The 53,802-nt window shown below is 72.4% G+C and carries 60 protein-coding genes, 1 tRNA gene and 1 pseudogene; 26 read left to right on the forward strand and 36 right to left on the reverse strand.

Features of this window, described 5'->3' with window-relative positions:
- The first annotated feature begins 251 nt into the window (after positions 1-251).
- Both ACFYP3_RS29075 and ACFYP3_RS29080 read left to right on the forward strand, forming a co-directional pair.
- On the forward strand, positions 252-428 hold the full coding sequence (locus ACFYP3_RS29075) for a hypothetical protein (protein WP_388838681.1): 177 nt from the start codon (positions 252-254) through the stop codon (positions 426-428).
- A 287-nt stretch (positions 429-715) separates the two neighbouring features.
- Positions 716-1,198: a hypothetical protein gene (locus ACFYP3_RS29080; RefSeq protein WP_388838684.1), complete on the forward strand. Its 483-nt coding sequence runs from the start codon at positions 716-718 to the stop codon at positions 1,196-1,198.
- Positions 1,199-1,448: 250 nt separating this feature from the next.
- Here ACFYP3_RS29080 and ACFYP3_RS29085 read toward each other — a convergent pair whose 3' ends face one another.
- The gene (locus ACFYP3_RS29085; protein WP_388838686.1) at positions 1,449-1,865 is read right to left on the reverse strand and encodes an arsenate reductase ArsC; all 417 of its coding nucleotides are present in this window, start codon (positions 1,863-1,865) and stop codon (positions 1,449-1,451) included.
- A 102-nt stretch (positions 1,866-1,967) separates the two neighbouring features.
- On the opposite strand from ACFYP3_RS29085, the gene ACFYP3_RS29090 reads away from it, so the two are divergent.
- From ACFYP3_RS29090 to ACFYP3_RS29100, 3 genes are read left to right on the forward strand one after another with little or no spacing between them, the layout of a single operon-like run.
- On the forward strand, positions 1,968-2,282 hold the full coding sequence (locus ACFYP3_RS29090) for an ArsR/SmtB family transcription factor (RefSeq protein WP_388838689.1): 315 nt from the start codon (positions 1,968-1,970) through the stop codon (positions 2,280-2,282).
- 53 nt (positions 2,283-2,335) lie between these two features.
- Entirely contained in the window at positions 2,336-3,142 is an 807-nt protein-coding gene (locus tag ACFYP3_RS29095) for an aquaporin (RefSeq protein WP_388838692.1), read from the forward strand.
- Positions 3,139-4,194 carry an ArsO family NAD(P)H-dependent flavin-containing monooxygenase gene (locus ACFYP3_RS29100; RefSeq protein WP_388838695.1) on the forward strand — a complete coding sequence of 352 codons (1,056 nt, stop codon included), beginning with the start codon at positions 3,139-3,141 and terminating at the stop codon, positions 4,192-4,194. Before ACFYP3_RS29095 ends, ACFYP3_RS29100 begins: the two co-directional genes overlap by 4 nt.
- Positions 4,195-4,569: 375 nt before the next feature.
- Here the strand turns inward: ACFYP3_RS29100 and ACFYP3_RS29105 are convergent, their stop codons facing one another.
- The 4 genes from ACFYP3_RS29105 to ACFYP3_RS29120 form a co-directional block, all read right to left on the reverse strand.
- The gene (locus ACFYP3_RS29105; RefSeq protein WP_388838698.1) at positions 4,570-4,719 is read right to left on the reverse strand and encodes a hypothetical protein; all 150 of its coding nucleotides are present in this window, start codon (positions 4,717-4,719) and stop codon (positions 4,570-4,572) included.
- A 160-nt stretch (positions 4,720-4,879) separates the two neighbouring features.
- Positions 4,880-5,377 carry a GNAT family N-acetyltransferase gene (locus tag ACFYP3_RS29110; protein ID WP_388838701.1) on the reverse strand — a complete coding sequence of 166 codons (498 nt, stop codon included), beginning with the start codon at positions 5,375-5,377 and terminating at the stop codon, positions 4,880-4,882.
- Entirely contained in the window at positions 5,374-5,742 is a 369-nt protein-coding gene (locus tag ACFYP3_RS29115) for an ArsR/SmtB family transcription factor (protein ID WP_388838704.1), read from the reverse strand. The genes ACFYP3_RS29110 and ACFYP3_RS29115 overlap by 4 nt, the downstream gene beginning before the upstream one ends.
- A 40-nt stretch (positions 5,743-5,782) precedes the next feature.
- Positions 5,783-6,205 carry a hypothetical protein gene (locus tag ACFYP3_RS29120; RefSeq protein ID WP_388838707.1) on the reverse strand — a complete coding sequence of 141 codons (423 nt, stop codon included), beginning with the start codon at positions 6,203-6,205 and terminating at the stop codon, positions 5,783-5,785.
- Between the two features lie 485 nt (positions 6,206-6,690).
- On the opposite strand from ACFYP3_RS29120, the gene ACFYP3_RS29125 reads away from it, so the two are divergent.
- Together ACFYP3_RS29125 and ACFYP3_RS29130 are read left to right on the forward strand one after the other, a co-directional pair.
- Positions 6,691-8,064: an FAD-dependent oxidoreductase gene (locus tag ACFYP3_RS29125; protein WP_388838710.1), complete on the forward strand. Its 1,374-nt coding sequence runs from the start codon at positions 6,691-6,693 to the stop codon at positions 8,062-8,064.
- Positions 8,065-8,391: 327 nt separating this feature from the next.
- Positions 8,392-8,652: a hypothetical protein gene (locus tag ACFYP3_RS29130; RefSeq protein ID WP_388838713.1), complete on the forward strand. Its 261-nt coding sequence runs from the start codon at positions 8,392-8,394 to the stop codon at positions 8,650-8,652.
- A gap of 57 nt (positions 8,653-8,709) precedes the next feature.
- Here the strand turns inward: ACFYP3_RS29130 and ACFYP3_RS29135 are convergent, their stop codons facing one another.
- Together ACFYP3_RS29135 and ACFYP3_RS29140 are read right to left on the reverse strand one after the other, a co-directional pair.
- The gene (locus ACFYP3_RS29135) at positions 8,710-9,183 is read right to left on the reverse strand and encodes a hypothetical protein (RefSeq protein ID WP_388838716.1); all 474 of its coding nucleotides are present in this window, start codon (positions 9,181-9,183) and stop codon (positions 8,710-8,712) included.
- Positions 9,184-9,733: 550 nt separating this feature from the next.
- Positions 9,734-9,961, reverse strand: coding sequence for a hypothetical protein (locus ACFYP3_RS29140; protein WP_388838719.1), 228 nt, complete (start codon positions 9,959-9,961; stop codon positions 9,734-9,736).
- 207 nt (positions 9,962-10,168) lie between these two features.
- On the opposite strand from ACFYP3_RS29140, the gene ACFYP3_RS29145 reads away from it, so the two are divergent.
- A complete protein-coding gene (locus tag ACFYP3_RS29145) occupies positions 10,169-10,585 on the forward strand; it encodes a hypothetical protein (protein WP_388838722.1) in 417 nt (138 codons plus the stop codon).
- 394 nt (positions 10,586-10,979) lie between these two features.
- Here the strand turns inward: ACFYP3_RS29145 and ACFYP3_RS29150 are convergent, their stop codons facing one another.
- Positions 10,980-11,255, reverse strand: a complete 276-nt coding sequence (locus ACFYP3_RS29150; protein WP_388838725.1) for a hypothetical protein — start codon at positions 11,253-11,255, stop codon at positions 10,980-10,982.
- 315 nt (positions 11,256-11,570) lie between these two features.
- Here ACFYP3_RS29150 and ACFYP3_RS29155 point away from each other — a divergent pair.
- A tRNA-OTHER gene (locus ACFYP3_RS29155) sits at positions 11,571-11,690 on the forward strand.
- Between the two features lie 693 nt (positions 11,691-12,383).
- On the opposite strand, the gene ACFYP3_RS29160 is transcribed toward ACFYP3_RS29155, so the two are convergent.
- Genes ACFYP3_RS29160 through ACFYP3_RS29180 form a run of 5 tightly spaced genes read right to left on the reverse strand, consistent with a single transcriptional unit; the run spans position 12,384 to position 15,391 of the window.
- Positions 12,384-12,617 (reverse strand): hypothetical protein, encoded by a 234-nt coding sequence (locus ACFYP3_RS29160; RefSeq protein ID WP_388838728.1) that lies wholly within the window; start codon positions 12,615-12,617, stop codon positions 12,384-12,386.
- Positions 12,618-14,267: a WXG100 family type VII secretion target gene (locus tag ACFYP3_RS29165; RefSeq protein ID WP_388838731.1), complete on the reverse strand. Its 1,650-nt coding sequence runs from the start codon at positions 14,265-14,267 to the stop codon at positions 12,618-12,620.
- A complete protein-coding gene (locus ACFYP3_RS29170; RefSeq protein WP_388838733.1) occupies positions 14,264-14,908 on the reverse strand; it encodes a hypothetical protein in 645 nt (214 codons plus the stop codon). Before ACFYP3_RS29170 ends, ACFYP3_RS29165 begins: the two co-directional genes overlap by 4 nt.
- Entirely contained in the window at positions 14,905-15,249 is a 345-nt protein-coding gene (locus tag ACFYP3_RS29175; protein WP_388838736.1) for an SseB family protein, read from the reverse strand. Before ACFYP3_RS29175 ends, ACFYP3_RS29170 begins: the two co-directional genes overlap by 4 nt.
- A gap of 7 nt (positions 15,250-15,256) precedes the next feature.
- Positions 15,257-15,391: a hypothetical protein gene (locus ACFYP3_RS29180; protein ID WP_388838739.1), complete on the reverse strand. Its 135-nt coding sequence runs from the start codon at positions 15,389-15,391 to the stop codon at positions 15,257-15,259.
- Between the two features lie 722 nt (positions 15,392-16,113).
- Between ACFYP3_RS29180 and ACFYP3_RS29185 the strand changes: the two genes are divergently transcribed.
- Both ACFYP3_RS29185 and ACFYP3_RS29190 read left to right on the forward strand, forming a co-directional pair.
- Positions 16,114-16,566 carry a hypothetical protein gene (locus tag ACFYP3_RS29185; RefSeq protein WP_388838742.1) on the forward strand — a complete coding sequence of 151 codons (453 nt, stop codon included), beginning with the start codon at positions 16,114-16,116 and terminating at the stop codon, positions 16,564-16,566.
- A gap of 227 nt (positions 16,567-16,793) precedes the next feature.
- Positions 16,794-17,150: a PRC-barrel domain containing protein gene (locus ACFYP3_RS29190; RefSeq protein ID WP_388838745.1), complete on the forward strand. Its 357-nt coding sequence runs from the start codon at positions 16,794-16,796 to the stop codon at positions 17,148-17,150.
- Here ACFYP3_RS29190 and ACFYP3_RS29195 read toward each other — a convergent pair.
- Positions 17,123-18,202 carry a glutamate-cysteine ligase family protein gene (locus tag ACFYP3_RS29195; protein WP_388838748.1) on the reverse strand — a complete coding sequence of 360 codons (1,080 nt, stop codon included), beginning with the start codon at positions 18,200-18,202 and terminating at the stop codon, positions 17,123-17,125. The two genes, ACFYP3_RS29190 and ACFYP3_RS29195, sit on opposite strands and share 28 nt — an antisense overlap.
- Before the next feature lie 428 nt (positions 18,203-18,630).
- Positions 18,631-19,065, reverse strand: coding sequence for an ester cyclase (locus tag ACFYP3_RS29200; protein WP_388838751.1), 435 nt, complete (start codon positions 19,063-19,065; stop codon positions 18,631-18,633).
- A 280-nt stretch (positions 19,066-19,345) separates the two neighbouring features.
- Here ACFYP3_RS29200 and ACFYP3_RS29205 point away from each other — a divergent pair, with 280 nt between their 5' ends.
- Complete coding sequence (locus ACFYP3_RS29205) at positions 19,346-19,504, forward strand: hypothetical protein (RefSeq protein ID WP_388838753.1); 159 nt, start codon at positions 19,346-19,348, stop codon at positions 19,502-19,504.
- A 55-nt stretch (positions 19,505-19,559) separates the two neighbouring features.
- Here ACFYP3_RS29205 and ACFYP3_RS29210 read toward each other — a convergent pair whose 3' ends face one another.
- The 3 genes from ACFYP3_RS29210 to ACFYP3_RS29220 all read right to left on the reverse strand — a co-directional run bounded on the left by ACFYP3_RS29210 (position 19,560) and on the right by ACFYP3_RS29220 (position 22,426).
- Complete coding sequence (locus ACFYP3_RS29210) at positions 19,560-20,057, reverse strand: hypothetical protein (RefSeq protein WP_388838756.1); 498 nt, start codon at positions 20,055-20,057, stop codon at positions 19,560-19,562.
- Positions 20,058-20,631: 574 nt separating this feature from the next.
- The gene (locus ACFYP3_RS29215; protein ID WP_388838759.1) at positions 20,632-20,784 is read right to left on the reverse strand and encodes a hypothetical protein; all 153 of its coding nucleotides are present in this window, start codon (positions 20,782-20,784) and stop codon (positions 20,632-20,634) included.
- A gap of 352 nt (positions 20,785-21,136) precedes the next feature.
- Complete coding sequence (locus tag ACFYP3_RS29220; RefSeq protein WP_388838762.1) at positions 21,137-22,426, reverse strand: streptophobe family protein; 1,290 nt, start codon at positions 22,424-22,426, stop codon at positions 21,137-21,139.
- 93 nt (positions 22,427-22,519) lie between these two features.
- Here ACFYP3_RS29220 and ACFYP3_RS29225 point away from each other — a divergent pair.
- A pseudogene (locus ACFYP3_RS29225) lies at positions 22,520-23,782 on the forward strand (DUF6777 domain-containing protein); the annotation flags it as partial.
- 290 nt (positions 23,783-24,072) lie between these two features.
- On the opposite strand, the gene ACFYP3_RS29230 reads toward ACFYP3_RS29225, so the two are convergent.
- The gene (locus tag ACFYP3_RS29230) at positions 24,073-25,002 is read right to left on the reverse strand and encodes a S41 family peptidase (protein ID WP_388838765.1); all 930 of its coding nucleotides are present in this window, start codon (positions 25,000-25,002) and stop codon (positions 24,073-24,075) included.
- Between the two features lie 350 nt (positions 25,003-25,352).
- Here ACFYP3_RS29230 and ACFYP3_RS29235 point away from each other — a divergent pair, with 350 nt between their 5' ends.
- Positions 25,353-27,422 (forward strand): SpoIIE family protein phosphatase, encoded by a 2,070-nt coding sequence (locus ACFYP3_RS29235; protein ID WP_388838768.1) that lies wholly within the window; start codon positions 25,353-25,355, stop codon positions 27,420-27,422.
- A 123-nt stretch (positions 27,423-27,545) separates the two neighbouring features.
- Here ACFYP3_RS29235 and ACFYP3_RS29240 read toward each other — a convergent pair whose 3' ends face one another.
- The 3 genes from ACFYP3_RS29240 to ACFYP3_RS29250 form a co-directional block, all read right to left on the reverse strand.
- Positions 27,546-29,483, reverse strand: a complete 1,938-nt coding sequence (locus ACFYP3_RS29240) for an ABC transporter permease (RefSeq protein WP_388838771.1) — start codon at positions 29,481-29,483, stop codon at positions 27,546-27,548.
- Between the two features lie 142 nt (positions 29,484-29,625).
- Positions 29,626-30,438 (reverse strand): molybdate ABC transporter substrate-binding protein, encoded by an 813-nt coding sequence (modA, locus tag ACFYP3_RS29245; protein WP_388838774.1) that lies wholly within the window; start codon positions 30,436-30,438, stop codon positions 29,626-29,628.
- 167 nt (positions 30,439-30,605) lie between these two features.
- On the reverse strand, positions 30,606-31,001 hold the full coding sequence (locus ACFYP3_RS29250) for a molybdopterin-binding protein (protein WP_388838777.1): 396 nt from the start codon (positions 30,999-31,001) through the stop codon (positions 30,606-30,608).
- A 133-nt stretch (positions 31,002-31,134) separates the two neighbouring features.
- On the opposite strand from ACFYP3_RS29250, the gene ACFYP3_RS29255 reads away from it, so the two are divergent.
- Entirely contained in the window at positions 31,135-31,527 is a 393-nt protein-coding gene (locus ACFYP3_RS29255) for an RNA-binding S4 domain-containing protein (RefSeq protein ID WP_351286745.1), read from the forward strand.
- A gap of 61 nt (positions 31,528-31,588) precedes the next feature.
- Here ACFYP3_RS29255 and ACFYP3_RS29260 read toward each other — a convergent pair whose 3' ends face one another.
- Together ACFYP3_RS29260 and dhaL are read right to left on the reverse strand one after the other, a co-directional pair.
- Positions 31,589-32,020, reverse strand: a complete 432-nt coding sequence (locus ACFYP3_RS29260) for a PTS-dependent dihydroxyacetone kinase phosphotransferase subunit DhaM (protein ID WP_388838780.1) — start codon at positions 32,018-32,020, stop codon at positions 31,589-31,591.
- On the reverse strand, positions 32,017-32,601 hold the full coding sequence (dhaL, locus tag ACFYP3_RS29265) for a dihydroxyacetone kinase subunit DhaL (protein WP_388838870.1): 585 nt from the start codon (positions 32,599-32,601) through the stop codon (positions 32,017-32,019). Before dhaL ends, ACFYP3_RS29260 begins: the two co-directional genes overlap by 4 nt.
- Positions 32,602-32,936: 335 nt before the next feature.
- Between dhaL and ACFYP3_RS29270 the strand changes: the two genes are divergently transcribed.
- Together ACFYP3_RS29270 and ACFYP3_RS29275 are read left to right on the forward strand one after the other, a co-directional pair.
- Positions 32,937-34,874 carry an amino acid transporter gene (locus tag ACFYP3_RS29270; RefSeq protein WP_388838783.1) on the forward strand — a complete coding sequence of 646 codons (1,938 nt, stop codon included), beginning with the start codon at positions 32,937-32,939 and terminating at the stop codon, positions 34,872-34,874.
- A 76-nt stretch (positions 34,875-34,950) separates the two neighbouring features.
- A complete protein-coding gene (locus ACFYP3_RS29275) occupies positions 34,951-35,124 on the forward strand; it encodes a hypothetical protein (protein WP_388838786.1) in 174 nt (57 codons plus the stop codon).
- Here ACFYP3_RS29275 and ACFYP3_RS29280 read toward each other — a convergent pair.
- The 4 genes from ACFYP3_RS29280 to ACFYP3_RS29295 form a co-directional block, all read right to left on the reverse strand.
- On the reverse strand, positions 35,121-35,414 hold the full coding sequence (locus ACFYP3_RS29280; RefSeq protein ID WP_388838789.1) for a hypothetical protein: 294 nt from the start codon (positions 35,412-35,414) through the stop codon (positions 35,121-35,123). The two genes, ACFYP3_RS29275 and ACFYP3_RS29280, sit on opposite strands and share 4 nt — an antisense overlap.
- Before the next feature lie 246 nt (positions 35,415-35,660).
- The gene (locus tag ACFYP3_RS29285; RefSeq protein ID WP_388838791.1) at positions 35,661-36,101 is read right to left on the reverse strand and encodes an ATP-binding protein; all 441 of its coding nucleotides are present in this window, start codon (positions 36,099-36,101) and stop codon (positions 35,661-35,663) included.
- A 12-nt stretch (positions 36,102-36,113) separates the two neighbouring features.
- Positions 36,114-36,476 (reverse strand): STAS domain-containing protein, encoded by a 363-nt coding sequence (locus ACFYP3_RS29290; RefSeq protein ID WP_388838794.1) that lies wholly within the window; start codon positions 36,474-36,476, stop codon positions 36,114-36,116.
- A 136-nt stretch (positions 36,477-36,612) separates the two neighbouring features.
- Positions 36,613-39,072: a SpoIIE family protein phosphatase gene (locus ACFYP3_RS29295; protein ID WP_388838797.1), complete on the reverse strand. Its 2,460-nt coding sequence runs from the start codon at positions 39,070-39,072 to the stop codon at positions 36,613-36,615.
- Positions 39,073-39,588: 516 nt separating this feature from the next.
- Between ACFYP3_RS29295 and ACFYP3_RS29300 the strand changes: the two genes are divergently transcribed.
- The 9 genes from ACFYP3_RS29300 to ACFYP3_RS29340 all read left to right on the forward strand — a co-directional run bounded on the left by ACFYP3_RS29300 (position 39,589) and on the right by ACFYP3_RS29340 (position 48,575).
- Positions 39,589-39,768: a CsbD family protein gene (locus ACFYP3_RS29300; RefSeq protein WP_388838799.1), complete on the forward strand. Its 180-nt coding sequence runs from the start codon at positions 39,589-39,591 to the stop codon at positions 39,766-39,768.
- Positions 39,769-39,971: 203 nt separating this feature from the next.
- A complete protein-coding gene (locus ACFYP3_RS29305) occupies positions 39,972-40,343 on the forward strand; it encodes a PRC-barrel domain-containing protein (protein WP_388838802.1) in 372 nt (123 codons plus the stop codon).
- Between the two features lie 152 nt (positions 40,344-40,495).
- Entirely contained in the window at positions 40,496-40,651 is a 156-nt protein-coding gene (locus ACFYP3_RS29310; protein WP_388838805.1) for a DUF6131 family protein, read from the forward strand.
- A 169-nt stretch (positions 40,652-40,820) separates the two neighbouring features.
- Positions 40,821-41,249 (forward strand): ATP-binding protein, encoded by a 429-nt coding sequence (locus ACFYP3_RS29315; protein WP_388838808.1) that lies wholly within the window; start codon positions 40,821-40,823, stop codon positions 41,247-41,249.
- Positions 41,250-41,259: 10 nt separating this feature from the next.
- A complete protein-coding gene (locus ACFYP3_RS29320) occupies positions 41,260-41,886 on the forward strand; it encodes a VanZ family protein (RefSeq protein WP_388838811.1) in 627 nt (208 codons plus the stop codon).
- Between the two features lie 218 nt (positions 41,887-42,104).
- Entirely contained in the window at positions 42,105-44,744 is a 2,640-nt protein-coding gene (lanKC, locus tag ACFYP3_RS29325) for a class III lanthionine synthetase LanKC (RefSeq protein WP_388838873.1), read from the forward strand.
- Positions 44,741-44,875: a SapB/AmfS family lanthipeptide gene (locus ACFYP3_RS29330; RefSeq protein ID WP_388838814.1), complete on the forward strand. Its 135-nt coding sequence runs from the start codon at positions 44,741-44,743 to the stop codon at positions 44,873-44,875. The genes lanKC and ACFYP3_RS29330 overlap by 4 nt, the downstream gene beginning before the upstream one ends.
- Positions 44,876-44,943: 68 nt before the next feature.
- Entirely contained in the window at positions 44,944-46,764 is a 1,821-nt protein-coding gene (locus ACFYP3_RS29335) for an ABC transporter ATP-binding protein (RefSeq protein WP_388838817.1), read from the forward strand.
- Positions 46,761-48,575 (forward strand): ATP-binding cassette domain-containing protein, encoded by a 1,815-nt coding sequence (locus ACFYP3_RS29340; RefSeq protein ID WP_388838820.1) that lies wholly within the window; start codon positions 46,761-46,763, stop codon positions 48,573-48,575. The genes ACFYP3_RS29335 and ACFYP3_RS29340 overlap by 4 nt, the downstream gene beginning before the upstream one ends.
- Positions 48,576-48,634: 59 nt before the next feature.
- Here the strand turns inward: ACFYP3_RS29340 and ACFYP3_RS29345 are convergent, their stop codons facing one another.
- The 8 genes from ACFYP3_RS29345 to ACFYP3_RS29380 all read right to left on the reverse strand — a co-directional run bounded on the left by ACFYP3_RS29345 (position 48,635) and on the right by ACFYP3_RS29380 (position 53,713).
- Positions 48,635-49,243: a response regulator transcription factor gene (locus tag ACFYP3_RS29345; RefSeq protein ID WP_388838823.1), complete on the reverse strand. Its 609-nt coding sequence runs from the start codon at positions 49,241-49,243 to the stop codon at positions 48,635-48,637.
- Between the two features lie 192 nt (positions 49,244-49,435).
- Positions 49,436-49,885, reverse strand: coding sequence for an SRPBCC family protein (locus tag ACFYP3_RS29350; protein WP_388838826.1), 450 nt, complete (start codon positions 49,883-49,885; stop codon positions 49,436-49,438).
- Between the two features lie 117 nt (positions 49,886-50,002).
- The gene (locus tag ACFYP3_RS29355; protein ID WP_388838828.1) at positions 50,003-50,665 is read right to left on the reverse strand and encodes a DUF4230 domain-containing protein; all 663 of its coding nucleotides are present in this window, start codon (positions 50,663-50,665) and stop codon (positions 50,003-50,005) included.
- Between the two features lie 47 nt (positions 50,666-50,712).
- A complete protein-coding gene (locus tag ACFYP3_RS29360) occupies positions 50,713-50,835 on the reverse strand; it encodes a hypothetical protein (RefSeq protein WP_388838831.1) in 123 nt (40 codons plus the stop codon).
- 80 nt (positions 50,836-50,915) lie between these two features.
- Positions 50,916-51,380, reverse strand: coding sequence for an ATP-binding protein (locus ACFYP3_RS29365; protein ID WP_388838834.1), 465 nt, complete (start codon positions 51,378-51,380; stop codon positions 50,916-50,918).
- 78 nt (positions 51,381-51,458) lie between these two features.
- Positions 51,459-52,421, reverse strand: a complete 963-nt coding sequence (locus ACFYP3_RS29370; protein WP_388838837.1) for an anti-sigma factor RsbA family regulatory protein — start codon at positions 52,419-52,421, stop codon at positions 51,459-51,461.
- On the reverse strand, positions 52,418-52,777 hold the full coding sequence (locus tag ACFYP3_RS29375) for an STAS domain-containing protein (RefSeq protein ID WP_388838840.1): 360 nt from the start codon (positions 52,775-52,777) through the stop codon (positions 52,418-52,420). Before ACFYP3_RS29375 ends, ACFYP3_RS29370 begins: the two co-directional genes overlap by 4 nt.
- Before the next feature lie 9 nt (positions 52,778-52,786).
- On the reverse strand, positions 52,787-53,713 hold the full coding sequence (locus ACFYP3_RS29380) for a SigB/SigF/SigG family RNA polymerase sigma factor (RefSeq protein WP_388838843.1): 927 nt from the start codon (positions 53,711-53,713) through the stop codon (positions 52,787-52,789).
- Positions 53,714-53,802: the final 89 nt, after the last annotated feature.

Below are 53,802 nucleotides of genomic sequence, written 5' to 3' on the forward strand. Positions count from 1 at the left end.
CGAAGCGACCGCTCCGATCCCCGCCGCCACAGCGGCATGAGACGGCTCTCAAGAGCCCGTCACTGCGGCTTGACAGCATCATTGGGAATCTCCTTGCGGGGGTGGGCGGCGGCTGCTGCCTCGGGTTGCGCCGCGCCCGGTGGCTACCCGCCTGCCGGCCGACGTAGTGCTGTGAACGGAAGGGTTCACCGAGACGTGGCGTCGGGCACGGGACCTCGCCCCACGAGGGCGCCACGCCGGACGCGCCGTGTTTGACGCACACATGCGGGCCGGACCCGCTGGAGGTCTCGGCCGTCACCTTTGCCAACGGCCGCGACGACGTCGGCGTGTACGTGCCCGTCTTCGCGACTGCCGGCGTCGGCGGGATGACCGTGTACGCCGCGGTGTTCCTCTTCGTGCCGCCGGCCGAGGTCCGCGACGCGAAGTAGGCGGAGTTGTCTCGGCCGCATCATTCCGCCTGGCTCGGTGATTGCTTCTGACCTCGTCGGGGAGGCGTGGCTGTCTGACACAACCGTGAGAGCTGGTGTGGTCTCTGTCGGTGCGGCGGGCGTGATCGGTCTGGTGGCGCCGGCCAACGTCCGGGCGCCGGAACCGACTTCCGCCCTCTGGGAGGCGTGGGTTGGAGGGACCCCGGAGGAAGCGCAAGTTTTGAGCATGTTCAAATAGGAGCGCGTGCGGCCGCAGGGTCGGACATCCCACCTCTGGGGAGAGGTCTGTGAACATGCGCGGATGGCGTGCGATCGTTCTCGCGATCACTGGTGTGGTTCTCACAGCGTCTTGCGGGCACGGCGCAGCCGTCCATGCGGCGGTGATTCCGCAGGAGCAGCTGGTAGGGACGTGGACCAGCCCAGCAGGGACGTCCCTGACCTTCTCGAAGGAACACACCTTCAGTGGAACGGGATTCGACAAGGTCAAAGCGATGGATGACTGTGCCCATCCCGAGAAGCTGTCCAGTGGCCGCTGGGCCTTCTACGCCAGCCCCAAGGGCGACCGCGTCATGGTCCCCGACGAGACCGCCACACGTGGCTATGACCTTCGGCTGTTCTTCGCTGAGGATGCATCGTGCACGGTGTGGGTCTACCTCTACGGAAACTTCGGAGACACAGAGGATCCCAGCATGTGCCCTACGGATGACCCGGACGCGGGATGTCCTCCCGGCGGCTACATGAAGCGGAGCGAGGATGGCACCCGCTCCTGACAACCATCGAAACCGGACCTGGCCGTCGACGACGCCGAACGACAGGCCCTCCGCGGCCTGACCCAGGACTGCTCCACGACCACCGTCGTCTACGAGCCCACCCTGTAAGGCCGGTGGCAAGCCGCGCACCACGCGAGAGCGGCTGCGGCTGCCATCACGCAGGAGCAGCTCGACCACGCAGGAGCGGCTGCGCACCACCTCGACATCGCGACGTCGCGCAGGCCCGGGGGCGGACCGGCTGGCCCCCCGGTTACGCGTTCTTGGCGTCGATCTCGGCGATCAGGCCCTCGATGAGGGTCTTGATCTCGTCGCGGATGGGACGGACGGCCTCGACGCCCTGGCCCGCGGGGTCTTCGAGTTGCCAGTCGAGATAGGTCTTGCCGGGGAAGTACGGGCAGGCGTCGCCGCAGCCCATGGTGATGATGTAGTCGGAGGCCTGGGCGGCCTCGGGGGTGAGGACCTTCGGGGTCTGGTCGGAGATGTCGATGCCCAGCTCGGCCATGGCGGCCACCGCGGAGGGGTTGATCTTCTCGCCGGGCATCGAGCCGGCGGAGCGGACCTCGACGCGGTCGCCGGCGAGGTGGCGCAGGAAGCCGGCGGCCATCTGGGAGCGGCCGGCGTTGTGGATGCAGACGAAGAGAACGGACGCGAGCGGGGACGCGGACATCGGCTTTCCTTCACGGCGGTCGGCCGCGGCAGGGGCTCCGGAGCTGCGGCATGATGCGGCAGAGACTGGTATCAGCCCTGCCTGATGTGACAGTATCAGCGGATGATGACATCAGTCGACACTGATCTGATGCGGGTACTGGCCGACCCGCTGAGGCTCAAGATCGTGACGCTCCTGGCCCGGGAGACGCTCTGCACCACCCACCTCATGGAGGAGACGGGCGCGAAGCAGACGAACCTGTCCAATCACATGAAGGTGCTGCGCGAGGCCGGGGTAGTGGAGACGGAGCCGTGCGGGAGGTACATCTACTACCGCCTGCGCCCCGACGTCATCGAAGCTCTCGCCGGTCAGTTCGCCGACCTCGCGGCGACCGCGCGCGCCACCTCCGAAGCGAACCTCAAGCGGTCCTGCCCCTAGCCTGCCGCGGCGGCCCGTCCCTCCTGCCTCACCTGCCCTGAGGAGAAACCGTCTTGACCGCCACCCAGCCCGTCGACGCCGCCCCCGCGACCCAGCCGGCCATATCCGCCGACGCGCCCCGGCCCGCCGCCGCCCCCGCCCCCGGCGCCACCCCGCCCCGCACCCCGCTGATCGCCCGCGCCGCCGCCGAGCTGGTCGGCACCGCCGCCCTGGTCGCGGTCGTGGTCGGCTCCGGCGTCCAGGCCACCGAACTCACCGACGACGTCGCCCTGCAGCTGCTGGCGAACTCCACCGCCACCGTCTTCGGCCTCGGCGTCCTCATCGCCCTCCTCGGCCCCGTCTCCGGCGCGCACTTCAACCCGGCCGTGACCCTGGCCGAGTGGTGGACCGCACGCCGTGGTGGCGCCGGCGTCACCGCCCGCGAGACCGCCGTGTACGTGCCCTCGCAGATCGCCGGCGCGATCGTGGGCGCCATCCTCGCGGACGCGATGTTCGGCCAGCCCCTGGTGAAGTGGTCGCAGCACGACCGCGCCGCCGGGAACCTGCTCCTCGGCGAGGTCGTCGCCACCGCCGGACTGATCCTGCTGATCTTCGGCCTGGCCAAGACCGACAGGCTCCGCTTCGCTCCCGTAGCCGTCCCCTCCTACATCGGCGCCGCCTACTGGTTCACCTCCTCCACCTCCTTCGCCAACCCGGCCGTCACCATCGGCCGCGCCTTTACCGACACCTTCGCCGGCATCGCCCCCGCCTCGGTGCCGGGCTTCATCGCCATGCAGCTGCTCGGCGCCGCCGCCGGTCTCGCGCTCGTCGCTGTCATCTTCATGCGCGCCAGGACCAGCCAGGAGCAGTCCGCGGCATGACGGAGCAGACGGACGTGGTGGTGGTCGGCGGCGGCCAGGCCGGGCTCGCCGCCGGCTACCACCTGCGCCGACTCGGCATCGAACACGTCATCCTCGACGCCTGTGCAGCGCCCGGCGGAGCGTGGCAGCACACCTGGGACTCCCTGCGGCTGTTCTCCCCGGCCGCCTACTCCTCCCTCCCGGGTCGGCTCATGCCCGTCCAGGAAGGGCAGCCGTATCCCGGGGCCGCGCACGTCGTCGACTATCTGGCGGACTACGAGAAGCGCTACGAACTCCCTGTTCGGCACGGCGTACGCGTCGCGGCCGTCCACCGCGACGCCACCTTCCTGAGAGCGGAGACGGACCGGGGTGACTGGCGGGCCCGAGCGGTGATCAGCGCCACCGGCACCTGGGGCCGCCCCTTCCTGCCCGTCGTCCCCGGCCGCGGGGAGTTCACCGGCCGGCAGCTCCACACCGTCCAGTACCGCAGCCCTGCCGAGTTCGCCGGGCAGCGCGTGATCGTGGTCGGCGGCGGGAACTCCGGCGCGCAGATCGCCGCCGACCTCACCGGCCACGCACATGTGACCTGGGTGACCCGGCGGCCCCCGCGCTACCTCGCCGACGACATCGACGGCCGCGCCCTCTTCGACGCGGCGACCGCCCGCCGACGCGCCCTCGACGAGGGACGCACCGACACCGGCGGCGTCGCCTCCCTCGGTGACATCGTCGCCGTGCCCCCGGTCCGCGCAGCCCGCGACACCGGACTCCTCACCGCGAAGCCGATGTTCACCCGCCTCACCGCGACCGGCGCGCAGTGGGCGGACGGCACCCGCAGCGAGGCGGACGCGGTCATCTGGTGCACCGGCTTCCGGCCGGCCCTCACCCACCTCGCTGGCCTGCGCCTGCGCGGCACCCGCGGCCACATCGCCACCGACCGCACCCGCGCCGCCGACGAGCCGCGCCTGCACCTCCTGGGCTACGGCGACTGGACCGGCCCGGCCTCCGCCACCCTCATCGGCGTCGGGCGCACCGCCCGCGAAGCCACCCGCGAGCTCGCCCTGCTGATCCGCTGACAGGCGAAGCGGAATCCCTGCACCGCGGAGGGCCAGCGGCGCGTAACGCGCTGCACGGCCGCAACGAACACGCGCCCGGTCCGCGCCGGTTCGCTGCGAACGACGACGCGAACGCCCTCACCCTGGTCGTGGACACCCCCCGCGGCCTTCGGGACTGCGGCAGAGCCCCCGGTGCCCCTCGGTGACGAACAGGTGCGCTCCTACGAGTTCGCCGCGGCGGATGCCGAGACGCAGCCCGCGGAGATGGACACCGACCTCATCGCCGAGGGGGCGGGACGCTGTTCTCCGCGCCCTGCTCCCGCAAGCGCCGGCCGGAGACGACGGCACCCGCGCCCACCAGATGGCCGGCCCGCCTGGTGCTGGAGGACGTGGCACTCAGCCTTTTGAATCCCTGCCGAGCACGTCACAGGGCGGTTCCGCCGCATGCTGGACCAGACCCTTGCCCGGCAGCTCATGGTCGGCGCCGCCGCCCGCTTCGGCCGCGACACGCAGGTCGCCTTCATAGCCTTCGTGCAGCTCAGACACCACGAAGTCTCCACCGGAACGAGCCGCTGCCTCGAGCCCTCGGCGACCGGTGTCCTACTCACCCCGCGCTACGACGGCACCCGGCCGTGGGACACCAGCGCGGGCCGCGTCCACGGCGACCTGGATCTCACCGAGGAGCGGACAGTCGTCCGCTCGTCGATCACTCCACGAGCGCGCTACGGCGCTCCAGCAAGGTCACGTCCCGCCAGATGCCGTGGTGGCGGCCGAGGCGTTCGCGGGTGCCGATCACGCGGAAGCCGGCGCGCTGGTGGAGGGCGAGGCTGGCGGTGTTCTCGGGGAAGATCCCGGCCTGGATCGTCCAGATTCCCGTGGCTTCGGTGGAGGCGATGAGCGTTCGCAACAAGGTGCGGGCGACGCCGCGGCCGCGGGCGGCGGGGTGGACGTAGACGGAGTGCTCGACCACCCCGGCGTACGCGCACCGGTCGGAGACGGCGCCGGCCGCGATCCAGCCCCGCACCGTCTTGTCCTCGTCGAAGGCGACGAAGCGGTGCTCGGCCAGCTTCGCGGCGTCGAACGCGGACCACCCGGGCGCCGTGGTCTCGAAGGTGGCGTCGCCCTCGTCGATCCCGGCCTGGTAGATCGCGAGAACCTGTTCGGCGTGCTCGGGCAGCATGGCGCCGATGTGGATCGCGGTCATGCCGTCTTCGCGGCGCCGGCCAGCAGCGTGCCCATCGCGGCCACGACGGACGGCTCGACCCGGTAGTACACCCACGTACCCCGGCGCTCGGAGGACAGCAGGCCGGCCTCCTTGAGCTTCTTCAGGTGGTGGGAGACGGTCGGCTGGGAGACCCCGACGTCGGAGATGTCGCACACGCACGCCTCGCCGCCCTCGTGGGAGGCGACGGCGGAGAACAGGCGCAGGCGGACGGGGTCGCCGAGGGCCTTGAACATCCTCGCCGCGGCCTCGGCCTCCTCGGCCGACAACGGGCGCTCGTTCAGCGGCGGACAGCACGCGGCGACGGCGTCGGTCTCCAGGAGCGGCAGAGCGTTAACATTCGACATACGTCTATGTTGACATATGTCGAACTAGTGCGGGAGGGGCTCAGTCCCGTGCGGGCCGTCCGTCCGGCCGGCGGGCGGCGGGCGGCGCGCACGGCGTCGCGGCCGCAGCCGCGCCGCCCCGGCGTGGGCGAGGCAGGCCCCGTCGCGGTGACGGTGGCGGCCGACGGCGTCGAGGGCCCGTCCAGCCCGGCGAGGTAGGCAGGTCAAGCCGGTAGCCGGTGGCCAGGATGACCGCTTCCACCCCTTCCGTACTGCCGTCCGCCCAGGCGACCTTGGCGCCGTCCGGGCCGGTGAACAGCGGGCGCCGGTCGGACAGGCCGCCGGTCAGGCCCGCCCGGTAGCGGCCGTCGTCATGACGGACGGGCTGGTTGGGAGGAGTGAGCCGGAAGTGCAGGTCTCGGCCGAGCAGGCGCTGGCGGGCGAACTCCACCTGCGCGCGGGTCGCCAGCGCCGTGCGCGCCACCCCGGCCAGCTAGGCGGCGGCCTGGACTGCGGAGTCGCCCGCCCCCACCGCGACCTGGGCGGGCCCGCGGTAGTCGGCCACCAGCTCGATCGGGAAGGCGCCGGAGTCCGCGCGGACGCCGGAGACGTGCGAACGGGCGCGGATCTCAGCGTCCAGGGCGTTGCGGCCGAGGTAGGAGATGACCTTGTCCCGGTGCGGGTAGCGGTCCGGCCGCCGAACGCCAGGCCCGGCAGCGAGCTGAACCGGGCCGGGGAGAACAGGGTCGGGCTGTCGTAGGTGCAGCGGCCAGCACCACCGGCGCCAGCCCCCTCCCGACCGGTGCGTGCGGCCAGCCCCGACTGCCCGCCCCCGATGACCGCGACCTCCACGTGCTCCAGCACGCCCCCCCCGGAATTCGACAAACGTCTATGTTGACGAGCATCGAAACAGGTGTCATGCTGATCACGTAAGACATCGACATACATCGAAACAACGAGGAGTCGACCGTGAACGCGCCTGCCCCCACTGACCTGCCTGTCGTCGTGATCGGGGCCGGCCCCGCCGGACTGGCCGCCGCCGCCCACCTCGAAGACCGTGGCCTGGACTTCCTCGTCCTGGAGGCCGGCCCGCACGCCGGAACCGCCCCCCGCGACTGGGCCCACGTACGCCTGTTCTCCACCTGGGGCGAGGTCGTCGACCCGGCCGCCGAAAAACTCCTCGCCCCCACCGGCTGGGTCAAGCCCGACCCGGCCACCTACCCCACCGGCGGGGACTGGGCCGAGTCCTACCTTCAGCCCCTCGCCGACGTCCTCGGAGACCACCGCGTCCGCTACGGCGCCCGCGTCACCGGCGTTTCCCGCACCGGCCGCGACCGCCTCGTCGACGCCGACCGCGACACGCAACCCTTCCTCATCCACGTCGAGACCGCCGACGGCCGCGAGGAACGCGTCTTCGCCCGCGCCGTAATCGACGCCTCCGGTACCTGGTCCACCTCCAGCCCCGCCGGCGCCAGCGGGCTTGCCGCCCTCGGCGAGAAGGCCGCCGCCGACCGGATCACCTACCACGTCCCCGACCTCAAGGACCCGGCCGTCCGCTCCCGCTACGCGGGCAAGCGCACAGCCGTCATCGGCTCCGGTGCCTCCGCCTTCACTGCCCTCGCCTACCTCGCCGACCTCGCCAAGAGCGACGACGGCGCCGGCACCAAGGCCGTGTGGATCCTGCGCCGCGGCATCTCCGGCTCCACCTTCGGTGGCGGCGAAGCCGACCAACTCCCCGCCCGCGGCGCCCTCGGCCTCGCCGCCAAGGCCGCGGTCGACACCGGCCACGCGGATGCGGTCACCGGCTTCCGCACCCAAGCCATCGAGCGCGACACCGACGGACGCCTGCTCCTCGTGGGCGAGGACGGCCGCCGCCTCGACCCCGTCGACGAGGTCATCGTGCTGACCGGCCTGCGCCCCGACCTCACCTTCCTCGACGAACTCCGCCTCGGCCTCGACGAACGCCTCCAGGCCCCCACCGCCCTCGCGCCGCTGATCGACCCCAACCAGCACTCCTGCGGCACCGTCTACCCCCACGGCGTGAACGAGCTCGCCCACCCGGAGAGGGACGTCTACCTCGTCGGCATGAAGTCCTACGGTCGCGCCCCGACCTTCCTCGCCATGACCGGCTACGAACAGGTCCGCTCCATCGCCGCCCACCTCGCCGGCGACCAGGAAGCCGCCGAACGCGTCGAGCTGGCCCTCCCCGAGACGGGGGTGTGCGGCGGAGCCGGCCTCTTCGACCAGCCCGAGACCACCGAGCAGCAGAGCGGCGGCTGCTGCGCGAACCCGGCCACCGTCACCATCGGCGCCCCCGCCCCCGCCTCCACCAGCGGCTGCTGACCCAGGTCGATGTCCAGGCGTGCCTCCGGCGTCAGCTCACCGAGCCGCTGGCGCTGCTCGGCGGTCAGACGGGGGAGACGTGCGACGACGCCCAACACACCCGCGCCCAACTCGTTGGGCACCGGTGAAAACCCCGATCTCCCGCAGGGGCGCCGGCGGGCGCCACGTGGTGGCACTCGCCCCGCTCTGCCCCCGGTGCCCGGACGAGGACCTGGTCATCGCCGATCCGGCCTGCACCGTGATCTTCCGCCGGGTTGTCCTGTGCGGCTCCTGTCCCGCCGGCCGGCCGAGCCGGGGGGAGGCGGAGCTGGGGCCCGCGGACCTCGCATGGCGGTGGCGGATCGCGGTGTCACGGACTTGATCGCCGCGTACCAGGAAGACAGGTGGGTCCCGTGCAGGGACGAGCTGGAGTTTGCTGCCGGGCCGGTCTGCCAGGGCCGGCTGACCCGCGTGCGTGGGAGCGCCTACCTGCTGCTGCGCCACGTAGCCGCCGACGACTCCGCACTGCACACGGTCCGGCGCCTGATCGACATCCTGGCCACAACGGCAGAGCAACCCCCGGATGAGCCCCTGAACGACACTGGCTGATCTTGCCTTGCTACCTCGGCGACGGAGTTCGCTGTCCGTGGGGGAGGACTTGCTGGTCTATGAATTGTCGGGGCAGTCAGGCTCAGTCCAGGTCGCGACGAGATCACGGCAGACGACCGTGAGGGAGCCGTTCCAGAACGCGATCTCGTGGCTGCAACCGTTCTGGTGGGGCAGGACCTCATCGAGGATTACGGTCCCGAGGTCTGCCCAGTCGTTTTCCTCGACGCCCCCGGCATCAAAGCTGGACACGCCGTCGTAGTGGATGACGAGGTCTTCGTCGTGCTTCCAGCAGTTGTGCCGGAACTGGATCTCCATCTGCTGGTCATCAGCTCCGACAGTGCGGACGTACTGGACCTCCAGGTCCTTCACACACCGTTTGCTGTGGAAGTCGTAGTGCTCTGGGGCAGTCGCGAAGCCCCGGGCTCCGACTGGCAGATCGTCAGCAAGCGAGGGCAGAAGCTCCAGGTATCGAGCAGGCGATATGACACCTGACAGGTTGCCGACCTGTGCATCGAGGTTGATGTAACGCATCGCCCTTCCTCCCCGCTCGTGGCTCTGCTGGCCAGCGAATCGTCGCACGATCATCATGTTGTCGGCCCGGGGATGGATGCTGCTGTACCCGGTTCTGAGCTGCGTCGGGGTTTGGTGTCGACCTTGTGGTGTGCGGGACGGGAGCAGGACTCCAGGGCCGAGACAGCGCGACCGATACCTCATGCTGGTCCACCTGCCCCACGGCTGTGCCACCGACTGTGTCCGCGACGCCCTGGTCGAGACCGTCAGCGCCCCGCCCACCGTCAGGTTGGCGGGGCGCAGTGGTCGTGAACCTCAGCTGTCGGTCAATTGATCAGCCCGCACTTAGAACTCGACTTCCCCTTCGAGTGATTCGACTCCCCAATGGGTGACGGAGACCTTAACCGTGTCCGGGGCGCCCGGGCTGCTGTCGCTCTCCAGGATGTCGAGGGGCCTGCGGTCGGCAGCCGGATTTCCAGGCCAGCCAGCTGTTGGCGCTGTTACGGAAGGCGGCGGAGGTGAAGGCCAGCGGGTAGCGGGACGGGGCCATGAGCTGCTGAGGCTGGGGCGGTCAGCCGGTAGCCAGCACGCGCAGGAGCGGGCGCTCCGTACGCCGGTGCAGGTCCCGGAGGTGGGACAGGGCGTCGGCGTCCAGGGACGTCACGCCGTGCAGGTCCACCAACAGGTCCCGCTCGTCGGCGGTGACGTGGTCCAGGGCTCCGCAGAAGCGCCGCGCCGGCCTCCTCGTCGAGTTCGCCGTCGGCGCTGACCAGGACCGAACCGCCGCAGCGCTGAACACTCAATGGGGGCGGCCGCATTGTCGTGGTCCCGCCGGACAAGGACGCGCCCTGATCGTGCGCACGCGCGCGACGGGATCCGCTCTCGCTCCCGGACGCGACGGCGGGTGTCCTCGGTGAGGCCGCGAGCGGCGCTACCTGAGAGTGATGGGCTCGTCGAGCCGGTCCCGACACCCGGCCGCCTGCGGGCCTCCGCTACGTTGTGGCCCATGGACATGCGGACGACCATTGAGGGCCTGGCCGAGGAGGCCGAGCGGCAGCTGCACGACAAAACGTGGGAGCCCACCGACGCCGACCGTGCCCTGGCGGCGCAGGCCGCGGTCGACTTGGCCGCTGCCGTCGGCCCGCCCGACCTCCAGCAGGCTCTGACGCCAGTGGAGCGGCTGGAGGACCTGCGCGAGGCCCTCGCCGTGATCGCCATCGCCACCGCGCGCATCCACGGTCCCCTGGCCTGGCTTCTGGCTGCCGCCAGCACCGCGCTGGCCCCGATCCTGCACTGGCGCGCCCTGGCTGCCGAGGCCGGTCACACCTTCGGCACCATCGAGGCCGGACCCGAATGGTACGCCGAAGCCGAGGACGCCGTCCGTCGCCTCCAGGCCGTCCTCGCCGTCCTCGGCGCCCCCTGAACCCCTGTTCCTACGTGCCTACGTGCCTACGTGTCGGGGAGATTGACCGGCGGTGCCTGGCGCAGCCAACGTGGCGGTGACGGACGCGGCCAGCCTCGGTGGCGACCGCTTCGTGCCGCTGGCCGAGGTGTACGACTCCGAGCGGAGGCCGTCGTCGGCGGCGCGGCGCGAGGCGTACGCGTACGACGAGCGGTCCCCGGACACGCTGATCGTGGTCTCGGCCGCGTCCAACCGCTCGATGGCGGACAAGGATCCGGCGGCCGCCCTCGTAGGCCGGCTCTGGGCTCTCTACGCCGGGCCGACCGCTGGTGCAGCGGGCGGCCCGGGCAAGCCGGGCCCGGCATCAACCGGGCTTGGCGTGAGACTCGTGGTGAGGGGTGGTCGTAAGCCCGTCTCAGTTGCCGATTCCGGAGGTGCCGAGGCCCGAGTTGCCGATGCCGTGGCTGCCGATACCCGAGTTGGCGATACCCGCGTTGCCCAGACCCCAGTTGAGGATGCCGGCGTTGCCGACGCCGTGGTTCAGGATGCCGGCGTTGCCGACGCCGTCGTTGAGAGCGCCCGCGTTGCCGACACCCGAGTTCCCGAAGCCTGAGCTGCCCACTCCGTCGGCGCTGGCAGCGCCGGCGCCGCAGAGGGCCAGCACTGCCGCTGCTCCCAGAGCGGTCGTCACACGGAGAAGAGTTTTACGCATGGTTACGTACCTCCTGCTTTGGGGGTCTTTGCCCACTATCCTTAACATATAGTCGGCCCCACAGCTCGGACCCCAGGGATGTCAGGCCCTCAAATGGAACAATCCGGCGATCGGTGGCGTCTCCCGTCGTCGTGAACAACACGCCGCGCCGACTGACAGGGTGAATTTGGAACTGCTGACGCAGGCCTGCTCGTCGATGGGCTCTGGCACACCTGCCCGGATAAGGATTCGTCTGAAGACGACGGGGGCTCTACCCTGAGCCGCAGCGGGAATGCGCGCATTCCCGCAGGTTGCGGTGCCGTGGCAGAGCGGTCTAATGCGATCGACGTGGGGGAGGCTCCTCTCACGTCGACTGACGGGGACGGGGCGGGCCTGCTCCTATCTGTCTCGCGGGTTCAAATCCCGTCGGCACTGCAACCGACCTGGACTGGCCCAGCACACGGGATTGCCACGCCCGTCTCGGTCCAAGGAAGTTGAGCCAGAACGCCGGAACCCGGCCGAACCCGGCCGGAGGCGTCGCCCACCACGTTGCCACGGCGACGCCCGCGAGTGCGGCACCCGGCGTGTTCGTGGCCATGAGCCATTGCCAGGCCCGGCGCACCCGAACGCTAAGAGGGAATGCGACCGCGCCAACGTCTCAGCCGATCTCTCGACCAGCGGGCCGCCTTCGCCTCGGCAGCTCGCTCACCAGTGCCCCGCGACGGGGCGGGCCGGGCGCGAGCCCCACAGCCGTCCGTGTGCCGGAGCGCGGCCTCCGTCGCGGCATTTGGTGGCCCGGGCTGCACCCCGTACCTCCGAACCTCCCCGGCGCGTGGAGACCCGGCCCTCAGCCGGTCGCCCTCAGGGCTGCAGCAGTGGCCTCGGTCACTGCCGGATGCTTCCGTCCGTCCAGGCGGAGGCACCCGCGACCGTGCGTCTTCCGCCGGGCCGGACGGTCCGGCCGAGCCGGCACCCGGCCATCCCCCGCCACCCGCACGCCGAACCGGCACGCCGAACCGGCGAGGACAAGGGCGCCGACGAAGCGCGGGCCCGGGCCCGGGCCGGGGACGGCGTCCGGAAAGGCAAGCCGCTTGCCGCTCAGCCGCACGCGGGCGCGCTGCGGGCAGGTCAGCTCACGCTCATCCCCCGCTCCGGCCACTCGCCCCGCTCCGTGTGCAGCGCGTTGAGCTTCCGCGACGCCTTCAGGAAGGTGTAGTCGACCTGCGCGTCCTGGACCGTCGAGGTGCAGGACGCCTTGTCCATGGTCAGCCGTCGCTCGAAACGCTCCGGGTCGTCACCGAATTCGTACTCCACCAGATCTTCGGTCTCCGAGACCTTCCGGAAATACACGATCGCGGCCATTTACCATTCCCCTTCGATGTCTTCGCGCTTGTCCAGCGGCCCGGATTCCTGCCAATTGTGCGTCTCGTTCGCGACCCGGTGCGCCTCCTGGTAGGTGGAGCCCGGGTTCTCGCGGAGGTACGTGAGCTCGGCCAGCTCGTGTTCCAGAAGCAGCCGGTCCTCCGGTAGTCCGTTTCCCGAGCGCAAGCGGATCCAGGCGTCCGCGATCTCCGCATCCGCGTCGAACTTCCGCGTCACGACACCTCCCGTTTCGTAATCCACGATGGGATGCTCCGTGTCGAACACGTGCTTCTTCACCGCGGCGATCTCCGCCGGGGTGAATCCGGTGGAGCCGTTGTCCCGGGCCAGCCCCTGCGTGTGACCGCTGATCGCGTCGATGTCCCGGTCGTTCTTCAGGAAGTCCGCGTACGCGTCCTCCGCCCACTTGGTCTGGGCCGGGTCGTCGAGGAGCTGCCGGGGCCGCCTCCTGCCACCGGTCAGCCATTCGTCGGTGTGCCGCAGGCCCGTACTGGCGGCTCCCTCCAGGCCCTCCCGCAGGGCGAGTCTCGTCCCCGCCCGGGCACCGCCCATGCCCTTGGTCCCGATGAGATCCGGTACGAACCGGCCCAGGCCCTCGCTGAAGTCGCCCTTCAGCGTCTCGATCAGCCCGGCGGGGATGCGTTCCGGGTGGGCGGCCGTGGAGACCAGACCGGCCAGGGTCATGTTGAGGTTCTGCTGGTACTCGGCCGGGTGGGTCAGGTTGTACGGGTCCATCGGGTTCAGGCCGCGCGCGAAGTTGACCAGGCCTGCCGTGCCCTTGACCACGCCGCCGACGAAGTGGTTGAGCTCCACCCCCTGCGCACCGTAGTAGTCGGTGATCCCGGCCAGGGCCCGGTCCGTCGCCGAGGGCTCCTTCGGGGCGTGTTCCACGGCCGCGTCCAGCGCCTTGGCCGCGTTCGCCGCGGCCTCGTCCCGCTGCTTGCGAGCCTCGTTCAGGATCTCGTGGGCCCGCGTCCCGTCGGCCTTGCCCACGTCGACGGGCTTCTGCGGCACCGGTCCGGGGTCCTTGCCGGCCTCAGCCGCCGCGGTGTACGCGTGGGCCTTGGCGGCGTAGTCCTCGTGGGCCTCCTTCGCGGCCTTCACCGCCGCCTTGTACAGGTCGATGGCCTGCTGCGCCTGCTTCTGCGCCCACTCCACCGTCTCCGCGTACCGGTTCAGCGCCCCCGCCGCCGCCTCGCAGGCGTCGGAGGCGTGCAGCCAGTCAGTGGGATGCATCGCGAACTTCTCCCGGAAGGCGTCGGCGGCCTGCCCCTTCCAGTGGCCCGAGTCCAGCGCCCGCATGCCCTGGCCGACCCGGTCGAAGGCCCCCCGGAAGTCGGTCAGGTGCTTCGCCGACTCCCGGATCTTCGCCGGCTTGCCGTGGACGAGCTCGTCCGCCTGCTCGCTCTGGCCGAGCTGCTGCTCGCCGACCGAGGCACCGAGGTCCGAGGCGACGTCGTCGCCCCAGTCCTCGACCTTGTCCGCCCAGTCGTCCGCCCCGACGTAGTCCAGACCCGCGCCGATCCCGTCGGTGGCCTTGTCGACGCCCTGACCGACGACCTTCTTCGCGCCCTCCCAGCCGTCGTCGAGCTTCTCCAGGCCCTTGTCCAGGAGCCCGCCCCAGTCCGTCATCCGCGTTCACCGCCCGAGGGCTGCGGCTGCGGCTGCGGCGCCGGACCGACCCAGTCGTCGACCGCCGCGTCCACCTCGTCCCGCATCCCGGCCGCGTCGATGATCTGGTTGCTGAGGAGGATGTCCGAGCTGTTCACGTCCCGCACGGCGCCCTTCCAGGCCTCCTTGCTGTTCTCCTGCGCCCGCTCGAAGGACTCGTCGCTGTAGTCCGCGTCCCGGACCTGCGTGTACACGTTGTCGGAGAGGACCCCGCCCCAGTCCTTGTCGATGATCTCCTTCTCCGAGGCGTACGGATTGCCCATCGCGGAGTTGGTCAGCACCTTGAAGCTGCCCTGGATGTACTGGTCCTGCTCGTGCATCACACCCGCCGACAGGCCGACGTCGAACGCGAACTGGTTACCCTGCTGCACCAGCGCGCGCACACCCCACTCCCAGCGTTCGCAGAACGTCTTCATCGACGCCGTCAGGGCGTCGTTGCCGCTCTCCATCCCCGACAGCGCCAGATCCGAGAAGCCCCGGCCCATGCTGGCCGAACCGACCATCCCGAGCTCTTTCAGCTCGCCCAGCGGGTCCGTGATGCCCTGCGCTATCTGTGCCAGCGCCTGCTTCGAGACATCGATGTCCGCCCCGTCCCCGCTCATGCCTTCTCCCTCCGTCCGTCCCCGTCGAGCGCGGCACCGTCCGGCACCAGCCCCCGCACCGGCGGGAAGACGATCCCGTCCGGCCCCGCCGGATCCAGCGCCACCCCACACGGGAAGTCCAGCGCCGGGATCACGTCGTCCAGCAGCCGCGCCCCGACGATCCGCCGGTACGGCCACTCCCGCTCCGCCTCACCGCGCGCGTCGGCGAACCGGGCCAGCGTCTCCAGGCCCGAGAACGCGCAGATCCAGTCCAGCCCGCCCAGCTCCGCCGTCCACAGACCGCCGCGTTCGTCCAAGGGCACCAGCACGACGCGGCTGCGGAAGTCCGCCAGCCGCTCCATTACCGCCTCACGGGGCCGCGGCCGCGTCCACCGCGGCGGGTTCGGGCTCAGGCACCCGCGCGACCGGCTCCGCCGGCGCCCCCGAGTTCACCCGTGCCGTCGCGGCGGCCCGCAGCTGCCCCCACTCCTCGTCGAAACCCACGCCAAGGCCTTCCTGCCGACACCGAGCCGCACTTCACGGCCCGTCGCAGTCGAACGTGATTCTCCCCGAGGCACTGATGTGCACCAACCCGCCTTCCGCAAGGCGCAGGACGACACGAAAGCGGAACGGCATGCCTGCCCGCTCGTTCCGGTGCTTCCGGTGGAGTGCGTCGCCGCGACGCGGCGAAGGCGCGTCAGTCAGCCCTGGGCCGTGTCTTCGACTGTCTAGGCGGCGGCCTCGGCTGCGGCTGCCGCTGGCGGCCTGAGGGTGGGCGACCAGGACGGGCTAGGACCCGTCTGCCGATGCCGGCTCCCGCTGGTGGTCGCGGGCAGCGGTGGAGGGCGCGATCCGGAGCAGGTGCGCGCGGTCCGGGATCACGTCCGCGAGAGGCACCTGGGTGAGGATGACGACGAGGCGCTCCGGATTGTCCCGGACGTCGCCTTTTCGCCTGCGGATTGTGCCGACGTCGCCGAGTGGGGCGGGCAGTGCAACGCCCGGGCTTTTGGAGCGTGGCCGGCCGGGCGGCTGTAGCGGGGCCAGAAGTTGTCCCGACGGTGTCGGTCCGGGGGCGTCTCGCCCCTGGGGGATGTCGAGTGCGGGGGAGGGGGCACCACCTGGGGGCGGCGGCTTGCCCCCACCTCGTATCGTGACGCTACGTGTTCATTTGTTACGGAGAGTTTCTGAAGGGGTAAAGGTGAGGTTCCCGACCCTGGAGGAACACGATGTCCGATTCTGCCCGGCAGACGGTAAAGCCCGAGGTCACCCTGTTCAGCGGTAGCGGTCACACGGGTGACAGCTGTGTCCTGCCGATGGACGGGTCCACCTACTCCCTGAAGGCGACCGGTCTGCACAGGATCGCCTCGGTCAGAGTCGACTGGCCTGACCGGGGCGTGGCGAAGCCGGTCGTTCGCCTGTACTCCGAGGTGCCCACCCAGCCTGTGGACTTCGCCGCCGGCCAGGGGTCCGCCTTCAAGGACTTCACCGCCGACACCGCCGACACCGGCAAGTGGGCCGGCGCGAAGTGCGTCAAGGGCTACGCCGACGACGGGAGCGAGAGGGCGCGCGCCGGCCTCTCCGGTCACGGGGGCGAGCGGACCATCCTGGATACCCTCGCCCACCCCAACGCCATGCTCGACTTCAGCCGGCCGAGTGCGGGCCGCAGCCTGCTCGGCTGACCCTGCGAACAAGGCGACGCCCCGGGCGTCGGCTCCGACGACCTCGCATGGCCGCCCGTCAACTCGTTGAGGCTTGATCCCAGCACAGCGCGTCACATGATCCTCTCGGAATCCGACGGCTGTCTGGTTTGGCTGAGTCTTTCGGGGCATGCGCGAGTGCGACGGTGGCGCGGCCCGTGTGAGTGGCGGCTCGCGCTCCGAAAAGACGACGTGGAGGGATTGTTGCTATGACCGAGAATGTGTGGGGTTACCGTGAGACGTCCGGCCGTACGGTCGGAGGCGACCTGACCGGTTACAAGGTCGAGGCGGCCGACGGCTCCATCGGAAAGGTCGACAAGCACTCCGACGAGGTCGGCTCGTCGTACGTCGTGGTCGACACCGGCCCGTGGATCTTCGGCAAGGAAGTCCTTCTGCCGGCCGGCACGATCGACCGTGTCGACGCGCAGGAAAAGAAGATCTACGTCGGCTGGACCAAGGAGCAGATCAAGGCGGCTCCGGAGTTCGAGAAGGACAAGCACCTCGGCAACGAGGAGTACCACCGTGAGGTCGGCGGCTACTACGGCAACCTGTCGAACCGCCTCTGAGACTCGACCCCTTGAGACGACCGCCGTTCAGGCGGCGTAGGTGTGGGGCGGCAGCCACCGGGCTGTCGCCCCACACGCATACCTGCACGGCGTCGGGGTGTGGCGCGCCAGGTGCCTGGGAGCCTGCCGGCTGTTAAGTCGATTCTGTCCGGGGCATGGTGGGTGCGTTGCTCGATGAGCTTGCGGAAGCCTGCCACGGCGTACCGCTCCCCGGTGGCGGAGCGGGTCCCCGAGACGTCGGCGATGTCGGTCCGCTTGACCGTGCTGCCTCCTCGCCTGCGGGGTGCGGCCCGGGGCCCCAGCCCCCGGCCGCACACTCGTACCCACCCGCGTGTCGGAGGCGATGTCGTCGGCGGGCCGGTAGCGGCCGGTGGCAGGGTCGAAGCAGGCGCCCGACCATCCGGCGCGGGCGGCGCGCCAGCATGCGGCCCGTAGCACCTCCGCTTCCCACGCCGGGCCTGGACCGTGTCCGGATGCCCGGCCGGCCAGCGTGGTGACCAGGGCCCGCAGCAGCAGGGCCCCCGCGACCGTGTCCTGCACATCGGGCTGGACGTCCATGACGCGGACATGGCCTCGCTGTCGCTGATGGCAGCGGCGAGGCGTTCGTGCTTCTGCAGGGTGCGGGCGTAGGGCGGGGGTCCCAGGCAGGGGAAACGGCTGCGCAGCACGGTCCGGTAGCCGGCGTAGCCGGTGTCCATGCCGCGGCGAAACGGCGGGTTGGCGCTCACGGCGATCAGCAGAGGCAGCCACGGCCGCAGCCGGTTGACCGTCCACACCGCCAGCTCACGGTCGGGGAGATGGACGTGGACCTGCAGGGCGCTGACAGCCCGGCCCGCGCCCCCCAGCGCTGCCCGTACCCGTTCCAGATGCCCACGCAGCTCCGCCCCGGACCGGCAGGGCGGCGTGCGTCCTTCGACCTGACACAACGCGAACTCCGTGGCCACCCCCACCCGCCCGGCCGCCCGTGCGGCGACCGCAGGCCCGGCGGGAACAACCAGGCGGGTGTGAGGGTCGATGAGGAAGAATTCCTCCTCTACCCCGACCGTGGCCATCGCGTCGTATCGCGTTCAGGGTTCTGGTGCGTGGGCACTCATGTCACCGGCATCACCCCGCCGCACGGCCCCCGTACGCCCGCCGCGCTACGAACTCCGCACGTCCGCATGATCCGGTAAGGGGCCCGCGCGCGGCCGACCGCTCCGGTACGCGGCGCAGCCCCAGCGCCGGCGCTCACTGCCCCCTCCACGGCTGCGCCTGGACATCGGCCCGGAGGACGTGCCCCCTCCCCGTTTCGGCCGGGGGTGCGCAGGGCCGGCGCGCTCGCGGGCGGCGGACGTCGAGTGCGTACGCGGTCCGGAGGGGTGGTGGTGCGGGTTCGCATCCACGCCGATGTCCCGTGTCCTGGACGGATCGGCCCGCAACCCGTGGGCAAGCCCCTGCCCGGGTGGCGTGCTGAGGCTTCGGGGCCGTGGTGGCGCTCCTTCTATTCCGGCGTACCGCCGTGCGCCGGAATGACGCCGAGCTGCTGGAGAAAGCCGAGAACGTCCTTGTCCGACCACTTCTCCGCGAGCCTGCCGTTTTCGATGCGGTGAATGACCGTCCCCGTCATCGTGAGCTGGTTCCCCGTGGCGGGAATACCGGGAAGGTCCCCCTGATGGACTCCACGGGCCGTCAGCCGGGTCACCACCTTGTCGCCTTCCGCGATCTGGTCTTCGATCACATGGGTCCCGGGAGTGGCCTCCCAGAAGAGGCGGAACGCCTGCTTGAGCCCCTCGCGGCCGGAGCCGAGCCCGGGAAACGGGGGCGGTGAGTGGTCCCGGTAATCCTCGGCCACAAGTTCGTCCATGGCCTCTACGTTGCCCTTGTCGATCTCCGCGTAGAAGCGGCGCACCAGCCTCTTGTTCTCTTCGCTCGACACGGGACTCCCCTACGTGATTTTCGTATGGCCGGACCGGCATGCAGGACCGGAAGCATGACCTGTACGGACACGAGGCGACACCTGCGCCACGCGGGCCTGCGGGTGCGATCACCCAGAAGCAGCCATACAAAGGCTGCGCTTGGCGGTGTGGCAGCACGCAGGTCACGCGCAGGCGCCGCCTCTGGGAGAGGGGGTCCGTGTGGGGGTATGAGGGATCGTTTCGCTGCCACTCGTAGGACGGCCCAACAGCGAGACCAGTTCCTCGTCGGCGTACTGCGACATGGAGTTCAACAACGGTGACCACGACGCCGACGGCCGCCTCGACTGCGATGAGTTCGCCGCGCTGATGTCCGGCTTCGGCCACGACAAGGCCAGCGCGTCTCTGGCAGGGCGGCGGACGCGGCTAACAGCGCAAGGCTTGCCGTGCGCTGCGCACTGACGTGCTGGTCGCAGTCATCGCCGAGTGGCTGTGACCAGCACTGTCGTGAGAGGTCCTAGTGGAAGAACTTGCGGAAGATGGGGCCGGGGCGTGCGTCGTCGGTGCGGCTCTCGGAGGGGTAGTGACCCCCGAGGGGACTGTGGTCGTAGATGACGATGTCCAGCCCGTCGGCGTTGGGGTCACCGTCGTTTTTGTGCGCGTCGCCGCCGCTGCCGCCGCCGCCCCCGACGAGGATGCCGTCGCTACGCTGTCCGGTGCTGCTGCCGCCGGCGCCGCCGGTGGGGGGCTTGGTGTCGTCGTTGCTGGGGGGCTGGGGCTGCGTTCCGCTGGCGGGGGGCTGGGTGTCGCCGCCGTTGGCGGTCTTGTCGCCGATCTTGCCGGTCTTGCCGCTCTTGCCGAAGGCGTCGAGGAGGGGGTTGTTGCTGTCGGTGGTGACGCTGGCGGTGGTGGGGGCGGGGGCCGCGTTCGCCGCGGTGGTGGTGAGGGCGAGGCCTGCGGTGGCGATGGTGGTGGCGATCAGGAGCGGGGCGAGGCGGCGGGACGTGATCGACATGGCAGAGGTGTCCTTGAGGGCTTCGGGGTGGGGGTCGGAGATGCTGGCGGTGGAGTGGTTACCGCGTCGTTGTCCGTGCCTTCATTGAGCCCCAAACCCGGCTACGAGGTCATGGCCCGGAATCTCGTGTCTTGACAGTCGCCGCGGCCCTATGTTTCGGGGTCGGTCCGGTCTACAGCCCGGTCGGGCTCTCCCCGCCGCAGCCGGCCTGGCCAGCTTCCGGGATCCGGCGACTAAAATGGTGCGCCCCAGCTTCCGCCTGATGCCCTGCGCCTGCGCACGCTGTCCGACAGCGTGCGGGCCCGCACCCACCTCCGCCCAGACTCCACCGTCGGATGCTGGAGTGACCGGCACTCGGCAGCGTGGCGGCGAGGCGCTACTGATCGAGTGGTGGCGGCGGCCCGACCATCTAGATGGGGCCGGATCGTTACCCTCTGTATTGATTGAACTGCTTGTAGTGAAGATGGTGCCCTATGGGCATTGGTGCAGTTAACAGGCCATCGGGCGCGGGGGCCGGTCTGGATGGGCGCCCAGGTGGCGACCCGCGGGCGGGGCTAGGTGGTGGTCTGCTCGCTCATGTTCTCGCCTCCCCTTCCGCCGTCGCGGAGGTGTGGGTGCGGGCGGCGCGCCGCAGCTCGACGCCGCCGGCCCGCCAAGCGGCCGGGGCCGCCCAGTAGGGGTGGGTGCACAGGCCTCCGGAGAGGGTGATCAGCCGGTGCCGCAGCACGGTCGTGCCGGTCCCTGGGGGGGCTGGGCGAGTTCCGCGTAGGTCTGCTGCCACGCCTTTTGGAATCTGATCAGGTCCTCGGGGAAACGGAACGGTGGTCTCACACCTCCAGTGAAACATATGTTCGATTGTCCTCGTGAATGCCACGCCCCGGTCATCGGCCTTAGGTCTGATGGCAGAGTGCGGCGACGGCGGGGCTGGTCACGCCGTGCGCGGCCCCGCGCAGCTCCGTGGGCGGCACCCGCAAGGTGCGCAGGCAGGTCGGCCGTGCTCTGGGGTGAAGAGGCGGGTCAAAGAGGGTGGGACCTCTGCGAGCTCCCCCATGGTGGTGGTGCGGTGACTGAGGCGGGTCTCAGGGCGCCGCCGGGGGCGCGGCCGGTTCGTCGACGTGGCCGCGGCGGTGCAGGGGGCGGGCCAGGAGGGCGCCCACGAAGCCCGCCACCAACCCCCACAGGAGGGCGAGCCCGACCGTGCGCCACAGGACGGGGTCCAGCAGGACCGTGCCGCCGAGCCCGTCCACCTCGCCGATGCCCAGCAGTGAGAGGCCGAACTCCGCCTGGACGCGCCCGAGCAGACACACCGTCAGGGTCGCCAGGGCCAGGGCCACCCCCAGGTGGAGTGCGTGCTGCCGGGGCCGGACGTGGGCGGGGGACCGTACGGCCGCCAGTACGCCGGTGCCGAGTAGCAGGACGGCTGCGACGGCCACCAGCCACCACGCCCGGGAGTCGTGCTCCGCGAGTGCGGCCACGTCCACCGTGGACGGGTCGGAGCCGCGCAGCACCTGGTCCAGGAGCTGCGGCATCGGCAGCCCGAACGGGCCGTCCACCCGGCCCTGCCAGGCGCCGCCGAAGCCCAGGGTGAAGGCGAGCCAGGCGAGGTTCGGCAGCCCGAGCAGCATCACGGCGAAGGTCCGGGCGGCGTGGCCCTGGGTCGCGGCCACCACCAGACCGACCCCGATGCCGAGGACGACGTAGGCGAGGAGCAGCAGCATCGTGGCGAAGGCGGCCGGGCGCAGCGCGGCGTGGAAGCGGATCAGTCGGGCCGGGAGCGGCGCGCGGCGCGAGACCAGCAGGGCGATCAGCAACAGGCCCAGGATCCAGAGCAGTCCGAAGAGGAGCGTGGACGGCAGATCGGCCCGGAACCCCACGGTCGCGGCGGAGTCGATGAGTTCACCGATCACCCCGGCGGGGGAGTCCGCGGTGGAGAGGCCGAACGTCTGCCGGGCCAGCAGTGCGGCGCCGGTCAGGGCGAGGAGCCACAGGACCACCAACGGCAGGGCCCGGCCGACGAGTTCGCGGGGCAGGGCCACCGCCCTGTTGTGCAGGGGGTGCAGGAAGCAGGAGCCGGCCGTGAGGGCGCCGGCCAGGCTCACCGACAGCGGGATCACCGACAGGCTCACGTCAGCCCCCGCCAGGAGACCGGCGTCGCCCGACACCTCCAGCGAGCCGCCGGCCGCCATCACGACGACTGCGGCGACCACACGGGGGAACGCGCCGCCCGGCAGATCGGCCGTGCCCGCGCACGCCAGCCCGGCGGCGGCGACCGCGCCCATCACGACGAACCCCGCGACGACGGCGACGAGGGCGTCGCGCCATGCCCGCGCGGAGACCCCGGACGAGGGTGATCTCGGTATCCGACTCACCCTGCAACCGTGGCACCCTCGGCTTGCGGGCACCACCTGGATGGCGCACACAATGGTCCGCAGGGAACTCCCTCCTCCTGGGAAGAAGAGCCCGTGACCACGCAACCCTCCGGCCGGCCGCCCTCGTCAGAGCGCCCCAGCGGGCCGCCTTCCGGCCCGCTCTCGGGCGGGCAGCAAGGGCCGCCGCCGCCCCCGCCCCCGTCCGCACCGCCCTCGTCGGGCCCGCCCGGCGGGCCCGGCGGCCCTGACAAGGGGCCGTGGTGGCGATCCGTACCCCGACTGGCCACGATGCTCGTCGCCGTGGTGGCGGTCGTCGCCCTGGCCGTCGTCCTGACCCGGCCCAGCGGCACCGACAACGCCGGCGGGGAGGTCTTCCTCCAGCCGGCCGCCGCCTCGGGCCCCGACCCGTTCACCGAGTCGGTCGCGACCACCACGGAGGCGCCGCCGGAGACGCCGACGGCGCGTCCCACGGGCGCCAAGCCCCCCAGCTCCCCCGCGGGCACCACGACCGGCACCCGGAGCATCAGCGGCTCCGCGCCGGGCGTGTACGGGGGCACGAGGAACACCGCCAGCTGCGACGTGGAGAAGCTGGTCAAGTCGCTGTCCGCGGACCCGTCCAAGAACGCCGCCTTCGCCTCGGCCCAGGGCCTCCAGCCGCAGTCCGTCCCCGCGTTCCTCCGCTCGCTCACCTCGGTGCAGCTGCGGATGGACACCCGGGTCACGAACCACGGCTACCAGAACGGCAAGCTCAACGCCTATCAGGCCGTGCTGCAGGCCGGGACGGCCGTCCTGGTCGACGACCGGGGCGTGCCGCGGGTGCGCTGCGCGTGTGGGAACCCGCTCGGTCCGCCGGTGGCGCTGAAGGCCTCGCCGAAGCGCTTCGGGCAGACGTGGTCCACGTACGAGCCGCAGAAGGTGGTGGTCATCGCACCGGCACCGACCGTGATCCACAAGATCGTGATCTACGACCCGCACAGCCGGCAGTGGTATGAGCGCGACAAGGGCAGCCACCACGGCAGGCCCGACCGTCCGGTGCCCCCGCCGCCGATCCACACGCCGACGTTCATCCCGACGAAGCCGACGGGGACGCACACGAAGCCGACGCCGACCGACACGAAGACCACGACGAAGCCGACCGAGACGCGGACGAGCACGCCCACGGAGACGACGAAGCCGACCGAGACGGAGACGACGAAGCCGACCGAGACGGAGACGACGAAGCCGACGGAGACGGAGACGACGAAGCCGACCGAGACGGAGACGACGAAGCCGACCGAGAAGACGGAGACGCCCAAGGCGCCCGAGACCGAGACGCCGACGACGTCGACCGAAACGGAGACTCCGACGGCGCCGACCGAGACGCACACGACGGCGTCGGTCGAGACGACGCCCGAGACGACCCCGGAGAACACGCCGGAGAACACGCCGGAGACGAAGCCCGAGACCAACCCGGACACGGTCACGGAGCAGCCCGAGTCAGCAGCCCCGGAGCGGCCCGAAGCGCCGGTTCCGCCGGAGCCGGAGGCCACGGGCGACCAGTCCGAGTAGCCCGACGGCATCCTCCAGCGGCACCCCCGAGTGCACCGGTTCCCCCGAACGGGGGTACCGGTGCACTTCCACGACGTGGGCGTGCACCGGCCCCGGTGTCAGCGCGCCGTGTCGCCGCCCGGCTTCGCCGTCGCCGCCTCCTCTGCCCGCCGCAGCGCGGCCTTGAGCGCGGTGTCGAGCGCCTGGTCCGCGGGGACCCGAACGTCGGGAACGACGCCCACGCCCTCCCAGTTGGTACCGGTGACCGTGTTGACGGACCGGGCCGCCGGCACGGTCACGAGCACGTGCTCGGCGACCGCGTGACGGGCCGTGGGATGCGCGCCCCCGCGGGTCGTCGCACCGACGACGACGGCCCGGCCGTGGGCCTGCAGGGTGTACGCCACGTCCTCGCCGCCGGAGAAGGTGGTCTCGCTCGTGAGCACGTACACCGGGCGGTCGGTGTACCGCGGCGCGGGCAGGTGCCCGGACGTCCAGTACTGGCGGGTCGTGTCGGTGGTGCGGTCGTAGATGTCGTTCAGGTGCACCTGGTCGTCGCCGAAGAAGTAGCTGCACCACATCGCGGCCCCTTCCGGCGCCCCGCCACGGCAGTCGCGCAGGTCCAGCACGAGCGCCGAGGTCCCCGCGACCAGCTGCATGGCCGCACCGATCACGCCCGCGCCCTCGACGGCGGTGGCGATGCGCCCGATCTCGATGAGCCCGATGTTGCCGTCGAGGTGCTCGACGAGGCGGACGCCCTGGTTGTGCTCCCGCAACAGCCGGAGGAACGCGGCCTGCCCTCCGTCCGAGTCCACCGGTTCCAGGGACTGCGGTTCCTCGGTCCAGAGCAGGCGCAGGTGCTTGTCCGGGCACACTTCCTGGAGGTCCGCCGTCACGGTCTCGCACAGCGCCGGCCCGTCCAGGCCTTCGTACGCGCCCGCCGCGAGACGGCCGCGGATCGCGGCGTCTATGACGCCGGTCTTCTCGGGGAAGACGTAGCCTGCACCGATCCGGTCCAGGGCCTCTTCGATGATCTGTTCGTTCGTAGGCATAGCCGGCCATGCTAGAAGGCCAACAGGCCACTCACCACAAGGTTTTCCGGAGGACGCGGTGGTGGAGGCCACGCCCGACCGGGTGCCCCCGGCGCCCGGGGAGAACGCCCACGTGCGCGGAGCGAACAAGTGGTCAGCGGTAGGCGGTAGCGGTGAGGTGGCGCGGTCCGTGGCCCCGAGGCCGCAGCGGTGTCGCGCCCGCGGCCGGTGGATGCCGCTGCCGGCCCGCCGCGGCACGACCGTGGTCCACGGCCCGCGGCGGCCACCCTCCGGCACGGCAGGGCGCCCGCGACGCCGGGGTGCTCGCGTCCCACGGGGACACCGGCGGGGGAGAGTGAGACCCTGGCTGCATGGCCCGCAGGGGAAAGAACCCCGAGGTCGAATGGCCCGCGCGGCCCGATACGAGCCTTGCGCTCAACCGCATGGGCACGTTCGACTGGGACCTCGACAGCGGGCGGATGCACCTGGATCCCACCGCCCTCGAGGTCCTCGACCTGCGCCCGGACGAGTACGACGGCACCCCCGAGGGGCTCCGGGTGCGGCTGGCCCCCGCCGAGGGGGCCCGCCTCGACACCCGCGTCGCGCAGGCGATCAAGGATGGTCGAAGCCACTACGGGGCCTACGTCCGCAGCCGGCGCCGGGACGGTGCGCCGGCCTGGACCCACATCCAGGGCCACATCCTTCGGCACCCGGACGGGCGCCCGTACCGCGTCATCGGGATCCTGCGCGACGCCGCCCACGACCCGGGCGAGCCCGGGGCGGCCGGGGAGCAGGCCGAGGGACGGGCCCGGATGACCGGCGTCGTCGAACGGACCACCGCGATCCTCGCCCACGCCCGCACCGTCAACGACGTGACCGACGTCCTCAAGGACCCCCAGGCCCTCGGGCACCTCGGCGCGGTCAGCGTGATGCTGGGCATCGTCGACGGCGGCCGGATCCACCTGGTCGCGGAGGGGCAGCTCGGCTCCTACGTACCGGAGATCGAGTACACGCGGATCGACGCGCGGTTCCCGATGAGCGAGGCCGTACGCACCATGCAGCCGGTCTTCCTCGTCTCGCGCGAGGAGTTCCAGCGCCGCTACCCGGAGCTGTGGCCGTACATCGAGCCGCTGTCCGTCCGCAGCGGGGTCTACCTGCCGCTGATCGCCCAGGGGCGGCCCATCGGGGCGCTCGGGCTGCTGTACACGCGGGAAGGGGAGTTCACCGCCGAGGAGCGGAACCTGCTGATGGCGCTCGGCAGCGGCGTCGCGCAGGGCCTCCAGCGCGCCATCCTCTTCGAACAGGAGCACGACCTGGCCGAAGGGCTCCAGCGGGCCATGCTGCCCCGCCGGATCCCGGAGGTGCCGGGCGCGCGGATCGCCGTACGCTACCGGTCCGCGCGGATCGGGCGGGACATCGGGGGCGACTGGTACGACGTGATCCCGCTCGGCGACGGCCGGGTCGGGGTGATGATCGGCGACGTCGAGGGGCACGACACGGACGCGGCCGCCGTCATGGGACAGCTGAGGATCGTGATGCGGGCGTACGTCGTCGAGGGGCACACCCCGGCGGCGGCGATGGCGCGGGCCTCGGCCTTCCTGCTCGAACTGGAGACGGAACGGTTCGCCACGTGCACGTACGCCGAGGTGGACCTCACCACCGGGATGCTGCGGATGGTCCGCGCCGGCCACCTCGACCCGGTGGTGCGGCGCGGCGACGGCAGCTGCCACCGGGTCCAGGTGGCGGGCGGGCTGCCGCTCGGGCTGCCGGCCCGCGAACAGTCCGGTACCGGCACCGGCTACCCCGTCACGAGTCTGGAGCTCCACCCTGGGGACACCCTCGTGCTGTGCACGGACGGCCTGATCGAACGCCCCGGAGCGGACCACGACACCGGCATGCGGGAGTTCATGGCCGCGGTCCACAGCGGCCCGACCGACGTGGAGGAACTCGCCGACGTGCTGTGCGACCTGGTCGGGGACTCCGGCGGCGGCGACGACATGGCCCTGCTCGTGCTGCGCCGCCGCGGCACGCCGGGCGCGCGCGGCGGCGGTCCGCTGCGCCAGCGCCTGGAGCCGGGGGACACGGAGGGGCCGGCGCTGGCCCGGCACCTGATCAGGGCGGCGGTGGCGGCCTGGGGGGCGCAGGAGCGGGCCGACGAGATCGAACTGGCGGCGGACGAACTGATGACCAACGCCCTGGTCCACACGGACGGCGGCGGCGACGTCAGTATGCGGCTGACGGCCGAGGGCCGGATCCGCATCGAGGTCGAGGACTCCAGCAGCGCCCTGCCGAGGCGCCGGGAGGCGGGGGACTGGGCGGTGTCGGGGCGCGGCCTGATGCTGGTGGACCGGCTCGCGGACGACTGGGGCGTGGAGCCCCGGGGCGGCGGAAAGCGCGTGTGGTGCGAGTTCGCGGTGACCGCACCGGAGCGACCCGACTGACCGCCACCACCGCGGCGACAGTCCCCCGAGGTCCGGTGCCCGCGCCCGACCGGCATGGGGCAAAGGGACCCGCCCGCCCACCAGGCCGTGTGGTCGCCCGGCCGGCCCCCGACCCGCGCGGCGTCACAGGTGGACGAGGGTGATCTCGGTGGCTTTTACGCTGGTCCATACCTCGGCCCCGTCGACGATTCCCAGCTCGGAGGCTGCCTCCGGGGTGATCTCCGCGACCAGGTCGGGCGCGCCGGTCGGGGCGATCAGCACGCGCAGTCGGCTGCCGACCGCGGTGATCTCCTGTACGGTGCCCGGCCAGACGTTGCGGGGGCTGCCCGCCGGGCGGTCCCGGTGCACCGACACCGCCTCCGGAGCGATGATCGCCAACGACTGCGCCCCCTCGGGCAGTGCCTCCGCGACGACGAGCCGCCCGCCCTCGGCGAGCACCAGCCCGTCCGCCGACGCGATGCCCGGCCAGGCGTTGCGCCCCAGCATGCGGGCCACCCACGGCGAGCGCGGGTGCCGGGTCACCTCGGCGGGCGGCGCGTCCTGGAGGGTGCGGCCGTCGGCCAGTACGAGGACCCGGTCGGCCAGCGACACCGCCTCGACGGGATCGTGCGTCACGATGAGGCAGACCCCGCCGAAGCCGGCCAGGTGCGTGCGCAGGGTGTGCCGGACGCGAGCCCGCGTGGTCTGGTCGAGCGCGGCCAGCGGCTCGTCGAGCAGCAGCAGCCGCGGGCGCGCGGCCAGCGCACGGGCCAGGGCCACCCGCTGCGCCTGGCCCCCGGACAGCTGGGCCGGTTTGCGCTGGGCGAGGTGCCCGACGCCGAGCCGCTCCAGCCAGGCCCGCGCCTCGCGGCGGGCGTCGGCGCGCGGCACCCCGTGCGCGCGCAGTCCGTACGCGGTGTTCGCCAGGGCGCTCAGGTGGGGGAACAGCGCGCCGTCCTGCGGGACCCAGGCGACCTGCCGCCGGTGCGGGGGCAGCGCGGTGACGTCGGCGTCGCCGAGCCGGAGTTCGGCGTGGGCTAGGGGGGTCAGCCCGAGCAGGGCCCGCAGCAAGGTGGTCTTCCCGGCGCCGTTCTCGCCGACGACGGCGATGGTGGTGCCCGGTTCCGCCGTGAGGGTGAGCTGGTTGAAACCGGTGACGGTGGCGTGCAGCGGCCAGTGGCCACCTGGGTAGGGCATGGTCCCCGGAGCTGACTCCGGCGCGACCGCCGCTGGTGCGGGCGCCTCGTCCGGGACCGGCGGCGTGGCCACGGCCTCGCGGGCCGCCACCGGGGCCCCCGTCCAGCGGCCGCGCAGGGCGATCAGTACGGCCATGGCGATCGCGAGCAGCAGCAGCGAGACGGAGGTGGCGGCCTCGGGCCGGTCCTGGAGCAGCAGGTACACCTGGAGCGGCAGGGTCTGGGTGGTGCCGGGCAGGTTCCCGGCGAAGGTGATGGTCGCGCCGAACTCGCCCAGCGCGCGGGCCCAGGTGAGCGCGGCTCCGGCGACGAGGCCGGGGGCCACCATGGGCAGGGTCACCGTGAAGAACACGCGGACCGGCGAGGCGCCGAGCGAGGCGGCGGTCTCCTCGTAGCTCTGCTTGAGCCCACCGAGGGCGCCTTCCAGGCTGATGACCAGGAACGGCATGGCGACGAAGGTGGCCGCCACGACCGCCCCCGACGTGTGGAAGGGCAGGGTGATCCCGAAGGCGTCCTCCAGCCAGGGCCCCAGCAGCCCGCGCCGGCCGAAACCCAGGAGCAGGGCGACACCGCCGACGGTCGGCGGCAGCACCATCGGGAGCAGTACGAGGGAGCGGACCAGCGCCTTGCCCTTAAAAGGGACGCGGGCCAGCAGCCAGGCGAGCGGTACGCCGAGGAGCAGGGAGAGGCCGAGGGCCCACAGGGACACCAGGAGCGAGAGCTTCAGCGCCTCGACCACGCCGGGGCTGCCGAGATGGGTGCCGAGCTCGCCCCACTGGGTGCGGGCGAGGATGCCGATGAGCGGCATCAGCAGGAACGCGACGGCGAGCAGTGCGGGGATCGCCAGGGTCAGCGGGGGCCGGGTGCGGGTGCGGAGTCTGCTCATGGGCGTTCCTGGCTGGGGGGCTGGGGAGGGGTGACTGCGACGGGAAGAAGGATCGTACGGACGGACCCGCGCGGGCACGCCGCGAGGGGCTGCCCGTCCCCCCGGACCGGGCAGCCCCGCGTCACCCGGACGCCGGTGGCGCTCAGACCTTCTGGAAGCCCGCGTCCTGGAGGATCTTCTGGGCCTCAGGGGTGCCCAGCCAGGCTACGAACGCGGCGGCGGCCTCCGCGTTCTTGGACTGCTTCAGCGTGGCGGCCGGGTAGGAGGCCACGGCGTTCTGCTCGTCCGGGATGTCCACGGTGACGACCTTGTCGCCGGACTTGGCGGAGTCGGTCTTGTAGACGAGGCCGGCGTCGGCCTCGCCCAGCTCGACCTTGCTGAGCACGGCGCGGACGTTGGGCTCCTGGGAGACCGGCTTCACCTCGATCTTCTGGGCGTCGAGGATCTGCTTGCTGTAGCGGCCGACCGGGACCTCGGGCGCGGCGAGCACGACCTTCAGCTTGGTGTCGGCGAGGTCCTTGAGCTCGTCGACCTTGAACGGGTTGCCCTTGCCGGTGGCGATGACCAGGCGGTTCTTGGCGATGACGGTGGGCTCGCCGGTCTCGGCCTTCAGCCCGTCCATGGTCTTGGTGTCGGCGGTCACCAGCGCATCGGCCGGAGCGCCCTGCTTGACCTGCGCGGCGAGCTCCTGCGAACCGGCGAACGAGAAGGTGGTCTTCGTACCGGGGTGGGTCTTCTCGTACGCCGCACCCGCCGTCTTGAAGACGTCGGTGAGGGAGGAGGCGGCGAGGACGGTGAGGTTCGCGGCCTTGGGCTCGGCGGAGGCCGAGGCCGAGCCGGGCGTGGAGCCGGCGGCGGGCTTCTCGTCGGCCTTGCCGCAGGCGGCCAGCGGCACGAGCAGGGCGGCGGTCAGCGCGGCGGCCGCGGCGCGGCGGCGGGTCGGGGTCGGGAACATGAGCAGGGGCTCCTCGGTCGGGTCGGCGGCCGGCAGGTGCCGGTTCCGCGCGGTGGTGACCCGCGCCGGTGACGGGCGGAGCGGGTGGGGACGTGCGGTGGTGCGGAGCGGGGGTGCGGACGGAGCGCGGGGGACGGCGGGGACCCGCGGGCGGGGACGTCCGGGTTTCAGGTGCGGTCGATGTGCACGCTGGTGGACTTCACGCGGGCGGTGGCCTGCATGCCGACCTCCAGCCCGAGCTCCTCGACGGCCTCACGGGTGAGCAGGGAGACCAGACGGTGGGGACCTGCCTGGATCTCGACCTGGGCTGCCACGTCGCCGAGGGTGACGGCGGTGACGATGCCGGGAAAGGCGTTGCGCGCCGACGTGTACGGCTCGCCGTCCTCGCTGTGCGCGCCCTGGCCCACCTCGACGGAGAAGGCCGCGAGGTCACGGCCGTTGATCAGGCGACGGCCGGCTTCGTCGCGATGGGTCACGACCCGGCCCGCGTCGGCCCAGCGGCGCGCGGTGTCCGGGCTGACGCCCAGCAGACGCGCCGCCTGTCCGATGGTGTAGGACTGCATGTGCGACAAGGTAGGCGCACGTGTGGCGCGTTTGCAATTCTCTTGGGCTCATCTCCATGGCAGATGCGATGCCTCTTGGTGCATCTGCCAAAGTCGTTCCGCTCCGCCCCCTCCGTCTCGCTAGAGTCGGGGCATGGCTGATGAGGTATCGGGAACGGAATCGGGCACGGTGCGGGTCGACGCGTGGATCTGGTCCGTGCGTCTGACGAAGACCCGCTCGATCGCGGCGACCGCCTGCCGGGCGGGCCATGTGAAGGTCAACGGGGAGCGTGCGAAGCCGGCGCAGGCGGTGCGCGCGGGTGACGAGGTACGGCTCTTCCATGCGGGGCGCGAGCGGATCGTGGTGGTGAAGCGGCCCGTGTCCAAGCGGGTGGGCGCTCCCGTCGCGGCGGAATGCATGATCGACAAGAGCCCGCCGCCGCCCACCCCCGTCGAGGCCGCCGTGGTCGGCATCCGCGATCGCGGCGCCGGCCGCCCGACGAAGCGCGAACGCCGCGAGATCGAATCCCTGCGCGGTCGCCCGTAGCCTCCGGTGGCACGCCCTGGACCTGGCCTCCCGGGACCCTCCGGACCCGCGGTGCGGGGGGTCAGGTCTTGCGGTACGTGTACGCCTCGGTGGCCGCCGCGGCCACTTCCCGGACGGGGAGGCCGCTGGAGGCGGCCACCACGGCGGCCACCGCGCCCTCCACGAAGGGGGCGTCCACCAGCCGGGAGTCCGGCGGGAGTTCGTCGTCCAGCAGCAGGGCCTTCACCGTCAGGACCGAGCTCCCCAGGTCCGCCAGCAGCGCGACCCCGGCGCCCCGGTCCACCTCCCGCGCCGCAGCGACGACCCGCTCCGCGCTCGTGCCGAGCCCGCCGGTGGCCGTGCCGCCCGCCGCGGCCACCGGGGCCAGGGGGCCGCCGGCCGCCAGGCCCCGCGCCAGCTCCGCCACCGACTCCGCGACCGACGCGCTGTGCGACACCAGCACGATGCCCACCAGGGGCGCCTCCGCACCCGCGCCCGCGTCCGCCCCGGTCATGCCGCGCCCTCGCCCGGCTCCGCCACGTCCGCCAGCGCCCGCAACAACAACGCCGACGAGGTCGCGCCCGGATCCTGGTGCCCGATGCTCCGCTCGCCCAGGTAGCTGGCCCGGCCCTTGCGCGCCTGCAGCGGAACGGTCGCCAGCGCGCCGTTCTCCGCCGCCTCCGCGGCCGCCCGGTACGACGTGCTCAGCGCGGCCACCCCCGGCACCAGCGCGTCCAGCATCGTCTTGTCACCCGGCGCCGCCCCGCCCAGCTGCGCCACCGCGGTCACTCCCGCGTCCAGGGCCTCGCGCAGCTCCGTGTCGGAGACCTCGGCCGCATCCCCGAGCGCCTTGCCGGTGCGCCGCAGCAGCGTCCCGTACAGCGGCCCCGAGGCGCCGCCGACCGTGGAGATGAGCGTCCTCCCGGCCAGTTGCAGCACCTCGCCCGGCGCCGCCGGGTGCTCCGCGTCCAGAGCCGGGAGCACCGCCCTGAAACCCCGGAGCAGGTTGCTGCCGTGGTCGGCGTCCCCGATGGGGGAGTCGAGCTCCGTCAGCCGGTCCGCCTCCCGCTCGACCGCGGCCGCGGCGGCCGCCATCCAGCGCCGGAAGAAGTCTGTGTCGCGCACCGGATCTCCTCGCCTCGCATCGGTCTGGCCAGTCCCACGCCACCTTAAGTGGTCTCCTGGGGATCGTGCCCGACACGCGCCGCCCGGCGCCGCACCTCGCCGCGACGGCTCACCCGGTACGTGGTCGTGCTCGGCCCGGGGCGCGGCTCGAACACGGTGACCTGACTACGCCACAGGTGGCCCTGTGCGCGTTAAGAGTGCGTCAGGGTTTGTTCGCTTCCGTGCACGAGTGATCGATTTGCGTACGCTGACTCAGCCGTCGACCTCGATGGCCTGTTCTTTGCGTATGACAGGAGTGCTTCACGATGGCCACCCCTGCCCGCTCCTCGCGCCTGCGCGCGTGGATGCTGGAAGGCCTGACCGCCCAGACGAGTTCGCCCGCCGCGAAGGAGGCGGCGGCCCAGCCCCACGGCCGGCCGTGGGGGCGGGTGATGTGTCTGACGGGTCTGGACTACTTCTCCACCCTCGGCTACCAGCCCGGCATCGCGTTCCTCGCGGCAGGTCTGCTGTCTCCGCTGGCGACCGTCGTTCTCGTCCTGTTGACCTTGTTCGGCGCGCTGCCCGTCTACCGCAGGGTGGCGGAGGAGAGCCCGCACGGCGAGGGTTCCATCGCCATGCTGGAGCGGCTGCTGACGTTCTGGAAGGGGAAGCTGTTCGTGCTGACCCTGCTCGGGTTCGCGGCGACCGACTTCCTCATCACCATCACCCTCTCCGCGGCCGACGCGACCGCGCACATGGTGGAGAACCCGCACCTCACCAGCGCCCTGCACGGCCACGAGGTACTGATCACCCTGATCCTGATCGCACTCCTGGGCGGGGTGTTCCTGAAGGGGTTCAGCGAGGCCATCGGCGTGGCGGTGGTGCTCGTCTTCACGTATCTCGGCCTGAACGTCGTCGTGGTGGCGGTCGGGTTGTGGAACGTGTTCACCGAGCCGCAGGTCGTCACCGACTGGACGACGGCCCTGACCACCGAGCACGGCAACGTCTTCATGATGATCGCCATCGCGCTCGTGGTGTTCCCGAAGCTGGCCCTCGGTCTTTCCGGGTTCGAGACGGGCGTGGCGGTGATGCCGCACGTCCAGGGAGACCCGGAGGACACCGAGGACGAGCCGGCCGGCCGGATCCGCGGGGCGAAGAGGCTGCTGACCACGGCCGCTGTGATCATGAGCGTCTTCCTGATCTGCTCCAGCCTCATCACGACCCTGCTGATCCCGGCCGACCAGTTCCAGCCGGGCGGCGAGGCCAACGGCCGCGCCCTCGCCTACCTGGCCCACGAGTACCTGGGCTCCGCCTTCGGCACGGTCTACGACATCTCCACCATCCTGATCCTGTGGTTCGCCGGCTCCTCCGCGATGGCGGGCCTGCTGAACCTGATGCCCCGCTACCTGCCCCGGTACGGGATGGCCCCGCACTGGGCCCGTGCCCTGCGCCCGATGGTCATCGTCTTCACCCTGGTCGCGTTCCTGGTGACCTGGATCTTCGACGCCGACGTCGACGCGCAGGGCGGGGCGTACGCCACCGGTGTCCTCGTCCTGATCACCTCGGCGGCCGTCGCCGTGACCATCGCGGCCCGCCGGGCGGGGGAGCGCGGCTGGACCGTCGGCTTCGGGATCATCTCCGCCGTCTTCATCTACACCACGGCCGTCAACATCGTGGAGCGGCCGGACGGCGTGAAGATCGGCGCCTGCTTCATCGGCGGCATCATGGCCCTCTCCCTCCTCTCCCGCCTCGCGCGGGTCTTCGAGCTGCGCGTCACGCACGTGGAGTTCGACGACATGGCGCAGCGGTTCATCCGGGACACCGCCAACCGCACGATCCGCTTCATCGCCAACGAGCCCGACAACCGCGACATCGCGGAGTACCGGCAGAAGAAGGAACAGATCCGCGCGGACAACGACGTCCCGGCCGAGGACGACGTCATGTTCGTCGAGGTCACCGTCCTGGACGCGTCCGAGTTCGAATCCGGCATGCGCGTGCGCGGCGAGGTCCTGCACGAGCGCTACCGCGTCCTGACCCTGGAGAGCTCCAGCATCCCCAACGCCCTCGCGGCCCTCCTCCTCCACGTCCGGGACGAGACCGGCCAGCGCCCGCACATCTACTTCGAGTGGACCGAGGGCAACCCGATGGCCAACTTCTTCCGCTTCTTCCTCTTCGGTCAGGGCGAAGTCGCCCCGGTCACCCGCGAAGTCATCCGGGGAGCGGAACCGAACCGCGCCCGCCGCCCCCACATCCACGCCGGCTGACCTGTTCGCGTCAAGATGTCGACAGGAATCCCGCCGGACCCTCGCCACGACGAGGGTCCGGCGGGATCCTCACGGCGTGACCACTCGCCCGCGCTCCGACCGCACCGTACGCCGGACCGTGCCGGCCCTCGCGGTGGTCGGCCTCGGCGTCACCACCGCCGGCGCCGCCCTCGACGCCATGTGGCTGCTCGGCATGGGCGTTTGGGCGCTCATCGCCGCGATGGTGATCGACATCGTCCACCAGCCCTAGGACGCCTGGTTCGGGCCGGAGAGGCCGGTCCGAACGGACGAACGTGCCCCGATCGGTTCCACCAGGGCGCGGAGCGCGGACTCCGGGAGCCGGATCCACAGGTGACCGGCGCCGAGCGTCGCGGCCGATTGCTCCGCACCGGCGGAGCCCACGGCGGTACGTGCTGCCGGCGGGGTGGGGAACAGACGCACCCTCACCTCCGCCCTGCCCGACCGGACCGGCGCGTACGGGGGCCCCGCCGGAACGCGTTCGTCAGGCTCCGGGTCGTCGTCGTACTGGAACAGACACATGAGGCCCTCCCACGGGAACCACGAGTGGCGGTTGGGGGCCCCGGGACGCGGGGAGGCAGTCCGGGGCCGCGACTTCGAAGCTATCCCCGCCGACCCCCACCCGCGGCCACCCCATGACGGGACCTTGACGGAGCCGGGCCAGGTCCATACGTATCGTTGACGGGCCCGTGGGAGCCGAGCTCGTCGACGGGCCCGTACGAACACCAGCGCGGGACGGCACGGGAACGTCGTGCGCGCGCCCCGGGTTCACGCCCCCGGCGGGGAGCCGACCTCCACCCACACGCACTTGCCGTTGCCGCCCACCGGACTCCAGCCCCAGCTGCGGCCCAGCCGTTCCACGATGAGGAGGCCGTGTCCTCCGGGCCGGGAGGGCTCGGACCGCTGCGCGGCCCGTGGCGCGGTGGGGCTGGGGTCCGTCACCTCGATCCGCAGCCGTTCGCTCGTACACCGCAGCGCCAGGGACGTGGGCCCGCCCGCGTGCAGGCAGGCGTTGGCCACCACTTCCGACACCAGGAGCAGGACGTCGTCGGTGACCTCCGCCCCCGGGGTGCCCTCCTCCACGGGTCCTGGCGGCCAGCGCCAGTCCGTGAGGGCCCGGCGCGTGAAGTCACGGCACCGGGTGACCGCGTTCGCGACCTCGTGCAGCACGAGGAGCCGGGTCAGCTCCATCGACCGGCCCTCGTCCATCGGTGGTCCTCCCTAGGGGCGCTGAGACGTCGCGAGCGCGGATTCCACGTCCGCATGGAGCCGGAAGAGCCGGTCCGCCCCCGTGATGTGGAACATGCGTGCGACAGGTGGGTGCAGGCCGACCAGCTCGAGCGTGCCCCCGGATTCCTGGACGGCGAGGCGGCCGCGCAACAGCACGTTCAAGCCCGTGGAGTCGCAGAAGTCCAGGCGGGTCAGGTCGACGAGCAGCCGCCCGCCCTCGGGCCAGGCCGTGTCCAGGGCCTGCCGCAGGGGCTCGGCGGTGTCGTGGTCGAGCTCTCCCGTCATGGCCAGGACGGTGGCCCCTTGGAGGGACCGCGCCTCGACGGTGAATCGTTCTCCGTTGGCCGTGGACATCAGGCACACACTCCCTCTCCCGTCCGGGATTCTCGGGGTACAGCGCGCCTACCCCGTCGGTTGCCGTCCAAGCCTGCCGCCCGGGGCACGGAGCGTCGGTCGACGCGGTGGCGCGGCGCGCCGCGGGTGGGCCGGCTCACGGGTCGTCCGGGACGAGGACGTCGAGGACGCAGATGTCGTCACGGTTGCCCGGGCACAGCGCCGCGAGCGTCCGGGCGAGGGTTGCGCCGTGTCCCGCCCGGAGGAGCCGCAGGGTGGACGCGGCGAGCCGGTCGAGTCCGACGCCGATGTCCTCACCCGGTTCCTCCACGAGTCCGTCGGTGTAGAAGAGCAGACGGTCGCCGGGCATCAGGTCGAGGACGGCGTGGCCGTAGGAGGCGTCGGAGGTCGCGCCGAGGAGGTTGCCCCGCGGCTGTTCGAGGAAGCTCGCCTGGTCGCCGCGGATCAGCAGGGGAGGCAGGTGGCCGGCCCGTACCCAGGTCAGGCGCCGGTCCCAGGGCTGGTAGCGGCCCATCACCATGGTGGCGGTCGCGGTGGCGGACGGGTCCGTGGCGGTGTGGAGCAGGAGGGTGTTGAGCCGGCGCAGTACGTCGGGCAGGGGCGAGCCGGTGATCGTCATGCCCTTCGTGGTGAACCGCAGCTGGGCCATCGTGCCGACGGCGGCCAGGCCGTGGCCCGCCACGTCCCCGACGACGAACAGGGCACTGCCGTCCGGGAGTTCGATGGCGCTGTACCAGTCGCCGCCGACGTTGACCCCCCGGTCGGCCGGGACGTACGCGACGTCGATGCACAGGCCGGCCAGTTGCAGGGACTGCTCGGGGATCGGCAGCAGGGTGTCCTGGAGGCTCGCGGCGAGCGCCCGTTCGGCCTGGAGCATGCCGCGCTCGAGGAGGACGGCCCGTTCGCTCTCGCGCAGGGCGAGCTCGACGCCGCGCTGCGCGCTGAGGTCCTGGAAGAAGCCGTGCACCTCCACCGGTGTGCCGTCCGCGTCCGTCTGGGCCTCGGCGACGATCCGCAGGTGACGCACCCCGTCGACGGTCGTGATCCGGAACGGCTGGTCGACGGGCTCCCCCCTGCTCAGCAGCTGCCGGAGGGCGGTGCCCAGCTTGGGCAGGTCCTCGGGGACGACGCGCCGCGGCAGTTCCTCCAGTGCCATCGGCCCGTGGCAGGGGTCGCGGTCGAAGATGGCGTAGACCTGATCGGACCAGGTGACGGTGTCCGTCGCCAGGTTCCAGCCGGCCCACCCGAGGTTGCCCAGCCGCTGCATGTCGGCCAGCCGGCGCGCCTCGCGCTCGCTCGTGTCGTGCCGGATCCAGCTCACGACCAGCCGGTCTCCCAGCCTGGAGGCCCGGACCGAGTAGACGGACTGCTGCGGGACCCCGGCGACCACCTCCTCGTAGGTGAAGGGCTCACCCTCGTACGCCGTTCCCGTCGTCAGCGTCTCCAGGTACCCCTCCCACAGCGCGGTGCCCACCACGGTCGGGTACGTCTCCAGGATCCGGCGGCCGACCAGCTCCTTGCCGCGCCGCCCCGCGATGTCCACCGACTCGGGCGCCGCCGCGTCGATGCGGTAGTCCTCCACCTCGCCGGTCTCCGAGCGCAGGGGCGTGAGCAGGATCGCGGGCCCGGCCAGCGCGTCCAGCATCCGCTGCGCCGAGGCCACGTCCACGTCCACCGGCTCGGCTTCGGCGTCGTGGGGCGGCTCCGGCCCGCCCAGCGGGCCGGCGCACAACCGGGCCGCCCGCCGCAGCAGCGCCCGGATGTCGGACGGGAAGGGTCCCGACCGCGTCCGCAGGAAGCCGATGACCTTGTCCGGCGGCCCGTCGGCGGGTACGGGGATCCAGGCGCGGGAGTGCCACCGGTCCGTCGCGTGCCCGATCAGCAGGTAGTGACGGGCGTCCTGCGCCGGATCCTCCAGCCACAGCGCCCGACGTCCGGTGACCGCCTCGTGGGCGGCCACGCCGGCGAGCGGGGGGATGTGGCGCCACTGTTCGGCCAGCACGTCGTCGATGCCGGCGTGGCCGATCAGTTCCAGGTTTCCGGCCGGCGCCAGGGCGTAGATCATCACCGCGTCCACGCCGGCACCGGTGCCGAGCACGGTCCGCAACAGCTCCGCGACGTCGTCACCGCCGTGCGCCGCCGCCAGGCCGTCGGCCAGCCGGGCCGTCGGCGGGAGCAGGGCGGCCGTACCGGCGCGACTGCCGACGAGCCGGTGTCCGGAGCCGGGGGCCGGCGCGGCCGGTTCTTCCCCCGGTCCCGCCGAGGGGGCGGCGGGCGGGGCGGCGGTACCGGTTGCGGGCGGGGCGGCGGCAGTTGCCGGCGGCGGGTTCGCGGGAATGTGCCCCAGCGTGAGCCAGCACTCCTCCAGAAGGGTGCGGCCCCCCGCACCGGCCCGGCCGAGCAGCATCTCGTGGGCCGTGTCGGCGGATACGCCCGATCGGGCCATCAGGACGCCCTTGGCCCGCTCCACGACGGCGGTGGTCGCGGCGACGCCTTCCAGGTCCACGACCTGCGATCGCAGCCTGGCGATCACCTTGGCGAGCGCCAGCACCTCGGGCCCGGCGCCCTCGCCCGCAGGTGCGGCATCGCCCTTCATCCCTTGAGCATGCCACGGCCGTACCCGGTGTGCGCTCAGGTGGGAGGCCCCGGCTGCGGCCCGCGCGGGAGCCCGCGGTGGCCGTCGCCGTCCCCGCTTGAGGCGCGTCCGACGGGGCAGGCGCCAGGGGCGCCCGCCCGGCAGGAACGGCCGGCGAGGCCACGTACGCCAAGTAACACGAGGTGAACCACATGGACTGGACCACCGAACCGGTACCCGAAGGCCCCGGGCCCACCCCCGGGAGCCCGGATCCCGTACCGCGCGATCCGTTGCCCGGCGGGCCGGCCCACCCGAGTCCCGGCCCCAAGCCCCGAGATCCCCGCCCGGCTCCCGATCGGCCCACGCCCGGTGAGCCGCCCGCAGTGCCCGAACCCCCGGACTGAGGACGGCGCCGCCCGCACCACGGGCGGCGCCGGAGCCACCCGTATTCCTCAGGGAATTCCCGCACGAATTGCGGAGCGCCTGCCGCGGAAGCAAGGTGGGCAGCACCCCCTTCCAGAGAGGAACCACCCCGTCATGAGCAAGGCAAAGGGCAAGGCGAAGCAGATCAAGGGCAAGATCAAGGAGAGCGCCGGCAGTGCCATGGACGACAAGGGCATGCAGGCGGAGGGCAGCGCCGAGCGGATGAGCGGCAAGGCGGAGGAAATGACGGCGAAGACCTCGGACAAGATGAAGGGGTCCACGCGCAAGTCCTGATCGGCCTCGCGACCCGATCCACGTACGGAGTGCCCCGCCGGGCAGCGGTCCGGCGGGGCACTCGCGCGCTGCGGTGAATGAAGCGCCGGGGGCGGGGCAACCGAGTCCGCGCGGGGCACCGATGCCGCCGCGTACGCCAGCGAAGAGGGCGGGACGGCAGGAAGACCTCGTCGTCCCCCGCCCGCCGGAGGAGTTGTTTTCGCGTGACCGAACATGTGTGGACCTACCGGTCGACCGCCGGCCACCTGGCCGGCGCCGATCTGACCGGCTACAAGGTCGAGGCGACCGACGGACACATCGGCAAGGTGGACAAGCACTCCCACGAGGCCGGTGACGCCTACCTGGTCGTCGACACCGGTGCGTGGATCTTCGGCAAGGAGGTCCTGCTCCCGGCGAGCACCGTGCTCCGGATCGATGCCGACGAGGAGAAGGTCTACGTCAACGGCACCAAGGAGCAGATCAGGAACGCGCCGGAATTCCACCGGGACAAGCACCTGGGCGACGTCGACTACCGCGAGGCGCTCGGCACGTACTACTACTCGGCCGGCGGCCCCCTCGGCCGTCGCCCGGCCTGACCGACACCTGAACGGGCCCGGACCCGTCGAGTAACGGCCCATTTCCGTTTCCGTCGACCTGTTCGTATCCGAAGTTCGAGGGTAGACGGGATCCGAGAGGCCACGGCGGTTCCGATCGTTCCGCCGAATCCCCAACATGAACGAGGGAAAACATGATTCTCATCGGACTTATTCTCCTGATCGTGGGATTCCTGACCGGAATTTCCATCCTGTGGACCATCGGGGCCATCCTGCTCGTGGTGGGGGCAGTGCTGTGGGTCCTCGGGTCGGTCGGGCACGCGGTCGGCGGTCGGCGCCATTACTGGTAGCCGGCCGGTCCCGGGCCGGACGCGGGAAGCGGCCGGCCCGGGAGTGGTCCGTGGACGGAGCCGGTACGGCTCCGTCCGACACAGCAAGCAGCTCGACGGTCGGGGTGAGGCGACAGTGGACACGACGGGAGAAGTCGCCGGCGAAACCCGGCGTACAGGAGCACCGGTCATGGGACAGCGCCGCCGGCTCGCCCTGCGCAGTGTCCGGGGCGCGGTCGGCAAAGGCCGCGACTTCACCCGCCAGACCCTGCGGGACTGGGGCTGGGACCGCAGCGAGAGCGCCGAGGACGCCCTGCTCGTCGTGTCCGAGCTGGTGACCAACGCCGCCCTGCACGCCCGCGGTTGCCACGAACTCGTACTGACCGCCGGTGAGACCCTGCGCATCGACGTGCTCGACGGCGCGACGACGCTGCCCCCTACCCGGGCCGGGTCCCGGCCGGGTGTCCCCGGCGGCCACGGCCTCCACATCGTGCAGCGGCTGTCCGACCGCTGGGGTTCCTACGCCCACGGGACCGGCAAGGTCGTGTGGGCCGAGATCGAGGCGTCCCGGCTGGCGGACCGTCAGCAGGGCGCGCGTACCGCGCCGTTCGCCGGGTAGACGGGCCCGTATGACATGGAGTGGAGCGCGGCGCGGTGAGCAGGCGAAAGAAGCGGCCGAAGGGGCCGGAGCGGCCGTACCGGTCTCCGGGGGGCGGCGCCGTCCGGTGCACCCCGCCGTCCGGGCCCTGGCCATGGTGGCGGCCTTCGCCGGCACCGTCGGATTCAGCGTGGTCCTGGCCCGGCTGACCCTGGAACCGTCCGCGGCCTCGGTGGACCTCGTGCACAGCAACGTCCACCCCGGCCGTTCGATCAGCGCCTACCTGGAGGCTTCCTCGACGATCGAGGCGGTGCGCCAGCTGGGCGGGAACCTCCTGCTGGGCCTGCCCTTCGGCGTGCTCCTGCCCGTCCTGCTGCCCCCGGCCCGGGGGCTGTTGCGCGTCGGCGCCGTGACGGTCTGCCTGATGACGCTGGTGGAGCTCACCCAGGGAGCCCTCGTCACCGGACGCGTCTTCGACATCGACGACGTCATCCTCAACACGGCCGGAGCGCTCCTCGGTTACCTGCTGATCGGCCGCCGGCTGGGCCGGGCCGTGCACCCGCGCCGCAGGCACTGGTGGCACCGCCTGCCCCAGCCCCGCCTGCCCCGCCGCGGCCCGACCGGCCGTCGGACGGCCGCGGAGACCCGCGACAACTGACGCGTGAGCCCTGCTCCGTGAGCCCCGCCCCGTGAGCCCCGCTCCGTCATCCCTGCCCCCGTAAGCCCGTTCCGGCGCGCCCCGACGCGTGCGACCGGACTGGTGTGCCCCGGACTTGTGACTCATGAGTACTGCACACCCCATAGGTGACAGCGGTGACTGTCGCCGCGTCCGCCGGGCGTGACACCTTCGGTCTGCCGCCGACCGAGGGAGCAGGTGTGAACAAGGGGTACGCAGCCTTCTGCGACACAGACCGCTGGTTCTACGACGCGCCGTACCGGCGGGCCGGCGAGCAGAACTACGCGGCGGCTGACGCCCCCGTCCCGGCGGGGTGGCGCTCGCACCGCAGCGGTGACTGGTTCGCCCTGCGCCCCGTCGCCGCCGAACTGCCCGCACAGGGCTGGAAGATCCACGTGTCGGCCACGCTCGACAACGCCGAGTCGCTCCTGACGACGGTGTACGAGTACTGCACCGCCCGGGGCATCGCCTTCAAGTTCATACCGAGCCGGTACCTGCTGCACCTGCGCAACGCCAAGTACGCCGACCGTGCCGGGAGCGGGAAGTTCATCACCGTCTATCCGGCCGACGAGGAGCAGTGCCACCGCATCGCGGAGGACCTCGACGCCGCGCTGGCGGGGGCGGCCGGCCCGTACATCCTCAGCGACCTGCGGTGGGGCGCCGGACCGGTGCACCTGCGCTACGGCAGCTTCACCCTGCGGCACTGCTACGACGAGCACGGCGAACTGGTCCCGGCGATCGAGGCCCCCGACGGGCGGCTCGTACCGGACCGGCGCGGGCCGGCCTTCCAGCCCCCCGAGTGGCTCCCACTGCCCGACTTCCTGGAGCCGCACCTCGCCGCGCGCTCCGCGGTCACCCTGACCGACATCCCCTTCACGGTGGAACGGGCGCTGCACTTCTCCAACGGCGGCGGAGTCTACGTCGGCAAGGACAGCCGCACCGGCGAGTCCGTGGTCCTCAAAGAGGCCCGGCCGTACGCGGGCCTCGCGGCCGACGGCGCCGACGCCGTGACCCGGCTGCACCGCGAACAGGCCGCACTGGAACGGCTGGCGGGCCTGGACTGCGTCCCGGCGGTCCGCGGCACCTTCACCGTCGGTGACCACCACTTCCTGGTGCTGGAACACCTCGCCGGAAAGCCGCTCAACACCTACTTCGCCCGACGCCACCCCCTCATCGAGGCGGATCCCGACCCGGCGGAGCTGGCCTCCTACACCGAGTGGGCGCTCACGATCCACCGGCGGGTCACCGAGGCCGTCGACGCCGTGCACAGCCGCGGCGTCGTCTTCAACGACCTCCACCTCTTCAACATCATGGTCGCGGAGGACGAGAGCGGCGAACCCACCGTCGCGCTCCTGGACTTCGAAGCCGCCGCGCACGTCGACGAGGGACTGCGGCAGACCGTCGCCAACCCGGCCTTCGTCGCCCCGGCCGAGCGGCGCGGGTTCTCCGTGGACCGCTACGCCCTCGCCTGCCTGCGGCTCGCCCTGTTCCTCCCGCTGACCAGCCTGCTCGTCCTGGACCGGGCCAAGGCCGCACACCTGGCCGCCGTCGCCGCCGAACAGTTCCCCGTACCGCGGCGGTTCCTCGACGAGGCGGTCGAGGAGATCCTGTCCGGCGTCCCGCAGGGAACGCCCGGCGGGCGCCTACCCGCACCGGCCGGACCGTACCTGCCCGTCGAGCCGGGGCAATGGCCGGCCGCCCGTACGTCGATGACCGCGGCGCTGCGGGCGAGCGCCACCCCGGACCGTGAGGACCGCCTCGTCCCGGGCGACATCGCCCAGTTCGCGGCCGCCGGCGGAGGCCTCGGCTTCGGCCACGGGATCGCCGGAGTGCTCCACGCCCTCGCGGAGACCGGCGCCGGACCCTGGCCCGAGGCCGAGGAATGGCTGCTCGAACGGACCGCGGAACCCGCCTCCGGCACCCCGCTCGGCTTCTACGACGGTCTGGCCGGCACGGCCTGGACGCTGCACCGGCTCGGACACCACGACCGCGCCCTCGCCCTCGTCGACCTGCTCCTGGACCAGCCCTGGGAGAGCGCGGGCCCCGACCTGCACGGCGGACTGGCCGGCATCGGCCTGGCCCTGGACGCGCTCGGCACCGCCACCGGCGAGAGCGGGCTGCACACCGCCGCCCTGCGCTGCGCCGAACTGGTCGTCCAACCGGAGCGGCGGCCCCGGCGCGCGGGCCTGCTGTACGGCAACTCCGGCACCGCCCTGCTCCTCGTGCGGCTCTACGAGCGCACCGGTGACAAGGAACTGCTGATCCAGGCCGCCGAAGCACTCCACCGCGACCTCGACCGCTGCGTCACCAGCGCGTTCGGCACCCTCCAGGTGAACGAGGGCTGGCGCACGATGCCGTACCTCGGCGAGGGCAGCGTCGGCATCGGCATGGTGCTCGACGACTGGCTGGAACACGGCCCGGACGAGCGCTTCGAACAGGCCCGGCGTGAGATCGTACGGGCGGCGCAGGCGACCTTCTACGCCCAGCCCGGGCTGCTGCGCGGCGCCGCCGGGATGATCCTGCACCTGGCCCGGACCACCACGCCCGGCCCGGGCACCGGGCCCGACGCCATCGCCCGCCAGATCGACGCACTGGCCCGGCACGCCGTGCCGTACCAGGGGCATCTGGCCTTCCCCGGCGAGCAGATGATGCGGCTGTCCATGGACCTCGCCACGGGCACGGCCGGCGCCCTCCTCGCCCTCGGCAGCGCCGCGCCCGGCGGGCGCGCGCACCTGCCGTTCCTCCCGCCGCTGCGCGAGCGCGCGGCGGCCCCCAAGCCGGTCCCGTCCGGGGCCGTGACCCATCGCACCACCTCAGAGAAGAAGAGGAACCTGACATGACGCTTCTTGACCTGCAGTCGATGGAGACCCCGAAGGAAGAGACCACCGAGGCCGCGCTCACGGGCGGTGGCAGCCGGGCCAGCCTGCTGCTCTGCGGCGACAGCAGCCTGAGCCTCACGACCTGTAACTGACCCAGGTCACCTCGGGCCCGGGCGGTTCGCCGCCCGGGCCCGCACCACATCTCTGGAGGCATCCGCAGATGAGCCCTCCCGACGCGGTGCCCGACGGGGTGCCCGACACGGCGCGGGAGCCGGCCGTGGGACGCACCGCCGACCGCGCCCTCGTGGCAGCGGCGCGGCACAGCGGCGGGCGCACCGCCGCCGTCCTCGGATGCGCCGTGACGGCCGCCGCGGCGGCCCTCGCCGAGCCCGCCGTCCTCGGCCACACCCTCGACCTGCTGCTCCGCCGCGCCCCGTCGGGCCCCGCCTGGACGCTGCTGTGCGCCGCGGTCATCGTGGCGGAGGTGGCCCTGGACGCCGCCGCCGCCCGGCTGACCGGCGAGGTGGACGGCCGTTCCACCGCCCGGCTGCGGAGGCTCGCCCTCGCCGGGCTGCTGCGGACGGCCCCGCACCACGCGGCCCGCCACGCGCCCGGCGAAACCGCCGCGCGGCTGACCGCGCACGCCGCCGAGGCCGGCAAGGTCCCGGCCGCCGTCGCGCACGCCCTCGCCGCACTGCTGCCGCCGCTCGGCGCGGTGGTCGCGCTCTTCCTCATCGACGTCTGGACGGCGCTCGCCTTCCTCGCGGGCGTGCCCCTGCTGGTGCTGCTGCTGCGCGCCTTCACCCGAGACACCCGTACCAGCATCGCCCGCTACCAGCAGGTCCAGCTCGCGACCGCGGGCCGCCTCGTCGAAGCCCTGGCCGGAGCACGCACGATCGCCGCCGCCGGCACCGCCGCACGCGAACGCGCCCGGATCCTCGCCCGGTTGCCCGAGCTCGGCACCGAGGGCAGGCGCATGTGGCAGGTCTACGGCGGCACCACGGCCCGGTCCGCGACCCTCATGCCGATGCTCCTGTACGCGGTCCTCGCCGTCGGCGGCATCCGCCTGTCGGCCGGGGCCCTCGGCGTCGGCGAACTCCTCGCCGTCCTGCGGTACGCCGGCCTCGCGGCCGGCATCGGCGCCGTGACGGGCGGGCTGGCGGCCGTGGTCCGCGGCCGGGCCGCCGCCCGCAGGACCGCGGACCTGCTGACGCTGCCGGTGCTCGACCACGGCCGGGCGGAGCTGCCGGACGACGGCCTCGGCACCCTGGAACTGCGCGGGGTCCGGGTCGTACGGTCAGGCGCGACGGTCCTGCACGACATCAGCCTGGTGGTCCCCGGAGGCTCCACGGTGGCGGTGGTGGGCCGCTCGGGCGCCGGCAAGACGCTCTTCGCCGCCGTGGCCGGCCGGCTCACCGACCCCGACGCGGGCCAGGTGCTGCTGGACGGCGTCCCCCTGCGGGAGCTGACCGCCGAAGCGCTGCGCCGCGAGGTCGGGCACGCCTTCGACCGGCCCGTGCTCCTCGGGGAGACGGTCGGCGAGGCGATCGGGTTCGGCGCAGGTCCCGCCCCGGACCCCGAAGCGGTGCGCGGCGCGGCCCGTGCCGCGGGCGCCGACCCCTTCGTACGGCGGCTGCCCCACGGGTACGGCACGCGCCTCGCCGACGCCCCCCTGTCCGGCGGTGAGGTCCAACGCCTGGGCCTGGCCAGGGCGTTCTGCCACGCGGGCCGGCTCCTCGTGCTGGACGACGCCACCTCCAGCCTCGACACGGTCACCGCCCGTGAGGTCGAGCGGGCGCTCGCCCACCGGGTCCGGCCCGGCACCCGGATCGTGGTCGCGCACCGCCTGTCGTCCGCGGCCCGCGCCGACCTCGTCGTATGGCTGGAGGAGGGACGGGTGCGGGCGGCCGGACCCCACGCCGAACTGTGGCGGGACGAACCCGCGTACCGGGCGGTGTTCGCCGCCGACGCGGCAGTCGCGGCGGACGGGGGGGCGCCCACGGCAGCCGCGCCCGAAGCGGTCACGGAGGCGGCGCGGTGACCGGGGGCACGAGCGAGGACGTGGGCAGCAGCGGGGGCAAGAGCGAGGGCGAGGCCGAGGCCTGGCGCCGCGTGGCCCCCGAGGGCCGGCGGTTCCTGCGCGGCCGCAAGGGCGCCGTGGGCCGGCTGGCGGCCTGGTCGCTCCTGGAGTCCGCGCACACCTTCCTCGGCGGCTACGGCGTCGCCCGCGCCCTCGACGACGGCTTCCTCGCCGGCCGCACCGCCACCGGTCTCGCCTGGCTGGCCGCGGCCGGAGCCGGGGCCCTCCTCGGCGGGTACGCACTGCGCGGGGTGTTCACCGCACTCGCCGACCTCGTCGAGCCGCTGCGGGACGGCCTGGTCCGGCGGGCGGTGCGGCAGGCACTGGAGCGCGCCGTCGCCGACCCGGTGCGCGCCCCCGACACCGGCGCGGTGTCCCGGCTGACCCAGCAGACGGAGATGGCCCGGGACTCCTTCGCGGGCCTGGTCCTGACGGTGCGTTCGTTCGCGTTCACCGCCGTGGGCGTCCTCGCGGGGATGGCGGCCCTGGCCCCCGTACTGCTGCTGGTCGTGCTGCCCCCGCTGCTGCTGGGCGTGGCCGCCTTCCTGGCCACGCTGCGCCCCATGGCGTCCGCGCAGCGCCGCTCCCTGGACACCGACGAGGCGCTGGCCGACCGGGTGGCGGCCCTGGGGGAGGGCCTGCGCGACGTCGTCGCCTGCGGTGGCCAGGAGGCGGCGCGCGCCGGGGTGGAGCCGCTGATCGCCGCCCAGGAGCGGCTGGCGCGGACCCTCGCGCGCTGGGCGGCCGTGCGCACCCTGGCCCTGGCGACGGCGGGCCGGCTCCCGGTGATCGCGCTCCTCGCCGCGACGCCCTGGCTGCTCGGCCGCGGGATCACGGCCGGCACGCTGGCCGGCGGCCTCACCTACCTGGTGCAGGCACTGCTGCCCGCCCTCAACTCGCTGATGACCGCGCTGGGTTCCGCCGGCACCCGGCTGGTGGTGGTCCTCGAACGCTTCTGTGACCCGCCGCGGGGGGAGCCGGACGGCCCCCGCGCGACGAAACCGCCGGCGCCCGTCCCCGCCGGCCGGGGGACCGCCGCCGCGGCCGAGCTGCGGGACGTCACCTTCGCCTACGGACCCGGCGCGGTCCCCGTACTCGACGCCCTCGACCTGGTGGTGCGGCCGGGGGAGCACCTCGCCGTGGTCGGGCCGAGCGGCATCGGCAAGTCGACACTCACCGCGCTGCTCGCCGGAATGCTGTCACCCGACGCGGGGACCGTCCTCGTCGCCGGCGCGGCCGCCCGCCGGGACCGGGCCGCCACGGGACCGGACCCGCGGCGGACCCTGCTGCCGCAACAGGCCTACGTGTTCACCGGCACCGTGCGGGAGAACCTCACCCACCTGTCCCCGCACCCGGGTGCCCCCGGGTGCGGGGACGCCCGGGTGCGGCGGGCCATCAGCGCCCTCGGGCTGGAGGAGCTGGTGGACCGGCTGGGCGGCCTGGACGCCGAGGTGTCCCCCCGGCTGCTGTCCCGGGGGGAGTGCCAGCACCTCGCGCTCGCCGCCGCCTACCTCTCGCCGGCCCCGCTGCTGCTGCTCGACGAGGCCACCTGCCACCTGGACCCGCGTACCGAGGAACGGGCCGAACGGGCCCTCGCGGAGCGTCCCGGCACCCTCGTCGTCGTGGCCCACCGGGTCTCGTCCGCGGCCCGCGCCGACCGGGTCCTCGTCCTCGACGGAACCCGGGCCGTGTGCGGTACGCACGCGGAACTCCCGGCCAGGTCGGCCCTGTACCGCGATCTGGTGGGCGGGTGGAACGGTACGGACGAGTGACGCGGCCGGCCGGCGCCGCCGGGCGGCCCCCGGCGCACCCGTCCGCGGCGGGCTGCGGATCACACCCAGCCGGCCCGCCGGGAGATGCGGATCGCGTCGATGAGGTTGCGCGCGCCGGTCTTGCGGGTCGCCGCGGCCATGTAGTTGCGTACTGTGCCGCTCGCCAGGTGCAGCGTACGGGCGATCTCGGCGATGGAATCGCCTTCCGCGGCCCGGGCCAGCACGCTGAGTTCCCGCGGGCTCAGCGGTAAGGGGTCGGCCTCCATGAAGGCGGAGGCCAGCGACGCGTCGATGAACCGTTCCCCCGCGGCGACCTTCCGGACCGCCCGGACGAGCCGCCCCGGTGAGCCGTCCTTGTCCACGTAGCCGAGGGCCTCGGCCCGGAAGGCCCGGTGCAGCGAACCGGGCGCGCCGGTCGACGCGAGGACGAGGACCGGCGACGGGGACGCGAGGACCTGCCGGTCCGCGCGCCCGTCGTCGGCCAGGACGGCCGTGGTCCCCGGACAGTCGAGGTCGACGACCGTCACGTCTGGTCGTATGGTCTCGGCCTGGCGCACCGCCGTCCTCCAGCCCGCCGACGTGACCTCGAAGCGCCCTTCCGATCTCAGTAGGGCGGCCAGTGCAGACCTCACCAGGCTGACGCTGTGCAGGACGAGGACCTTCGTCATCAGTGCTCTCCTCGGTAGACGTACCAACGGCACCACGGGTGCCCCCGATCAGGGGTGATGGAACGTCACTGCGGGGGGCGTGCAGGGGCGCACGGACAACTTGGCCGAGATACCCGGGGAATCGGCTTCCCTTAGGCGGGTTAACCCCTTGAAGACCGGGCCTTTACCGCCCGCCCGGCCCTCCGGCGGGGATCAGATCTCGCCGCGCCAGGCCCCCGTCGCGACCCCGCGCGACTCGATGAACAGCTTGAACCGCTTCAGATCGCCCATCACCTGACGCTTGACGAAGCCGAGTTTGTCGGCGGCCGTCTCGGCCAGACCGTCGGGCACCCAGTTCATGTGCAGGACGACCTTGGTGGTGGTCGCGTCGATCGGCTGGAAGACGACCAGCCCGGCCTGGCGGGCCTCCCCGTCGACCGTCATCCACGCGACCCGCCGGTCCGGGAGCTGCTCGGTGATCTGCGCGTCGAACTCGCGCTGCACACCGTTCACGTTCGTCACCCAGTGGGTGAGCGTGTCCGTGCGCTGGTCGACGCGTTCGACCCCCTCCATGAAGGCGGGGAAGTCCTCGAACTGCGTCCACTGGTTGTAGGCGGTGCGTACGGGGACGTTGACCTCGACGTACTCCTCGACGTGCGACATGTGCACCTCTTCCGTGTGGTGGGCAGCCCCGCACCCTGGGGTGCGGGTCGTCCATCAGGACGTCTTGAGGCGCGGCTACCCGGCCGGGAGCTGAACACGCCGCGGCCGGCGCCCGATTCAGCCGTACGCCACGGTCACCTCGCGGAAGCCCAGGGAGCGCAGCAGACCTTGCAGCATCGACGTGGTGTTCTGCTCGGCGCGTTCGACGAGACCGCTGTCGCGGGCGGCTTCGTCGATGTGCTGCACGGCGAGCTTCTGCACGGCCTGCTCGCCCGCCGGGTTGTCGGAGAACAGGTCGCCGAGCCGGTCCAGCAGGCCCCGCTGCTTCGTCACCGCGTACGAGCGGGCCGGGTCGAGGGCCGCCTTGCCGAGCACCGCGTGCGGCAGCCGGATCGAGGCCTCGGTGCGGTCGCCGTTCACGGTGACGCTCCGCTCGTCCAGCCCGCCGAAGTCGACGTAGCCGCCGACCGTGCCGGAGCCCACGTACAGGGTGCGGGTGCCGCGGATCGCGTCCGGCAGCAGCGCCGCGTCCTTCTCCAGGTCCACGACCACCTGGAAGTTTCCGACAGCCGCCTCGTAACGGTCCATGTCCTGGATCGACTTGAGCAGCGCGGGACCGGAGCGGTCCCGGGTGTCCTCGCCGAAGAGGTCGCCGAATCCCGGAATCAGGCTGAAGCGCTCCGCGAGCACGATCAGCACCACGACCACCGCCACACCGACGGCGATCCGCCCCCACCACGGGCGCCACGAGCCGCCCGGCCGAGCCGAAGAGGTTTCCATGCACCGCGGATACCCCGTGGACGCGGCTCCAGCGCGGATCCGCGGGCCTAGCGGTGGCGGGCGAGGGACTGGACGAGGACGAGCAGGGCGAAGCCGATGACGAGCAGGTGCACCCAGGCGGGCCCGGGCGCCGGGGTGAGGGACAGGGCGGTGAGCTGATGGGTGGTCATGACGCGCGTGTGCCCGCGGCAGCCCTATTAACGCCCCGGGCACCGTGCGGGCGGGCGGTCCGGGCCGGCGGAACCGGCCGTCAGCGCCCCGTGGGGCTGCCGGACACCAGTCGGGCGGCCTCGATCTCGGCCCAGACGGCCTTTCCGCCTTCGTGCGTCTGGGTGCCCCAGCGGTCGGACAGCCGATCCACGATGTGCAGCCCGTGGCCGCCGGGGAGGCCGCGCTGCGGGGCCGGGTGGGGGCGGGGCAGCGTCGTCGTGCCGTCGTACACCTCGATCCGCAGGCAGTCCCCGGCCGTGAGCACGAGCTCGTGACAACCGCCCGCGTGCAGTGCGGCGTTCGTCACCAGCTCGGACACGAGGAGCAGGGTGTCCTCGGAGGTCTCGGTCCCGTCCCAGCCCCAGTCCCGCAGGGCCTGGCGTGTGAAGTCACGTCCCTTGGCCACGGAGCCGCGGACGCCCGTCAGGGCGAGCCGGCGGCGCTGCCCCCGGACGGGAGCGGCGGCGCTTACGGTATCGCCCGTTTCCGGACCGATCGTCTCCATTGTGGTCTTTCACCCCCCGCATCGACTCTTGACTCTGCTCTCGGTACTTGCCCGTGACAGTCTAGGGGACCGCCGCTGTCAGAGCGTCGCGATGTGGAGCCGCAGTGTGAAGCCGCTCTCCGTGGCACGGACCTCGACGAGATCGCAGAGCTGGTGGATCATCCACAGCCCGCGGCCTCCCTGGGTGGACGCCAGGGAGGGGCGGCGGCGCCCGGCCAGGGGGTCGGCCAGCCGGCCGCCGTCGTGGATCTCGGCGACGACTCCGGCTGCCGATCCCGCTCCGGTGGTCGTCCACAGCCGGAGGGTGCCCTTCCCGCCTCCGTGGGAGAGGGAGTTGGCCGCAGCCTCGCTGACGGCCAGGACGAGGTCGCCGCGCCGCGCCGGGGTCAGGGCCGTGCCGCGCGCCCAGTTCTCGGCGTGCTCGCGCACCTCGGCCAGCCCGCCGGGGGCGTAGTCGAGCCGGGACACCTCGCCGTCGTGTTCGGGCAGCGGGAGATCGCAGTCCGCGCTGACCGCGGCGGCGTCGCTGTACGCGGGGCTCGGCAGGTCCCGGCCCTCCTCTATCAGCGTGGGGTGGGTGCGCCGGGCGTCCGCCACCACCGAGGGCGCGAGCCCCTCTACGTCGTACGGGCACAGGATGGTGGCCGGCCGGCCGGCGAAGGCCGTGTTGATGAGGGCCTCGTGGCGGGTGGCCTCCAGGACCTCCGCGGGGGAGCGACCGGGCCAGATCGGCTCGCCGACGATGCGGGCCGCACGGCCCGCGTGCCGGTCGGCGAAGTCCTGGAGGGAGGCCAGGATGCGGCCCGGGTTGCGGCCCAGCTCCGTCATGTCCGTCCAGGCGATCTCGGCCCCGCCCGTGTCGAGGCTCTCGCGCAGGGCGTCCAGGTGCGGGCCCGGCACGGCGACGAGCACCGGCTCGTCGGCCGACAGGGCGGTCCGTACGAAACCGCCCACACCGGTGAGGTACTCGTCGAGGTCCCGGTAGAAGAGGGCGGGGTGGACGAAGGCCGCAGGCTCGGCGGGCGCAGGAACAGTGATCATGCTGCGACCTCCAGCGCGGCGCATTCGTCCGGGAACATCTCCACTACCTTGCGCAGCGAGTATGGCGGGTCGTGGAGCAGCAGGCGACGCCCCTGCCCGTTCAGAGTGGCGGACGCCTGCACCAGGGCGGCCACCGCGGCCGGGTCGAGGAAGGCCACGGCGGAGAGGTCCAGGTGGACGACGGGGCCGGACACCCCGGTCACGACGCCGAGCGCGACGGACAGGGCGTGCCGGGTGTCGAGGTCGCAGCTGCCGCTCAGACGTGCGCCGGGGAGCCCGGGCAGGGGCAGGGCGGTCAGGGGCGCCGCCGCGCCCCTTCCCGCTCCCGCTCCCGGTCCCGTCCGCAGGGAGGTCATGGCCCCGCCCTACACCGTGAGCATGCCTGCGCGCAGGCGGGCCAGGGTCCGGGACAGGATGCGGGAGACCTGCATCTGGGAGATGCCCAGTTCCGCGCCGATCTCTGCCTGGGTCTTCTCCTCGCCGAAGCGCATCCGCAGGATCCTGCGATCGCGTTCGTCCAGCTGCTCCAGCAGGGGAGCCAGGGTGTGGAACTCCTCGAAGAGCTCCATGGCGGGGTCGACCTCGCCGAGGCGTTCCGCCAGGGGCCGCGTCGTCGGGCTCGTCGTGGACTGGGCGTCGCTCTCCGCGCCGGCCGTGTCGAGCGATCCGCTGGTGTAGCCGTTCGCGGCGACCAGCCCGTCGATGACCTCGTCCTCGGAGAGCTTCAGGTGCTGGGCGACCTCCTTGACCGTCGGAGCCCGGCCCAGGTCGTCGGTCAGGGTCTCCTGGGCCTTGGCGAGTTCCATCCGCAGTTCCTGCAGGCGCCGCGGGACGTGCACGGCCCAGGTGGTGTCGCGGAAGTAGCGCTTGATCTCCCCGGTGATGTAGGGGAGGGCGAGGGTGGAGAACTCCACCTCGCGCTCCAGGTCGTAGCGGTCGATGGCCTTGATCAGGCCTATGGTCCCCACCTGGATGATGTCGTCCATGTCGAGACCCCCGCCGGCCGCCCGGGAGCGGAACCGTCGCGCGGCGAACTGGACGAGAGAGAGATTCATCTCGATCAGGGTGTTGCGCGTGTACTGGTACTCACGCGTCCCCTCCTCCAGTGTGCGCAGCTTCCCGAAGAAGAGCCGCGACAGCTCGCGTGCGTCGGCCGGTGCCATCTCCCGGGCGTTCTCGACTTGGAACAGGTCCTCGTCCTGTGTTGGCGCTCCCGCGGTGCCTCGGTCACAAGCAGGGACGTGCGCCTCTGTTGCACGAATGGGGCGTACTGCGGTGGACGAGCGAGACATGGTGGCCGCTCCCTCCCGATTGACTGACGGCTGCTCGGGCCCTTCTGCCCCGACTTCGCGGTTCTACACACCTCGATCACTTTGCTTTG

This window comes from Streptomyces sp. NPDC005533, from assembly GCF_042871845.1.
Classification (GTDB): domain Bacteria; phylum Actinomycetota; class Actinomycetes; order Streptomycetales; family Streptomycetaceae; genus Streptomyces.

Coding starts and splice junctions, on each gene's coding strand:
- ACFYP3_RS29085 (WP_388838686.1), bottom strand. CDS start 1,865: ATGTCCGCGTCCCCGCTCGCGTCCGTTCTCTTCGTCTGCATCCACAAC.
- ACFYP3_RS29090 (WP_388838689.1), top strand. CDS start 1,968: ATGATGACATCAGTCGACACTGATCTGATGCGGGTACTGGCCGACCCG.
- ACFYP3_RS29100 (WP_388838695.1), top strand. CDS start 3,139: ATGACGGAGCAGACGGACGTGGTGGTGGTCGGCGGCGGCCAGGCCGGG.
- ACFYP3_RS29110 (WP_388838701.1), bottom strand. CDS start 5,377: ATGACCGCGATCCACATCGGCGCCATGCTGCCCGAGCACGCCGAACAG.
- ACFYP3_RS29115 (WP_388838704.1), bottom strand. CDS start 5,742: ATGTCGAATGTTAACGCTCTGCCGCTCCTGGAGACCGACGCCGTCGCC.
- ACFYP3_RS29130 (WP_388838713.1), top strand. CDS start 8,392: ATGGCGGTGGCGGATCGCGGTGTCACGGACTTGATCGCCGCGTACCAG.
- ACFYP3_RS29135 (WP_388838716.1), bottom strand. CDS start 9,183: ATGCGTTACATCAACCTCGATGCACAGGTCGGCAACCTGTCAGGTGTC.
- ACFYP3_RS29145 (WP_388838722.1), top strand. CDS start 10,169: ATGGACATGCGGACGACCATTGAGGGCCTGGCCGAGGAGGCCGAGCGG.
- ACFYP3_RS29160 (WP_388838728.1), bottom strand. CDS start 12,617: ATGGCCGCGATCGTGTATTTCCGGAAGGTCTCGGAGACCGAAGATCTG.
- ACFYP3_RS29165 (WP_388838731.1), bottom strand. CDS start 14,267: ATGACGGACTGGGGCGGGCTCCTGGACAAGGGCCTGGAGAAGCTCGAC.
- ACFYP3_RS29170 (WP_388838733.1), bottom strand. CDS start 14,908: ATGAGCGGGGACGGGGCGGACATCGATGTCTCGAAGCAGGCGCTGGCA.
- ACFYP3_RS29175 (WP_388838736.1), bottom strand. CDS start 15,249: ATGGAGCGGCTGGCGGACTTCCGCAGCCGCGTCGTGCTGGTGCCCTTG.
- ACFYP3_RS29185 (WP_388838742.1), top strand. CDS start 16,114: ATGTCCGATTCTGCCCGGCAGACGGTAAAGCCCGAGGTCACCCTGTTC.
- ACFYP3_RS29190 (WP_388838745.1), top strand. CDS start 16,794: ATGACCGAGAATGTGTGGGGTTACCGTGAGACGTCCGGCCGTACGGTC.
- ACFYP3_RS29195 (WP_388838748.1), bottom strand. CDS start 18,202: ATGGCCACGGTCGGGGTAGAGGAGGAATTCTTCCTCATCGACCCTCAC.
- ACFYP3_RS29205 (WP_388838753.1), top strand. CDS start 19,346: ATGGAGTTCAACAACGGTGACCACGACGCCGACGGCCGCCTCGACTGC.
- ACFYP3_RS29210 (WP_388838756.1), bottom strand. CDS start 20,057: ATGTCGATCACGTCCCGCCGCCTCGCCCCGCTCCTGATCGCCACCACC.
- ACFYP3_RS29230 (WP_388838765.1), bottom strand. CDS start 25,002: ATGCCTACGAACGAACAGATCATCGAAGAGGCCCTGGACCGGATCGGT.
- ACFYP3_RS29235 (WP_388838768.1), top strand. CDS start 25,353: ATGGCCCGCAGGGGAAAGAACCCCGAGGTCGAATGGCCCGCGCGGCCC.
- ACFYP3_RS29240 (WP_388838771.1), bottom strand. CDS start 29,483: ATGAGCAGACTCCGCACCCGCACCCGGCCCCCGCTGACCCTGGCGATC.
- modA (WP_388838774.1), bottom strand. CDS start 30,438: ATGTTCCCGACCCCGACCCGCCGCCGCGCCGCGGCCGCCGCGCTGACC.
- ACFYP3_RS29250 (WP_388838777.1), bottom strand. CDS start 31,001: ATGCAGTCCTACACCATCGGACAGGCGGCGCGTCTGCTGGGCGTCAGC.
- ACFYP3_RS29255 (WP_351286745.1), top strand. CDS start 31,135: ATGGCTGATGAGGTATCGGGAACGGAATCGGGCACGGTGCGGGTCGAC.
- ACFYP3_RS29260 (WP_388838780.1), bottom strand. CDS start 32,020: ATGACCGGGGCGGACGCGGGCGCGGGTGCGGAGGCGCCCCTGGTGGGC.
- dhaL (WP_388838870.1), bottom strand. CDS start 32,601: ATGGCGGCCGCCGCGGCCGCGGTCGAGCGGGAGGCGGACCGGCTGACG.
- ACFYP3_RS29270 (WP_388838783.1), top strand. CDS start 32,937: ATGGCCACCCCTGCCCGCTCCTCGCGCCTGCGCGCGTGGATGCTGGAA.
- ACFYP3_RS29280 (WP_388838789.1), bottom strand. CDS start 35,414: ATGTGTCTGTTCCAGTACGACGACGACCCGGAGCCTGACGAACGCGTT.
- ACFYP3_RS29285 (WP_388838791.1), bottom strand. CDS start 36,101: ATGGACGAGGGCCGGTCGATGGAGCTGACCCGGCTCCTCGTGCTGCAC.
- ACFYP3_RS29290 (WP_388838794.1), bottom strand. CDS start 36,476: ATGTCCACGGCCAACGGAGAACGATTCACCGTCGAGGCGCGGTCCCTC.
- ACFYP3_RS29295 (WP_388838797.1), bottom strand. CDS start 39,072: ATGAAGGGCGATGCCGCACCTGCGGGCGAGGGCGCCGGGCCCGAGGTG.
- ACFYP3_RS29300 (WP_388838799.1), top strand. CDS start 39,589: ATGAGCAAGGCAAAGGGCAAGGCGAAGCAGATCAAGGGCAAGATCAAG.
- ACFYP3_RS29310 (WP_388838805.1), top strand. CDS start 40,496: ATGATTCTCATCGGACTTATTCTCCTGATCGTGGGATTCCTGACCGGA.
- ACFYP3_RS29315 (WP_388838808.1), top strand. CDS start 40,821: ATGGGACAGCGCCGCCGGCTCGCCCTGCGCAGTGTCCGGGGCGCGGTC.
- ACFYP3_RS29320 (WP_388838811.1), top strand. CDS start 41,260: ATGACATGGAGTGGAGCGCGGCGCGGTGAGCAGGCGAAAGAAGCGGCC.
- ACFYP3_RS29330 (WP_388838814.1), top strand. CDS start 44,741: ATGACGCTTCTTGACCTGCAGTCGATGGAGACCCCGAAGGAAGAGACC.
- ACFYP3_RS29335 (WP_388838817.1), top strand. CDS start 44,944: ATGAGCCCTCCCGACGCGGTGCCCGACGGGGTGCCCGACACGGCGCGG.
- ACFYP3_RS29345 (WP_388838823.1), bottom strand. CDS start 49,243: ATGACGAAGGTCCTCGTCCTGCACAGCGTCAGCCTGGTGAGGTCTGCA.
- ACFYP3_RS29350 (WP_388838826.1), bottom strand. CDS start 49,885: ATGTCGCACGTCGAGGAGTACGTCGAGGTCAACGTCCCCGTACGCACC.
- ACFYP3_RS29355 (WP_388838828.1), bottom strand. CDS start 50,665: ATGGAAACCTCTTCGGCTCGGCCGGGCGGCTCGTGGCGCCCGTGGTGG.
- ACFYP3_RS29360 (WP_388838831.1), bottom strand. CDS start 50,835: ATGACCACCCATCAGCTCACCGCCCTGTCCCTCACCCCGGCGCCCGGG.
- ACFYP3_RS29365 (WP_388838834.1), bottom strand. CDS start 51,380: ATGGAGACGATCGGTCCGGAAACGGGCGATACCGTAAGCGCCGCCGCT.
- ACFYP3_RS29370 (WP_388838837.1), bottom strand. CDS start 52,421: ATGATCACTGTTCCTGCGCCCGCCGAGCCTGCGGCCTTCGTCCACCCC.
- ACFYP3_RS29375 (WP_388838840.1), bottom strand. CDS start 52,777: ATGACCTCCCTGCGGACGGGACCGGGAGCGGGAGCGGGAAGGGGCGCG.
- ACFYP3_RS29380 (WP_388838843.1), bottom strand. CDS start 53,713: ATGTCTCGCTCGTCCACCGCAGTACGCCCCATTCGTGCAACAGAGGCG.